We start from the raw sequence: 56,258 nt of genomic DNA, 5'->3' as shown, positions 1-56,258 counted from the left end.
GGTCGCCCATGGCAAAGAGCATCAGGGCCGAGCCCAGCGCGACGTCCATGTTGTCCGTCCGGTAGCCGACACCCATGCAAATCTTGGCGGTGCCCTGCAACTGCGCGGGGGACATGCCTGTTGTCAGGATGAAGCCCGCAACATCCTGAACCACTTCAGGCTGCGACTTGAGCGCGAGGGACGCCACATAGGGCTGCATCGCCGGACCGAACTGCTCGCACTGCGAGGCAACCTGAGCAGGGGTAAAGCCCTGCACCTTGGCAATCATGTCCTCGCTCGTGGCGATGGCATAGGTCCGCGCCAGGCAGAACTGTTCGTTCAGCGCGACATCCGGGTCGGTCATTGCCGCCGCCGTGGTGAAACCACCATTGGTGTTGGTCAGCAGCGACACGGTGTTGCAATGCGATGCAAGCGATGCGGTTGCACCACCGCCAAGGAAGTTGGGCAAGGCAGGTGCCGCGGCTTCTGTTGGTGCCGCGGGCGCCGCTGCTTCGGGTGCCGCTGCGACGACCGTGGTTGTCGTGGTCGTACCAACGGTCGGCGTGACCGGCTGCGGAGCAACGACAATGGTCGTGTTCGGCGCCAGCGGCACAGCGGGCTGCTGGCCCGCCAACTCCGCGCGGTAGGTCTTGAGAAGGCCGCGCGTGCCATCCGGTGTCGTCGCGATCTGCTGCGTGACGGCATAGCCACCCGCCTGTGCGCGGTTGTAGGACGTGATCAGCAGGTTCTGCTCAAACGGGGTCAGCTGGCCGGTCGCGGGATAGCCAAGGTAGGCTTGGTAGGACGACACCGCATTTCTGGACCGGCGGCCCAATTGCCCGTCGACAGTGCCCGCGTTGAAGCCGAAATAGTTCAGCGACGCTTGTATCTCGCGCCCTTCCTGCGTGGATGGCAGGCGCGGCTTGTAGGTCTTCTTGGTATAGGTGCGCTGTGTCGCCTTTCGGCGCTGGTTCTGCTTGGTGGCCGCATGACCGACGATGCCGCCAATAATGGCACCGGCCACGAAATCACCTGCATCCGCGGTCACACGCGTTGCGGGAACAATGGCCATGGACAGTGCAACGAAAGAAACAGCAATGGATTTTGTAAACATGAATAACCCTCCAGAATATGCGCGTATGCTATCAATTTCGCGCCATTTGGGGAGTCACAAATTCCATACCTGCCCGTTCAGCGGCCCAAAAGCTTGAAACTTGGGCTCATGAGGGTGATGTAGGCCGAAGCAACAGCGCCACAGGAGCGCAAATCATGCCCGACACAGATTCAACCGTCATAGATATCGACATCGTTTCAGACGTGATGTGCCCCTGGTGCATCGTGGGATTCCGTCAATTGGAACAGGCTCTGGGCACAACAGGCATGGGCGCGCGCGTGCGGTGGCACCCGTTCGAGTTGAACCCGGACATGCCGCCCGAAGGTCAGAACCTCGCGGAACACATCGCCGAGAAATACGGCTCCTCCCCCGAACAATCCGCGCAGAACCGGGCGCATATGCAAGCCTTGGGTCGCGATCTGGGCATCGACTTCGCGTTCTCGCCCGACAGCCGCATCGTCAACAGCTTCGACGCCCATCAGCTTCTGGACTTTGCCCTGGCCCAAGGGCTGCAACACCCACTGAAGCTGGCGCTGTTCAAGGCCCACTTCACCGACCAACGCGATGTCTCTGACCGCGCCGTTCTTCTCGATGTCGCAGAAAGCGTTGGTCTGGACCGGTCAGAAGCAGAAGATGTCCTACAGTCGGGCAAACTCAAAGACAGCGTCCGCGAGAAACAGGCCTTCTGGACTTCGAACGGTATTTCCGGGGTCCCGTCCATGGTGTTTGGCGGCAAATACCTGGTTACAGGTGCGCAAGGGGCAGAGAACTATGCCCAGATCCTCCGCAAGGCGGCCGAGGACGAGGCGAGCTGACGCAATGGTCGAATGGATCACGACCCCGGGGCTGACCGATTACCGAGAGGCCGAGGCCTGGATGGAAGCGCGCGCGACCGCGATTGCGGCAGGTGAGGCCGAGGAATGCATCTGGCTGGTCGAACACCCGCCACTTTACACCGCAGGCACGTCAGCCAAGTCTGACGATCTGACCGATCCGGATCGCTTTCCCGTTTTTGAAACGCGACGCGGCGGCCAGTACACCTATCACGGTCCCGGGCAACGGGTGGCCTATACCCTGCTGAACGTGGGCAAGCGCGGACACGATGTGCGCGCCTTTGTGCAGGACCTCGAGGCGTGGGTGATCGCCACGCTGGACACGTTCAACGTCAAGGGCGAGATCCGCGAGGGGCGCGTCGGGGTCTGGGTCACACGCCCCGAAAAGCCGCTCCGCCCTGACGGCGGGCTGGCCGAAGACAAGATCGCCGCAATTGGCATCCGGTTGCGCAAATGGGTCAGCTTCCACGGCCTGAGTATCAATGTCGAACCCGACCTGTCCCATTTCGATGGGATTGTGCCCTGCGGCATTGCCGAACACGGGGTGACGTCATTGGTGGACCTTGGCCTGCCCGTGACGATGGAAGACGTGGACGTGGCCCTGCGCCAAAGCTTTGATAGCGTGTTTTCAGACCAAGCGTGATCCCAAGGCCGCTTGCGCGACACCATGTTTTGGGGGGCTCTGCCCCCGCCTGCGGCTCCCCCGAGGTATTTCCAGCCAGAAGAAGAGCTTAGCCGACCATCCCGGACAGCGCCCGTGCCTCGTATCCTTTCATGACTGGGCGCACGCAGCGGCTGGCGCACATCAGCAATTCCGGGAACAGCCGGGCGATTTCGGCGGCCACCGCCCACTCTTCGCCGTCACCATACTCTGCAGCCTCAGCGGCTTCACGAGTGAGATGGAAGCTTTCCGTTGGCGCACCTTCGGCAAAGATCACTTCATGTCGGTCCATCAGGATATGGTAGTAGGTCACCGTCCGCATCGGTGCGCGGTAGATCAGGTCGCCCCGCACAAGGTTTGCAGCACTCACCAGCACTTCGTCAGCCCCAAACAGCATCTGCGCCCGCCAGTCCGAGATCAGCATGCGGTGCGCGGGCGATACGATCAGGTCACGGTCATTGCCCAGTGCCCCGGCCGAGATATGGACAGGCGCAAGCGCGCCCGATCCGTCAACCTGGCGGCGCAGGACAGCCCGGACAGGCCGGTCGCCGTTGTCCCATGTGCGCAGGCGCATACCTTTGCGCAGGTTTTGCACCTCGACCGGCCCATCCACCGTGTCGATCAGCGCACCTTTGGTGAAACAAGCGACGTTGGTGTTGTCAAAGGTCAGATCGCCGCCGGTGACACCGGTCATGGTGATCGATCCGCCCAGACCGGTATTGTCGCTGAAATCGCCCACTGACTGGTTCAGGACACCGTCATCTGCCAGATCTGCGCGCAGCTCAAAGATGTTCGTGTAATACGAGTTCAGGTCGATGAAGTCGTTGTTGGTCTGGTCATCATCCGTGATCGACCCGGAATTGCCGGCATTGAAATCCGTAATGACATCGTCGCCGTCGCCCGGATTGAAGACATAGACGTCGTCGCCTGCCCCGCCCGTCAGCGTGTCGTTGCCCGTGCCACCGCTCAGCGTGTCATCGGCGGTGTCCACCCGCACGACGCTGAAATTGTCGATGGCAAAGCTTTCGTTGGTGATACTGGAGTTCAGCGTGCTGCCCAGACCCAGGTCCAGCGTTTCCGGCGGATTGTCGATCGTGATCACGACATTCATGATCGTGTCTTGCGAGTTCGAGACCGATGCGCCGGTGGTATAGCCCAGCTCACCCGTGGCGGTGTTCGTGAAGTCCAGCGTGTAGGTCGCCCCGTCCGCCCCGACAAACGTCTGGCTGGCCGGGGAAGACGTGTCGCCCGCGAGGTGGCTGAAACGGACCTCTTCCCCGTTCAGGGTGATGATGAAGTCTTCGCGATCCCAGCTGTCCAGAAGCAGCGCGTCAAACTCGACCTGTACCTGCTCGGCATCCGCACCCAGATCAAAGCTGCGCTCGGTGGCGATGGTGTCATCCGGTGATCCAAAGCGCCCCAGCGACGTGCCAAGGTCGGGGTCCGTCTCGGTCGTGTTGTTGGTCCAGCCGCTGGCGCCGCTTTCAAAGTCATCCTCGTACAGTGTCGTGGTGTCGGTCCCGTCGTCGCCCACCAGGACGTCAGCTCCCGCACCGCCCACAAGTCTGTCCGATCCCTGATCACCCTCCAAGGTGTCCGCGCCACCACCGCCTTCCAGCGTATCATCCCCGGTGCCACCGCTCACGCTGTCACTGCCACCACCGCCAGTCATTGAATCGTCGCCCGATCCACCTGTTAGCGTGTCAGCGCCACCATTGCCCTGAACAAAGTCATCCCCGCTGCCGCCATCCACGCTGTCATTGTCGGTGCCGCCAGACAGGGTGTCATTGCCGCCGTCGCCGAAGATGGTGTCGTTCCCTGCCCCACCGTCGATCACGTCGTCGCCTTCGACGCCAGCAGGCGTGCCCGTTACCGAATACTCCGGACCCGGCGGCGTGCCGATCATCGACGAGGTCAGAAGGTTTTCGCTGGCATTGCCCGTATCCGGCCCACTGATCGTGGCCGACAGCGTGTCACCCCCCCGGTTTTCCCAATACCGGATCTGGATCGTGTAGGTTTCGTTCGGGTCCAGCGTGACATCGCCAAAGCGCGTGGTCGTCCCTTGATGAAAGTCGTTGTTCAGATAGTCCAGTGTGCCACCGGTCTGGTTGCTGAACTGAAGCGGATTTCCATTGGAATCAAAGATTTGGATGGTCGATCCATCATCTGACGATGTGGTCAGACGGTAGGTGCCGCCACTCGCAACGTTGAGCGTGCTGGTATAGATGACGCCGAAATCTTCGGGGTTGCCGGTGGTGCCGCGCACCGTGTTGGTCAGCCCGCTTTCATTGAAATCGGTGACATAGCCCGATCCGGTGCGCACACCGCTTTCGATGTCAAAGGCCTGCCCCGCCGACGACGAAAAGTCGAAATCGAATGTCTCGAAATGCCACGCGCCTTCGACCGGGCCGTCTCCGCTCAAAACATCGGCGCCGTCACCACCGCTGATCGTGTCAGAGCCAAAGGCGCCGGTCAGCGTGTCGGTCCCGGTTGTACCGGAGATGACCTGGTCACCTTCGGTGCCAGGATTTGTATTGTCGTTCGTTGCCATGTGCTGCACTCACTGCTCGACGCGTTGATACGTCTTTGCGCTTGGTTTTGGCTGTGGATTCGGGCGTGAGGAAGGATGAATAACGCCTCGAATGGTCCTTTATTACGGCATTTGCAGGGCTCTGCGATCAGACGGGAAATGCTCAGGCGATAAACCGCCGAACTGTTTCTGATTCAGAAACGCTCAACCGCAAGGCTGAGTTCATATTACGATACCAGGTTGGAGGGTGCAGGATGTTACACACGCGACAATTCATCCCGGCCCATGCGCGCATCTTCCATTGATGCGGGCGGGCCAAAACTCTAGAACCACTCAAGAATCCGTGCGCGGAAAGGGAACCCTGCGCGCGCAGTAACCAACAGCCAGGAGGCACCGCATGGCAGACGCAGCCATTCACGGGCACGAGCACGAAGACGAACGGGGCTTTTTCACCCGTTGGTTCATGTCCACCAACCACAAAGACATCGGTATTCTGTACCTGGTCACCTCGGCCCTCGTCGGCTTCATCTCGGTCGCATTCACCGTGTATATGCGTCTCGAACTGATGGACCCGGGCGTTCAGTACATGTGTATGGAAGGCGCGCGCCTGACAGCCGCAGCCGCTGGCGAATGCACTCCGAACGGCCACCTCTGGAACGTGCTGATCACCGGCCACGGCATCCTGATGATGTTCTTCGTGGTGATCCCGGCCCTCTTTGGCGGATTTGGCAACTATTTCATGCCGTTGCAGATCGGTGCGCCAGACATGGCGTTCCCGCGGTTGAACAACCTGTCCTTCTGGCTGTACGTCGTTGGTACGACACTGGCGGTCTGCTCGGTCCAGGCACCAGGCGGCAATGGCCAGCCTGGCTCGGGCGTGGGCTGGGTGCTTTATCCGCCGCTGTCCACCAACGAACAGGGCATGTCGATGGACCTTGCGATCTTCGCTGTGCACGTTTCGGGCGCGTCGTCGATCCTGGGTGCGATCAACATGATCACCACCTTCCTGAACATGCGCGCACCGGGCATGACGCTCTTCAAAGTGCCGCTGTTCTCGTGGTCGATCTTTGTCACATCGTGGCTGATCCTGCTGTCCCTGCCGGTTCTGGCGGGTGCAATTACCATGCTGCTGATGGACCGTAACTTCGGCTTCACCTTCTTTGATCCCGCAGGCGGCGGTGACCCGGTGCTCTATCAGCACATCCTGTGGTTCTTCGGCCACCCCGAGGTCTACATCGTGATCCTGCCGGGCTTCGGCATCATTTCGCATGTGATCGCGACCTTCGCGCGCAAGCCGATCTTCGGCTACCTGCCGATGGTTTGGGCCTTGATTGCCATCGGCGCTCTGGGCTTCGTGGTCTGGGCACACCACATGTACACGGTAGGGATGAGCCTCAATCAGCAGGCCTATTTCATGCTGGCCACCATGGTCATCGCGGTCCCAACGGGCGTGAAGATCTTTAGCTGGATCGCAACGATGTGGGGCGGCTCGGTGGAGTTCAAAACCCCCATGCTCTGGGCCTTCGGCTTCCTCTTCCTCTTCACCGTGGGCGGCGTCACAGGCATCGTTCTCAGCCAGGCTGCCGTGGACCGCTACTACCACGACACCTACTACGTGGTGGCGCACTTCCACTATGTGATGAGCCTCGGTGCAGTTTTCGCCATCTTCGCGGGGATCTACTTCTACTTCCCCAAAATGACCGGCCGCATGTATCCTGAATGGGCAGGCAAACTGCACTTCTGGGCATTCTTCATCGGCACGAACCTGACATTCTTCCCCCAGCACTTCCTGGGCCGTCAGGGCATGCCACGCCGCTACATCGACTACCCCGAGGCGTTTGCCTACTGGAACTGGTGGTCGAGCATCGGCGCCTTCGTCAGCTTCGCCTCGTTCCTGTTCTTCTTCGGTATCATGGCCTACGCCCTGCGCCGTGGTGCCATCGTGACCGAGAACAATCCCTGGAACGAGTATGCGGACACGCTGGAATGGACCCTGCCCAGCCCACCGCCAGAGCACACGTTCGAAATCCTGCCCAAGCAGGAAGACTGGGACAAAGCGCCGTCGCACTAAGCACCGCTTTGATCTGAAAATCCAAAGGGCTCCGGTGGCGACCGGGGCCCTTTTCAAATTGAGCCGTCAAAAATCTATGCTTCACACCCCCGTACTGGATCCGTTTTCACTTGCTTGCGTGTTGGTGCTCTTTGTTCTGAGCATCGTCATGTTTCGACACCAGTTCTCAGCATCAAGACATGCGCTGGCGCTTGCCGGACTATGCGGCGTTATCGTTGCAATGTGGATTGCAGTTGAAACGCTTGGTCTGCTGGCCCAAGCCTCCAACTCAATCACCGACTTACTTGCGGCGGCAAACCGCCCCCTCTCGGTCGTCAGCGAATTCACGGTTCCAGCTCTCATATTTCTATGTCTCAGCGGGTGGCACCGGGTGATGCACCGTTGGCAGAACCAGCCTTTACGCCCTTTCACCTATGCGATGCACTGGATCATTGTGATCGGCTGGCTTGCCGTAAGCCTCCTGCGCCCCACCAGCCTTTTTGCTCTCACGCCCAAGTTGTCAGATATGTCCGACGCTGAACGGGTCGCGTTCTTCGAACAGAACTCCGCTGCCGTTCGTTTTCATGAACATGCTGTTCTGGGATATATTGCCCTTGTCATTGCGATCTTTGCGCTGCCGCTGGTGCTCCGCTTGTACCGAAAGGCATGATCCTTTTCACTTTGCCGGATAAACTCCGGAGTTTGAGGCAGAGCCCCAGGAAACATGCGCTAAAATGGCACGCGCACCTGCGTTGTTATGCAATATCACGACCCGGTGTGTGGCCATTCACCGCCCATCTCCCAGCCAGAAACGCGCAGTTCACCGCCCACGCACGTGCGAGGCACGCAAACCATCTTCCTCAGCACGGCCCCTGCCCCATATGACATCCACACTGCTGCCCGTGGACCGCGTTGCCCGAACATGCGAACCGCTTCCCGCAGGACACCAGACGAAAGGAGCATATTATGCTGTCCAAGATGTTTTTACCTGCCGCCATAGCGGCCTCGCTCGCCCTTGTACCCGCCACCCGCGCTGCGGCTGACAAAAAGGACTTTATCGCCGGCGCCATCATCGGCGGTATAGGCGGCGCAATCATCAACAACGAGGTGCGCAAGAACAAGCAGCAGCAAGCGGCACGGTCTCGCGCTGTGGCGCCCCGCACATACGCTGCAAAACCGCGCAGCTATTCGGCGCCACAAAAGAAAAGCTATCGCCCGTCGATCCCGGCAACGCCTGAAGGGCGCGAGATCCAATCCTCGCTCAACTACTTCGGCTTCGATGCCGGGCCGGTCGATGGCCAGGTCGGGGGCAAAACCCGCGACGCCATTGCCGACTACCAGCGGTACATGGGCTACAATGGAACCGGCACTCTGACGACCTTCCAGCAGCACCTGCTGACCACGTCCTATCTGCGCGCCGAAGCTGGTGGCAACCGGACATTGCAGGACATCGCAAGCCTGCCTGACGGCACCCGCGGCCTCTTGAAACTGTATCGCGAGGATCTGGCTTCGGGCGGCACGCAACAGCGCGCACTGACCCCTGAACCGTCGGCGGCATACACCGACCTCTAACACCCCCGCCGCTATGTCATCGCCCCCAGATCTCCTCCCTGGGGGCGATGACGCCTCTGCCGCGACAACCTGACCTTCGACTTGTCTCGACCGCGGCGTATAACATCCATATGCCATATCGCTGGACCTCAGAACCCGGTGCGCAGATGCAGGAACTTCGCATCTGGCCGCACAATTCCCTTCCTCAAAGGGGGATGGCTGCGTTCGTTTTGGCAACCTTCACTCTTATTCTGATCCCGGCCCTTCCTCTTTTGGGCTCTGTCGTGTTGTGGGGCTTGCTGCCCTTTGTGCTTGGGGCGGTGTGGGCGATGTACTACGCCCTGCGCCGCAACCGACGCGCGCGCCAGATCATCGAGGTGCTGACACTGGATGCTGAGGAAACCCATCTCATCCGGACCGAAGCGGATGGGCAGGTGCGTGAGTGGGATTGCAATCGGTACTGGACGAAAGTGACCAAATACGATGACGAGGGGCCGGTGCCCCACTACATCACGCTCAAGGGCAAGGGACGCGAAGTGGAAATCGGCGCGTTTCTCAGCGAGGAAGAGCGCATCGCCCTCTATGACGATCTGACACGCGCCCTGCAGCGTTAATCTGTCCTAACGCCCTTTTTCGGGCGGGCTGCAGCAAGTGTGCAGTTTGGGCCGCAAAATACGCAGTTTCGCCGAACAGACCCAAAATCAGTCGTTTCGGGGGGTGGCAAAAGCCGCAATTTCAGGCGAAACTGTGCGTTTTTGGCAAACGAGCCACCCTCAAGGCGTGCAAAAGATCGGGCATTAACCCACCTTAACACAGCGTGCGGTCCCCTTAGTGGGCCGCCGCGCAGAGCCGCTCTTTGACCATCGGACCCACCGCGCCAAAATCCATCTGGCCGGTGTATTTCGACTTCAGAACACCCATGACCTTGCCCATGTCCCGAATGCTCTCGGCACCAACCTCGGCAATGGCATCATCCACTGCTTTGGCCGACGCATCCGCGCCCAGTTTCTGTGGCAGGAACTCTTCGATGACCTTGATCTCGCCCAGCTCGCGTTCGGCCAGATCAAGTCGTCCACCTTCTTCATAGGTCTTCGCACTCTCGTTGCGCTGCTTGACCATTTTGCCAAGGATCGCAAGGACTTCAGCCTCGCCCACCCCGTCATCCTGACCGGCGGCACGGGCGTCGATATCCTTGTCCTTGATGGCGGCATTGATCAGCCGCAGCGTCGAAAGTCGGTCTGCATCCTTGTCTCTCATGGCCTGCTTGAGCGCGGCCGAAATCTTGGTGCGCAAATCCATTTGATGTCCATCCCCATGGGCACGTGTTGAAGGTTTAAGGTACGTGATACGCCAGGTTGAAGCAAGGGCGCGCCGACCCTGTAAGTTATTGATTTAAAGCAATAAAGTAAATTCACCAATAGGCTTGACCAATGCCAGCCCCCACATTAGTTTCCGCCCAATTTGCCTGCACCCGCTGTCTTTGCCCGCATCAGGAAGCCCTGCCATGACCCCTGCCAAACCCACTGCATGCCTTGCCCTCGCCGATGGCACCCTGTTCTACGGACAAGGCTTTGGGGCGACCGGCCAAACACAGGCTGAACTGTGCTTCAACACCGCCATGACCGGCTATCAGGAGATCATGACCGATCCCTCTTATGCCGGTCAGATCGTCACCTTCACCTTCCCCCATATCGGCAATGTGGGCGTGAACCCGGAAGATGATGAAACCGGTGACCCTGTTGCATCAGGCATGGTCGTCAAGTGGATGCCAACCGCGTCTTCGAACTGGCGCGCTGCTGAAGAGCTTTCGGGGTGGCTGTCATCTCGCGGGCGCATTGCCATCGGCGGAGTAGACACGCGCCGTCTGACCCGTGCGATCCGGCAGGCCGGTGCACCCCATGTGGCGCTTGCCCACAATCCGGACGGCATTTTCGATATCGAGGCACTGGTCGCCTCTGCCCGCGACTTTGCAGGGTTGGAAGGCATGGATCTGGCCAAGGACGTCACCTGCGCCCAGTCGTACCGCTGGAACGAAAAACGCTGGGCCTGGCCTGACGGCTACACCCCGCAGAAAGATCCTAAATTCAAGGTTGTTGCAGTAGATTACGGCGCAAAACGCAACATCCTGCGCTGCCTCGCTTCTGCCGGGTGCGATGTGACCGTGCTGCCCGCAACCGCGACGGCGGACGAGGTGATGGCGCACGAGCCCGACGGTGTTTTCCTGTCGAATGGCCCTGGAGACCCGGCAGCCACAGGCGAATATGCCGTGCCCATGATCAAGGACGTGCTGGAACAGGATTTGCCCGTGTTCGGCATCTGCCTTGGCCACCAGATGCTTGCCCTGGCGCTTGGAGCCAAGACGGTGAAAATGAACCACGGCCACCACGGCGCCAACCACCCGGTCAAGGATCTCGATACCGGAAAGGTCGAGATTACCTCGATGAATCATGGTTTTGCGGTCGATGCGCAAACACTGCCTGATGGCGTGGTAGAAACCCACACTTCACTGTTCGACGGGTCAAACTGCGGCATCAAGGTCACGGGCAAGCCAGTGTATTCTGTACAATACCACCCCGAGGCCAGCCCGGGTCCGCAGGACAGCTACTACCTGTTTGAACGGTTTGCCGAGGCGATGGCCGCCCGGGCACGTTGAAAACCAAGCGGTTACAACGGTCTTAACGGCCTGTTAACCACGAGACGCCATTGCTGAGGGTTCCTGAGCCTGGGACCCGCAATGAGCGATCCGCTATTACGTCTGTCTTATCCGCAGCCGGTCACCCGGCCTGTGCGTCCTGCCGTGCCCGTGGGGCGACAGCTGGTAAACGCCGGACTGATCAGCCAGACAACTCTGCTCGAAGCACTCGCATTACAGCACCAGCTTGATGCCCCCTTGGGCGAGATCCTTGTGGCAGAAGGGCATGTTGAGCCTGAGGACGTTCTGGCCGCCTTGGCGGTTCAACACGATGCCGACCGCGTCGACCTGACCATCGATCCCCCCAAACCAGTGATGGCACAGGCCATGCCCGCTCAGATCTGCCAAAATTTCGGCATCGTGCCGTGGCGTTGGATCGGCAACACGCTTTTGGTCGCGACAACCCGTCCAGACCAACTCTCCAAGGTGAGCACCGCATTGGGCCAAGAGTCCGTGACCCTGCTGCCCGTCATCGCCCCGATCTGCCAAATTCACGACCAGATCACCGAGATTTACGGCGCACAGCTTGCGCACCAAGCTGCGTTCAAGGTGCCACAAGAGCTCAGTTGCCGCACATGGGCCCCGGAGGGCAGATCGCGCACGAGAAACGCACTGCTGCTTTTCATGCTGCTGGCGTTGTCTCTGCTCATATTCCCCGCCTTTTTGGCAACAGTCTTTGTCGGATGGGCGTTGTTGACGTTGGCACTGTCGAGTGGCTTCAAACTGGCAGCCCTTGTCGCGCGCTTGATGCACCGGCTGCCCGCACAACCGGAACCCGCACCAAGACCGTTGCCCGGCCGTTTACCGCGCGTGTCGGTGATGGTGCCCCTGTTCAACGAGGAACGGATTGCCGAAGCGTTGATCACGCGCCTGTCCCGCCTGACCTATCCCAAAGCGTTGCTGGATGTGGTTCTGGTCCTAGAGGCAAAAGACAACGTCACACGTGCCACGCTGGCCCGGACGCGCCTGCCCCGATGGATGCGCGTCGTGGAAGTGCCGGATGACGGTACGGTCACCACGAAACCCAGAGCCCTCAACTATGCCCTGGACTTCTGCCAAGGCGACATCATCGGTGTATGGGACGCCGAAGATGCCCCTGAAACGGACCAGATAGAAAAGGTCGTGTCCAAGTTTGCCGTTGCCGGTCCAGAGGTCGCATGCCTTCAGGGAATGCTTGACTACTACAATGCCCGGCACAACTGGCTCGCGCGCTGCTTCACGATTGAGTACGCAAGTTGGTGGCGGCTGGTGTTGCCCGGTGTCTCACGTCTTGGCCTGGTTTTGCCTTTGGGCGGCACCACCCTGTTTTTCCGCCGCACCATCCTGGACGAACTGGGCGGCTGGGACGCACACAACGTGACCGAAGATGCTGACCTTGGGCTGCGATTGGCAAGGCGCGGCTATCGTACCGAATTGATCCCGACAGTCACTTATGAAGAGGCAAACTGCCGCGCCTGGCCTTGGGTGAAGCAAAGGTCCCGTTGGATCAAGGGGTTCTTCATCACCTATTGCGTGCACATGCGACATCCGACAGCGCTGTTGCGCGACCTTGGGTTCAAACGGTTCCTCGGGGTGCAGGCCATGTTTCTGGCGACCGTTTCTCAATTCGCGGCGTTACCTCTGCTCTGGAGCTTTTGGCTGCCCGCCTTCAACCTTCCGCACCCGGTCACGATGACGCTTGGCGAAGCCGTCATATTGCCCATCGCATCCTTCTTTATCGCATCCGAGCTGCTGAATATTGCGATCGGCATGTTTGCTGTCTCGGGTCGTGACCATCGCCACTTGCTGCCTTGGGTTCTGACGGTGCCGTTTTATTTTCCGCTTGGGGCCATTGCCAGCTACAAAGCCATATACGAATTGGTTCGGGCGCCGTTCTATTGGGACAAAACCCAACACGGCACGGCCAGTGGCGATGTGGTCGAACCGATCGGTGAAACCGACTAGGCCTCGTCGCGCCGTGTTTCGGCATCCTGCTTCAGCCGGGTCATGAAGGCGACCGAAATATGGTCGCGCAGCGCCTGCCCTGCCGCCGCTTCATCCTTGGCCTCGATCGCGCGCACAATGCGATCATGTTCATCTTGGGCAATGCGCGTGCGGCCATCGGCGGCAAGCGATGTGGTGGCCATCAACGCCATGGTCCGATGCACAAGATCAAGTTGTTGCACCAGATACCGATTGTGTGACGCAAGATGGATCTGCGTATGAAATCGCCGGTTCGCACGGGCCAATGCAGGTGGGTCGTTGACCAGAGCATTGTCCGCCTCAACCATATCGCGCAGGATACGCACCTCTTCCGCTGTTGCATGTTGCGCAGCCAACGAAGCCGCAAGCCCTTCCAACTCACGCCGTACAACGTACAATTCGGACATCTGGTTGTGGTCAAGCGAGGCCACGATCAGGCTGCGCCCGTCCCGCGACAACAAGGACTGCGTTTCCAACCGTTGCAGCGCCTCGCGCACGGGCGTCCGCGACACACCAAACCGTTCCGCCAGCTCGCTTTCCACCAACCGGTCACCGGGCCGGTAGGTGCCGATGTCGATCGCTTCGAGGATCATCGAATAAGCATCGGTATGTGTCGGGCGTGCGGCGCGCATGGCATCCTCGCAAGTCATTGAATTTCCAAACCATAGTGTGCACGCCCATATTCACGCAACCCCAAGCACTTGCGTACCGGGCGCGCCACGCCTATCCACGACCCCATGCCAGCTGATGATTTTGCACATGTACACTCCTGGGTCTTTGACCTGGACAATACACTCTACCCGCCTGCCGTGCGCCTTTTTGATCAAATCGAAGTGCGGATGGCCGCCTATGTCATGGAGGCTTTGAAGGTCTCGCGCGCCGAGGCTGATCGCCTGCGCAAGCATTATTGGCGCACCCACGGCACGACGCTTGCCGGGCTGATGCGGGAACACGAGATCGACCCGCTGCCATTTCTCGAAGATGTGCACGACATCTCCTTCGATCAGCTGTCACCCGACGCCGATCTGGCCGCGCGGATCGATACGCTGCCCGGTCGCAAGATAGTCTACACAAACGGATGCGCGCCCTATGCCGAACGGGTGCTGGCCGCACGCGGGCTGTCGGGCAAGTTCGATGCGATCTATGGTATTGAACATGCGGATTTTCAGCCCAAGCCAGACCGCGCCGCCTTTGACCGCGTCTTTGGCCGCGACGGGCTCGAACCCGAACGCGGTGCGATGTTCGAGGATGAACCGCGAAACCTGGCCGTGCCCCACGCCATGGGTATGCGCACGGTTCACGTGGCGCCGTCACGGGCCGATGGGGACCACATCCATCACCATACCGATGACCTTGTTGATTTCCTGTCCCGGCTCACCGGGTAGGACAGGATGCCACCTTGGCCCCGGGCGCGAACGGCATACCTTGCGGATAGCGGAGGTGCGATATGACCGAAACCTGTGACATCCTGATTTCCGGCGGCGGCATTGCGGGCCTGACCGCTGCGGCGGCCTTTGGCTCAGCTGGGTTCAAGGTCATCTGTGTCGACCCGACCCCGCCCGTGACCGAGCGCGAGGCAGAAGACGCCGATATGCGCACCACAGCAATGCTGCAACCCGCCCGCGACCTGCTGGAACGTGCGGGGGTGTGGGACGCTCTCGCCCCCCACGGTGCAGCACTCGAAGTGATGCGCATTGCGGATGCGGCAAGCGAAACAGGCGCTGCGCGCGAAGTGAAATCATTCCGCGCCTCCGACGTGTCTGACCTGCCCTTTGGCTGGAACTTTCCCAACTGGCGCTTGCGGCGCGAGTTGGTTGCTAGGCTCGAGGCCGTGCCAAATGTCGACTTTCGACCCGGCACCGGCACCACCCGCTTTCTCGGCCGTACGGCCGAGGCGCGTGTCACCCTGAGCGACGGCACAACCGTCAAAACCAAACTGGTCGTCGCGGCTGACGGACGGCATTCCCCGATGCGACAAGCAGCCGGGATTGACGTCACAACCAAGCGATATGGGCAAAAGGCACTGGCCTTTGCCGTTACGCACCCAATTCCGCACGACAACATCTCGACCGAAGTGCATCGTACAGGCGGTCCATTCACGCTTGTGCCTCTGCCGGATCATCACGGCATGCCCTGTTCAGCGGTCGTTTGGATGGACGATGGTTCCAAGTCAGCCGCGCGCATGGCGCTGGATACGGAGCCGTTCGAAGCAGAGATGACCGAACGCAGTTGCCATATGCTTGGGCCGCTGACCCTTGCATCGCGCCGGACGATATGGCCCATCATCAGCCAGATCGCCGAAAGATTAAATGGAACTCGCATGGCACTAATTGCAGAGGCCGCACATGTGGTGCCACCCATTGGCGCTCAAGGGCTGAATATGTCGCTCGCGGACACCACAACCTTGTTGGATCTGGCGATTGACCACCCCGACGAACTGGGTGATGTGACGATGCTCGGACGCTACCACACAGCACGATTTGGCGACATCCGCATGCGCGTGACGGGCATCGACCTTTTGAACAGGGCAAGCCAGGCGACATCCCCACTGGCTCGCGATGCACGCGCTTGGGGTCTGACCGCATTGCATCAGATCACACCGGTGCGCAAATCTCTGATGGAACTGGGCCTTGGCGTCCGACGGGCGGGGTAAGGCGGTTTCATGGCATGCCCGGCGCACTGATATGTGCGCCTTAAAGTGGGCCTGAACACAATCGTAAGGCGGGCCCGCGGTCCGCCCCGGCCGAGGAGACCTCCGCCTTACAAAACCTGGTCCACGACACGCCGCAACCGGGCCATCGTGCCATCCACGTCAAAGAGCTTGTCGAGACCGAAAAGCCCGATACGGAAGGTCCTGAAATCTGCCGGTTCGTCGCATTGCAAGGGCACGCCTGCCGCGATCTGCATGCCTTGGGCCGCAAAGCGCCTGCCCGTCTGGATCTCGGGGTCAGAGGTATAACTCACGACCACACCCGGCGCACCAAATCCATCCGCTGCGACCGACATGACGCCCTTCTCTGCAAGCATCGCGCGCACGGCGTTGCCCAATGCCCATTGCGCGTCCTTCAGCCTGCCAAACCCATAGGCTTGCGTTTCAACCATAGTGTCACGGAAATCCCGCAGCGCATCCGTCGGCATCGTCGCGTGATAGGCGTGACCGCCATTCTCGTAGGCTTGCATGATCTGGTGCCATTTCTTCAGATCAATGGCAAAGCTATCAGATGTCGTGTCCGCCATCCGGACCAAAGCACGATCCGACAGCATGACAAGGCCCGCGCAAGGTGACGCACTCCACCCCTTTTGCGGGGCAGAGATCAGCACATCGACACCCAAGGCCCGCATGTCCACCCATGCACAACCCGACGCGATACAATCAAGAACCATCAGCGCTCCGACCTCGTGCGCGCCGCGGCCATCGCAGCAACATAGTCGTTGGGCAAGATCACACCTGCGCTTGTTTCCACATGCGGGGCAAAAACCACATCGGGCTTCTGATCCCGAATGGTCGCCACAACTTCGTCAATCGGGGTCGGCGCAAACGGCGACGGCGATGCGTTGCCCGTTTGGCGCGCCTTCAAAACCGTCGTGCTGGCCGTCAGGCCCCCAGTTTCGAAAATCTGGCTCCAACGATAGGAAAACCATCCGTTCCGCACCACCAGCACATCTGCACCGCGCCCGAACTGCCGGGCCACAGCCTCCATCCCAAAAGTGCCGCCACCGGGCACGACAACCACCGCATCTGCGGCATAAACCTCTTTCAGCATGGATGAGATGTCGTTCATGACACCCTGAAACGCCACGCTCATGTGGTTCAGAGACCGGTCGGTAAACACCACCGAAAACTCTTCGAGGCCGTTGGGATCAACACTGTCAAGCAATGCGGGCATGGTCTGTCCTTTCTGTTTCGACCGGACATAACGGCTGGACGCGAGCACGACAAAGCCTATCACGGTATACTTTCGCGGCAACGCAGCGTTGCAGACGCATATACGAACGATTTTCAGCCGATGGGCCCCGGGCGTCGCTCTTCGGACAACAGCACATTGGCCTCAACCTCTCCCGCACCGGGCAGGGTCATGATACGGCGGCGCAACACACGTTCGAAATCGGGCACGTCGCGGGCCACCACGCGCAAACGATAGTCATAAAGTCCCAGAACATGTTCGACGGTCTGCACCTCGGGGATGGCCGAGACCGCACGTTCGAAATCTTCAAGGCTCACACGGCCCTTGGTCGCCAGCTTGACGCCCAGAAAGACCGTAACGCCAAAACCCAGCTTTTCCGCATCCAACGATACCCGTTGCCCACGGATCACGCCTGCCTCACGCAAGCGCCGGATGCGCCGCCACGCCGCAGGTTGCGACAGCCCACAAGCCCGCCCGATAGCTCCGGCACCCTGCCCCGCATCGGCAACCAGCAAGCGCAAGATGGCAAAATCCGTATCGTCCAACTCGATCACAGCGGCAACGCCTCGTCGCTCTTGATCCGCGCCACCTGCATCAATGCCTCGATGTCTGCGATATGAGGCAAGGTCAGGATACGACTGCGATAGAGGTGTTGGTAGTGGGTCATGTCCCGCGCGATTACCGACAAGCGCACATCCACACGGCCCAGAAAGGTCTGGATCTCAATGACCTCGGGCACCTCCCGGGCTGCCTCGATGAAATCGTCGAAGGCGCGCGGCAAGGTCTTGTCCAGGGTCACGCGCAACGATACCTCAACCGTATAGCCCAAAGTGGCCCAGTCGATGACGGCCTGTACGCCTTTGACCAGCCCGGCCTCGCGCAGTTTCCCCTGCCGTCGCGCCAATTGCCCCTGACTTACGCGCGCCCGTTCCGCCAGTTCTGCAGGGGCAAGTGTCGGATCCGACTGCCATTGCCGCAGGATACGACGATCCGCATCATCTAGCATGATTTTTCCGTCTTTCTTTTATTTGGCGCATGAATCCATCTTCATCTTGCCAAATAAACTCAAAACACAACGCTGACCAGAGGCAATAGCCTGCGTATAACGCACCCCAGCAACCAAACCCGGAGGAACCGACATGCGCGTGTATTACGACCGCGATTGCGACATCAACCTGATCAAGGACATGAACGTGGCCATCCTCGGCTACGGCTCCCAAGGCCACGCCCATGCGCTGAACCTGCGCGACAGCGGCGCCAAGAACGTCGTCGTCGCTCTGCGCGAAGGCTCGGCATCCATCGCCAAAGCAGAAGGCGAAGGCCTGAAAACGATGGGCATCGCCGAAGCAGCGGCTTGGGCCGACCTGATCATGTTCACGATGCCCGATGAACTGCAGGCCGAAACCTACAAGAAGTACGTGCATGACAACATCCGCGAAGGCGCCGCCATCGCGTTCGCCCATGGTCTGAACGTCCACTTCGGCCTGATCGAACCCAAGCCCGGCATCGACGTCGTCATGATGGCGCCCAAGGGCCCCGGCCACACCGTGCGCGGCGAATATGTCAAAGGCGGCGGCGTGCCCTGCCTCGTGGCAGTCGACAAGGACGCCTCGGGCCGCGCGCTGGAAATCGGTCTGTCCTACTGCTCCGCGATTGGCGGTGGCCGCTCGGGCATCATCGAAACCAACTTCCGCGAAGAGTGCGAAACCGACCTGTTCGGCGAGCAGGCCGTTCTGTGCGGTGGCCTCGTGGAACTGATCCGCATGGGTTTCGAAACACTGGTCGAGGCGGGCTACGCACCCGAGATGGCTTATTTCGAATGCCTGCACGAAGTGAAGCTGATCGTGGACCTGATCTACGAAGGCGGTATCGCCAACATGAACTACTCGATCTCGAACACGGCGGAATACGGCGAATATGTCTCCGGCCCACGGGTCCTGCCCTACGACGAAACCAAGGCACGGATGAAGGCAATCTTGACCGACATCCAGACCGGCAAATTCGTGCGTGACTTCATGCAGGAAAATGCGGTTGGTCAGCCCTTCTTCAAAGGCACGCGTCGCATCAACGACGAACACCAGATCGAAGAAACGGGCGAGAAGCTGCGCGGCATGATGCCGTGGATCTCGGCCGGCAAGATGGTCGACAAGTCCAAGAACTAAACCACGACCTCAAGAACGAACGGAGTGCAGGAGTATGCGCTCCGTTTTCTGTTGTCCACGTGTTGCTGTTGTCCACGTGTCCCCTAAACTGACAAATCCAACATTCCCAGTGGATATTTAGACGACCGTTTTTTGAAAGCTGTCAGCAAGGATCGAAAGTGACCGTTTTCAGCAAACGTCCGGACGATCGAGTGTCTTCTCGCAAAGCTTGTTAACGCCTGCATGCAAAAAAACTGTAAGCACCGCCAGCACAATAAGGGCGGCGAACATAAGGTCGGTTTTGGCACGACCATTGGCCAACAGCATCAAGTACCCCAGTCCCCGTGAGGCCCCAACCCATTCACCAATGATGGCGCCGATGGGGGCATAAACCGCTGCCAATCGCAGGCCCGACGCAAAGCCGGGCAGCGCTGCGGGTACGCGAATGTGCCACATGATGCGAGCGGGGCTTGCGCCCATGACCCGGGCCATCCCGATCCAATCGTGCTTCGTCCGCATAAGCGCATCAAAGAAGGACGAGGTGACTGGGAAATAGATGATGATCAACGCCATTGCGATCTTGGACCACAGCCCAAAGCCCAGCCAGAGCGTCAGGATCGGCGCCAGCGCAAAGACAGGCACGGCCTGGCTGAACACCAGCATCGGGCGCACCAGCGCGCGTGCCATGGGCGAGGCGACCAAAGCGATGGCCGAGACGAACCCAAGAGCGGCGCCCATAACAAGGCCGATCACAACCTCGGCCATGGTAATCGCCGCGTGTTGGGCCAAAAGCGCGCGGCTGTCCCAGATGGTTTGTGCGACCAATGCGGGCGGCGGCAGGATGAAGCGCGCCACGCCCGTGGCCCAGATCACCGCCTGCCAGAGCGCCAATGCCAGAAGCGCCGCCGCAATACCTGCCCGCCAGCCTGTCACCTGGCCACCGGAAAGCCGATCCATGCGGCGTCGAAGAACGCACGCTCAAGCGCGACGGCGCGGGTGAAGGTTTCGGTCACATCGGTCTGGGCCGTTTCGTCCAATGTCTCCCACACGGCGTCGAGCTGGCCCCGCAAATAGCCAACCACCCCGGCAAAGCCTTCTCCCGAATGCAGGGTGATCCACTGACCCAGCCAGAAAGGCAGGTCATCGGCGCGAGCCTCGAACGGTGTCGCCCAATCAAGGTAGGTCCATTCGGCCACGACAAGTACGGCCAGCATAAGCTCATACCGACCAGAACGGCGCGCGTCGTCCATAAGCATCTGAAACGCAACCGTCTCAGGTGCCGATGAACCAGTTTGCGGAACCCCCAGCGCCTCGAACGACCGCAAGAAATAGGTGTTTTCCGATCCGCAGATGAGCCCTAGAAACTGCGCACCCGGAACCGCGTCTGCAAGGGTCGGCGCGTGAGCGACGGCAGAGGCCAAAAGCCGCACGAAGCCTTCGACGAACAGGTAGTCCTGTTGCAGATAGCCTGCCATCTTGTCCTGACTGAGCGTGCCATTTGCCAAGGCATCGGTGAAGGCATGTGTCGTGGCCGCCTGCCAATCGTCGGCTGCAAGCGCTCGTAGAGTTTTGGTCGCACTCATGTTTGTCTCCGAAGTTGGTTCAGAAGGTCTGCCTGTGCTTTCAACACATCTGCTGCATCGACGGGACGTGGGATCGGACCGCTGGGTATGGCGACATCAACCAACCCCGACGCGGTCATGATCAGGATACTCTGCCCCAATCTGGCCGCCTCTCCGGGATCATGGGTCACGAGGAGAACGGTGCGTTCTTCCAGCAGGTCCGCGGTCAGGTCCTGCATCTGCAAACGTGTCAGTGCATCGAGGGCTGAAAACGGCTCATCCAGCAACACCACCGGACAATCCTCCATCAAGGTTCGTGCCAGTGCCACCCTTTGACGTTGGCCACCCGATAGCGCGGCGGGCTTCTTGGTCGCATGGTCCGCCAGACCAACACGGTCCAGAACGTCATGCGCCTTCGTCTTGTCCGGAAGCTCGCCCCGCAGTCGCGCGCCGACAAGCACGTTGTCCAGAACTGTCAGCCAAGGTAGCAACAAGTCTTGTTGCGCCATCAGGGCCACGCGGCCCGGATCGCTGATTTGACCTGTGAAACTGACGCTTTCGGCCAGCCCCGCGAACAGGCGCAGTACGGTTGACTTCCCCACACCGCTGGCTCCCAGAAGGCAGGTCCAGGTGCCGGGATTAAGCGTCAGGTCGACCCGTGAAAAAATCGGCGTGCTGCCGATTGCGGCAGACCCGGTCAACCGCAATACCTGGTTCACGGATCAAGCCCCATATCCCAGAACCCGACCTCCAGCTTTGTGGCGGTCGCAAAACGGGCCTGAAGTGATTTCCAACGCGGGCTGGCCTTGGGATCACTCCCGAGGCGCCGCGACACGGCCCCGTCGATCAGCGCGCCAACGTCGTGGCAGACTTTCTGGTACTCGCCACTCGCGTAGGTGCTGATCCAGTCTGCGTATGTGTCAGAGGTCTTGTTCGCCGCCAGATGGGTACCAATCTCTCCGTACCCGATGACGCAAGGTGCCAAAGCAGCGAGAAGATCGATCAAATCGCCCGAGTGCCCGGCATCCAGGACATAGCGCGTATAGGCGAGATTTTCTTGCCGTTCTTCTGTGGCAAAGAGCGTTTCCTCATCAATCCCGGCCTTGGCGCAAGTTTTGATGTGAAGCGCGATTTCTTCATTGATCAGCCCATTTACGGTCCCTGCGGCAAGCCGCATTTCTTCGACCGTGTCGGCCTTGGTCACAGCCAGCGCCCAGGCCCGGGAAAAGTGGATCAGAAAGACGTAGTCCTGCTTGAGATAATGCAGGAATGCCCCGCGCGGCAGGCTGCCGTCCCCCAGACCTTGCACGAAGGCATGGCGGGTATAGGCAGGCCAAGCGGGCGTCGCGTCCCGCCAGGCCGTGAAGGTGCTGCCGTAACTCATTCTGCGCCGAGGTCCACAGCGAGGGCGGAGACAGGGCGCGTGCCCTCCACCAGACCGCTCTCAGCCAGGAATTGCTCGAACCGGGTGTAGCGGCCTTCGTCCAGCGCTTCGGGGCGCAATGCAAAGCGCGGCAGCGTGTCGACCCAGGCCTTTGCGTTCAATGCGTCGTCCAGCTCTGGGGCGTAGCCCTTGAACAGCTCCCAGGAGGCCTCGGGATTGTTGACGATGTATTGTGTCGCCAGTTCTGTCGCACGCAGGAAACGACGGACCTGATCTGTGTCCATACGCTCTGGGTTGGCGACATAGATCAGCTCGTCATAGGTCGGCACACCTTCTTCCTCGACGTAAAAACACCGGCCGTCGACACCCTCAATCTCCATCTGGTTGAGCTCAAAATTGCGGTAGGCGCCGATCACGGCGTCGACCTGCCCGGACATAAGCGAGGGGCTGAGCGAGAAGTTCACATTGACCATTTCGACGTCGTCCAGGCTGACACCGTGCTTGCCCAACATCGCGGTCAGAACGGCCTCTTCCACGCCGGCCACTGAAAAACCGATCTTGCCGCCTTTGAGCTGGCTGATCTCCTGAATAGGGCCATCTTTGAGCACCAACAGGCAGTTGAGTGGTGTCGCCACAAGCGTGCCAACGCGGACCAGTGGCAGCCCCTCAGCCACCTGCAAGTGTTGGCTCGGCTGATAACTGACGGCAATGTCGCCCTGACCGGCGGCCACCAATTTTGGTGGTGCGGAGGGATCGGCAGGCGGAATGATCTCGATTTCGAGGCCTTGGTCCGCGAAATAGCCCAGTTCTTCGGCCACGATGATTGGCCCGTGATCAGGGTTGATGAACCAATCCAAAAGTAGGGTCATCTTGTCTTGAGCCAGGGCCGGTGTGGCGATCAGCACGACCACCGCAGTTGTCATCAGGCGTTTCATTTCGTTCTCCTCAGTCTCCAAGGGCGAGGAGTTTGATTTCCCCATCCCAGTGTTTTGACAGCCGGTCTGCGGCTTGCCAGGCCCGAAGGCCCGACCGACAGGCCAGAACGGCGCGTTGGTTTTGGTGTGGCTGTGGGCCGTGCGGCCCGAAATCTGTGACCACATGGCGTATCGCTTGTGGCAAGTCTGGGCCCTGTTCCCCTTCTGCGCGCAGGTCGATCAGAAAATCGTTTGCGTCAATGTCAGCGGGCGCGATGAAGACCGGGTTTGGAACAGGATCACGGGCCGCATCGAACCGGAACCCGCCGAACCGCAGCGTCTGCGCATCATAGGTGACCAGCTGACCCAAGGCCCGCCGATCTCCGGTCAGGATCGCAATCGTCATTTGCGCCTGTAGGCTGCCGATGACGCCAACGCTCGGCCCCAGAACGCCATCCGTGTCACAAGAGCCAAGCTGGTCTGGCAGGTCAGGAAAGACCGCCCGCAGCCCTGGTTTGCCCCCACAAAAGCCGCCCACATAGCCATCGGTGCCCACCACGCTGGCGCTGATCAGAGGCTGTCGCGTTCGCAGACAATGGTCCGACGCAATGTAGCTGGCCGCAAAGCTGTCGGCGCAATCTAGGATCAGGGTCATACCCTCACACAGGGTGCCGATGTTCGCCGGATCGAGGCGCTGTTGGATCGGTTCAATCGTCGTTTCCGGGTTCAGGGCGGCCATGGCGCGCGCTGCGATGTCGACTTTGGGCTGGCCGATATCCGTTTCGCGAAAAAGCGTCTGGCGATGCAGGTTCGATAGGCTCACCACATCCGCGTCGACCAGCCGGACAAGGCCGACACCCGCGCCCACGAGGTATTGCAGCACCGGTGAGGCCAACCCGCCCGCGCCGACAACAAGAACCGATGCAGCGGCAAGCCGCTCTTGCGCAGCCACGCCCAACACGGCGGTTTGGCGGGCGTATCGGTTCATGCGCAGAGCTCCAGCCATGCCTGCACACGGGCTTCGGGATCGTCGTTTAGCGTTATGTCCGTGACAGCCGATACAATGTCTGCACCGGCGGAAAATGCGCCTTCTGCGCGGGCGACGCTCATGCCGCCAATCGCAACAAGGGGGATTTCACCCACGCGTTCCTTCCAAAGAGTCAGTTTCTCAACGCCCTGCTGGTGCCACTTCATCTTTTTCAGAATTGTCGGATAGATCGGGCCGAGGGCGACATAGTCGGGTGTCAACGTCAGGGCCCGCGCCAGTTCCGCTTCGTCATGGGTGGAAATGCCCAGTTTGAGGCCAGCCGCGCGGATCTCGTCCACATTGGCGTCGTCCAGATCTTCCTGGCCCAGATGTACCCAGTCACACCCCAATTCGATTGCCAGTTGCCAGTGGTCATTGACTACGAGCACAACATCGCGGGCACGGCACAGATCGCGCGCCTCGCACAACTGTGCGCGCAGGGTGTCTTGTGGCTGATCCTTGATCCGCAATTGCACCAGCTTGATGCCCAGAGGCAACATGCGCCGCAGCCAGGCAACATCGTCGAAGATAGGATAAAAGCGATGCAACGTCACAGGAAAGCCTTTCCGAGAACGGGTGTGGAAGGGGCGGCCATATCGCGCGGATCCATTGGATCGGCTTGCGCGGCCAGCGCGCCGGCCTCCACCGCGCGGGCAAAGCCTTTGGCCATCGCAACAGGGTCGCCCGCCTTGGCCACAGCAGTGTTGAGCAGCACTGCGTCATAGCCCAGTTCGATCGCGTGCGCTGCCTGCGATGGCAGGCCAAGCCCCGCGTCCACAACCAATGGAATGTCCGCAAAATGCGCCCGCAGACTGCGCAACCCGTAGATATTGTTCAGCCCCAAACCGGTGCCGATGGGCGCGCCCCAGGGCATCAGGACCTTGCAACCGACCTCCACCAGCCGTTCGCAAAGCACCAAATCTTCGGTGCAATAGGGGAAAACATTGAACCCGTCCTCGGAAAGCTGTGCCGCAGCCTCGACCAAACCAAAGGGATCGGGTTGCAGGGTGTCGGCATGGCCGATGATTTCCAACTTGATCCAGTTGGTGTCAAAGAGCTCACGCGCCATCTGCGCCGTGGTCACTGCTTCGCGGACCGAATGGCAGCCTGCGGTGTTGGGCAGGACCGCCACACCGAGATCCTGGATCAGCGCCCAGAAATCCTGTCCCGCCTGCTCGCCGCCCGCTTCGCGCCGTACGGACACCGTGGCGATGCCTGCGGCTGACTCGCGAAAAGCTTCGGCCAGAATGGCAGGGGATGGGTATTGCGCGGTGCCCAGCATCAGGCGGGATGCAATTTCGGTGCCATAGAAAACCGGCATCTCAACCTCCCTGCCGCGGCGCGACGATCTCGATCCGGTCACCGTCTTTCAGAGTTTGCGTTGCGCGCAGGGTCTTGGGCACGAATGCCTCGTTCACCGACGTGGCGATCTTTGCTTCGCCTTTTCCAAGGTCTTCAAGCAACGCGGCCAAACTGGGCGCATCGCTGTTTATCGCCTCACCGTTCACGATGATCTTCATACCAAACCTCCGGTGTCTCGCCCTCCAGCACCAGATCTGCAGTCATGCGCGCCAAAGCAGGCGCCAGCAGAAATCCGTGCCGAAAAAGACCATTTGCGTAAATCCGTTCGCCGATCCGGCGGATGCGCGGCTGGTTGTCCGGAAAGGCGGGCCGCGCATCGACACCGATCTCCAGCAATTCCGCTTCGCCAAAGGCTGGGTGCAGTGCATAGGCGGCGTTCATCAGCTCCATGACCGACCGCAAAGTGGCACGGTGGCGTTCGCCGGTTTCGAGCTGGGTCGCACCAAGCATGAAGACGCCGTCGCTGCGTGGCACGATGTAGAGTGGAAAACGTGGGTGCAGCAGCCGGACTGGTCGCGAGAGCGTGACATCGGGGCAGCGCACCACCAGCATCTCGCCCTTGACCCCACGCAGGTCCGTAAGCGCGTCACGCGCGGCCAGACCACGGCAATCGATCACCTGTCCACGCACGTCTCCTTCAGAGGCGACACCCATCTGCGCCAGCCGGTCATTCAGCGCGATCAGCGTCGCACGGGGATCCAGATGGCACTCATCCGCCAGAAACAGCGCTTTTGAAAATCGTTCGGCCAAATGGGGTTCGCATGCATCAATCCCGTCGCGGTCCAGGGTTGTGGCCAAGGGGGCACGGCGCGCAAAGGTTGCCAGTTCGCTGTGATCGCGACCCAAGGCCACGACCATGGTGCCTTTTCGGATGATCGTCGCGCCATGGCTTTCCCACCATGCGGCGGCCAAGCGGCCTTGCTGCACGATCTCCGGCTCTGCGCTCACACCTTCGCACTCGGGTGCCAACATGCCGCCCGCCCACCATGAACAGGCATGGTCGCCGGGCGCGCCATGGGGGTCGATCACCGTGACCTGCGCCCCGCGCGAGGACAGCTCTGCCGCCATCGCCAAGCCGCACACACCGCCGCCAAGTATGGTAAACGAACTGGTCATCCCCAAAGCGCATGGAAGTGGTGGACGGGCCCATGACCACGCCCGACATCAAGGTCATCTGCACGCAAGATTGCTGCGTTCAGCCAGGTGTGGGCGCGTGCAACGGCATCCTGCAGCGCCATCCCCTGTGCCATACACGCTGCAATGGCGGAGGAATAGGAACAGCCCGTCCCGTGGGTGTTGCGCGTCTTCACGCGGGGGGCTGAAAAGGATTGGGTGTCCGTGTTCGACACCAGATAGTCGATGCACGTTTCCCCATCCGCATGGCCACCCTTCATCAGAACCGCACCGACGCCCAAGTCCAGAAGCGCTCGGGCCTGATCTTGCGGCTTGCCGCTACCGACCAGCTTTGCAGCTTCCGGCAGGTTGGGTGTCAAAAGTGTCGCGCGCTCGAAAAGCTCAGATTTGAGCACGTCAATGGCACTATCCGCCAGCAAGGTGTCCCCGGATTTCGCCACCAACACCGGATCAAGCACTACAGGGCCATCATAGCCTTTCAGGGCGTCGGAAACCGTCTTGATCAGCGACGGGGTGCCCAGCATCCCGATCTTGATGGCTTTGATCTCGATATCACTCAACACCGCTTCGATCTGCGCGGCCACGACGTCGTCCGGTATGGCATGAATCGCGGTGACGGCCTGAGTGTTCTGCGCGGTGACGGCCGTGACAACCGATGCGCCATAAACGCCCATCGCCGAAAAGGCTTTCAAATCAGCCTGAATGCCTGCGCCGCCCCCTGAATCCGAGCCAGCAATCGTCAGCGCCTTTGCGACCATGTCACCGCCCTTGGCATGCAGGGTCAGGACAGCAAAAGGGGATACGACCAGAACGGACAATGTGTCCGCAAGCTGTTCCCTCCGCCGGTCCTAACCGGTTCAGGTTCAATGGGTTCGCGCAGTGCGCATCTCAGCCCCTTATGAGGGCACCCCAACAGTTCTTGCATGCTGTGGTAGATTGATCCGGCAGCTTCGTCAAATAGATATTCAATCGCTAACGTGCATGCTGTCGTATACTCAGCGTCGGTACGAAATCCTCGCGAAAACAGGCCTGAAAACATCATCCCGAATAGTCAATGTCGGCCCCCAAGTGGCGTTGTGGACACTTTGATTGGACCTTGAAAACCGATCCATCGTTATGATCGCCTTCGTAGATCCATAGAAGCATTGGTAAAAAAACACGTGCACTTCTGACGGCTTGATTGGATCAAATACATAAGCCTTAGTCGACGCGTAACCGACGAATACCGTTGATAGTTTTTGTCCAAAATGGGGTAGCCGATCTTTGCTTTGTCATGTTTCCCGCGGCACCACAAAGAGCCGACGGTTGTGCCAAGTGCGGCATCTGTCATTGCGGGCTCGAAACAGACATCAGCAAACGGACTTACTGAGTATCAATTCAACACACCTCACGCGCTCCCAAACATGTCTTCAAACGCCGCCTTTCCTTTCTGCGTCACGCAAATCACCCGGCTTCCGGCATCCCGATGCATCCAGCCCAAATCCTCCATCCGGGTCAGCATGGCACGGCCCAATGAACCGGCCAAATGATTGCGTCGTTCAGACCAATCAAGGCAGGTCCGGCACAGCAGGGTTCGTCCTTTCTCCAACTCGGCCAAATCGATACCAAACCCGGTGGCAAAGTCACGCCCTGCCGCTGTCAGCGCAACATTCTCATTGTCCTCAACAAGCAAATCCCGACCAAGCAAACTGCGATACATCTGCACCCCCATCCGTCCGGCCAAGTGATTGTAACACACCCGCGCCACCTGCATCTGAGCATCTTTCGGCCCCGTGCGCACCCGCGTGGCACCCCGCCGCGCGGCCAATCCCATCAGCGCTTCCAGCACACCCGCAACCTCGGCATCCGCAAGATGAAAGTATTTGTGACGCCCTGATTTACGCGGGCTGACCAGATCCGCGTCCGTCAGCTTGGACAAGTGCCCACTGGCCGTGGACAACCCCACGCCCGCTTCTTCGGCCAATTCGGACGCGGTCAATGCGCGCCCGTCCATCAAGGCGGTGAGGATATTGGCACGTGCCGGGTCACCGATCAGTGCCGCGATTTGCGAGATATCTGGACCTTCTTTCATAGTTCGACGGTAACCGAAGTATTGACGTAAGTCAAAGTGCTACACCCGCAGCGTGAACGAAAGGACCACACATGCTGACCTGCATCATTCAATATCAGATCGACCCAACCAAACGCGCGGCCTTTGCCGAGTATGGTCAACGATGGGGCGAAGCGATCCCACGCTGCGGCGCAGACCTTGTGGGATATTTTGCGCCACACGAAGGATCATCCACGCTCGCCTATGGCATCTATCACATTGAAAACCTTGCCGCTTATGAAAAATACCGCGCCCGCCTCGCCGCGGACCCGCTGGGACATGAGAATTACCTGTTTGCACAATCCGAGAAATTCATTCTCAAAGAAGATCGGACATGGCTCACCAACGTCTCGACACCGCAGGGAGGTTCAACATGATCGCCGTCATCTTCGAGGTTTGGCCCAAGGACGGGCATCGCACGCCTTATCTGAACCGGACCGCCGCGCTCAAAGCTCATCTGGCCGACATCCCCGGCTTTATCTCGGTCGAACGGTTCGAAAGCCTGATGGAGCCGGGCAAGCTGTTGTCTCTGTCGTTCTGGGAGGACGAGACCGCGCTTGAACACTGGCGCAAGCTGCCAGAGCACCGCGATGCGCAATCCGCGGGCCGTGACATCCATTTTGACAACTACCGCCTGCGTGTGGCGGGCGTGATCCGGGACTATGGCATGATGGAACGGGACCAAGCACCCGCAGACAGCAGGGCCATGCATGACCGATAGCCCACGTATCACCGCTGCCAGTTGGACCATGGTTGGCATCCTGGGGTTCACATGGGGCGGCACCTTCCTGGTGACCGAGGTTGCATTGACCGGAATCACCCCGTTTTGGCTGGCGGCCGGGCGCATCTGCTTTGCGGCCATCCTGATGGTCGCCATCTGGAGCGCGCTTGGCGCAAAGCTTTTCAAGGGTCGCCCGTCATTCGGCACGTGGACGGCGGTCACAGCGATTGGGGGCTTCAGTTCGGCAATTCCATTCATGCTGCTTGCTTGGGGACAGCAATATGTCACTTCAGGCTTTGCCGGTGTTTCAATGGCTTCGGTCGCGCTGATCGTGCTGCCACTGGCGCATTTGCTCGTCCCAGGCGAGCGTATGACATGGCGGCGCAGCCTTGGCTTTGTCATCGGGTTTGTCGGTGTCTGCATCCTGATCGGCGGACAAGCTTTCGAGACCAGCGGCGCACAGCTGGAAACAGCGGGACGGATGGCCTGTATCGGGGCGGCCACGTGCTATGGCATCTCATCCATCCTGATGCGACGCCTGCCGGCAGTTGACCCGATCGGCCTGTCGACAATCCTGCTGCTGATCGCCGCCGCGATCGTGCTGCCTACCGCTTGGGTTGTCGAAGGGCCACCACCTCTGCCCAATACACAAACCCTTATCGTCATTGCTTTTCTCGGGCTGGTTCCGACGGCGGCAGCCAACATGCTCCGCGTGCTCGTGATCCGAAGCGCAGGCCCGGTCTTCATGTCGATCACGAACTACCAGGTACCTGTATGGTCCGTGGTCATGGGTGCCGTGATACTGGGCGAGCCTCTACCCCCGAGCCTTCTGTGGGCGATGCTGCTGATCCTTGCCGGTGTTGGCCTAAGCCAATACGGCGCGTTGCGGCGGCTCTTTGCGCGCTGACCTAAAGCTTTATTCTCCAAACACCCCCCGGAGAGCCGCTCAGACACAGGTATGAGGACCGGCCTAGGGAGTAACAGCGTCTTCAACCGCCCTGACCACATGCGCGACACTGGCGTTCAACACCGCCTCGTCTTCGCTTTCAGCCATAACGCGGATCAATGGTTCGGTCCCGGATTTACGGATCAACAACCGGCCATTGCCGTTCAGCTGGCCCTCGGCTTCGGTGATGGCCATCTTGACGCTGTGCACCTCAAGCGGTGCTTGCCCTGCAGAAAAACGCACGTTCTTCAGAAGCTGCGGCACAGGATCAAAGACATGCAGCACCTCGCTGGCCCGCTTGCCGGATCGCACCAGTTCGGCCAGGAATTGCAACCCTGCCATAAGACCATCACCCGTCGTCGCATAGTCCGTCATCACGATATGACCCGACTGCTCACCGCCAAGGTTGAAACCACCCTCGCGCATGCGCTCAACCACATAGCGGTCGCCGACACCCGTACGCTCCAAACCAACGCCCTGCCCTTGCAGGAAACGCTCAAGACCAAGGTTCGACATGACGGTCGCAACAAGAGCGTTGCCCTTGAGCCGCCCCTCGGCTGCCCAGCGGGCCGCCATGAGCCCCATGAACTGGTCGCCGTTGCCGACCCGACCCTTTTCGTCCAGCAGGATCACACGGTCTGCATCCCCATCAAGGCAAATGCCTACATCCGCGCCATGGGCAACAACAGCCTCCGCCGCCGTCTGCGGATAGGTGGATCCGCAACCCTCGTTGATGTTGTGCCCGTTCGGCGCGACGCCGACCGGGATGACAGTGGCGCCCAATTCCCACAACGCCTCGGGCGCGACGCGGTAGGACGCACCGTTGGCACAATCCACCACGACCTTGAGACCATCCAACCGCATCTGTCGTGGGAACGAGGATTTCACCCGCTCCACATATCGGTATCTGCCATCGTAGACATGCTTGGCGCGCCCGATTGCCCCCGCGGGGACAGGCTCAACCCCTTGGGATACAAGGTTTTCTATTTCGGCTTCCGCCGCATCACTCAATTTATAACCATCGGGACCGAAAAACTTGATGCCATTGTCATGGGCGGGATTGTGGCTGGCTGAAATCATCACGCCCAGGTCGGCCCGCATGGACCGGGTCAGCAACCCGACGGCGGGCGTCGGCACCGGCCCCAACAGCAAGACATTCATGCCGGTACTGGTCAGCCCAGCCGTCAACGCATTTTCGAACATGTAGCCCGACAGGCGCGTGTCCTTGCCGATCACCACACGGTGCACGCTGTCACCGTCCCTGCGAAAGTACCGCCCCACAGCTGCACCGATGCGCAGCGCCATCTCGGCGGTCATGGGCGCGGTGTTGGCCGTGCCACGGACGCCGTCCGTCCCAAAAAGCTTTGTCATGTCAGTGATGTGCCATGGAAGCGCGCCACAGCGCAATGGCCTGCGCATGATCGGCAACGTCGTGCGCACGAATGATCTGCACACCTTGCGCAATCGCGGCAAGAGCCACCGCGACGGAACCGGGTGCACGGGCGGACGCCTCTGGCGCCTTCCCAATGGTTCCGATGAACCGTTTACGCGACGCACCCAACAGGATCGGAACACCAAGGCTGTGGAACAGGCTGATGCGGGTCAACAGGGCAAGGTTGTGCTCCAACGTCTTGCCAAAGCCGATGCCCGGATCGGCGATGATATTGTCTTTGGCAATGCCCACTGCCTGTAACATCTCGATCCGTTCAGCCAGAAAGTCATACACATCCAGCAGGACGTCATCATAGGTCGGGTTGTTCTGCATCGTCTGGGGATCGCCCTGTGTATGCATGACGCAGACCGGAACACCACGCGCCGCGCAGAGCGTGGAAAGGTCGGGATCGTAGGTGAAGCCCGACACGTCATTGACGACCGACGCACCAGCATCGAGTGCTGCTTCGGCGACAGCGGCCTTGCGCGTATCGATCGAGATCGGGATGCTCACGCCCGCTGCGCGCAAATCGCGGATGACCGGCGCTGTACGTCTGATTTCCTCTGCGACCGGCACAATCTGCGCACCGGGGCGCGTGCTTTCACCTCCGATGTCGAGGATCTCCGCACCTTGCTCGATCAACGCCTGCCCATGCATCACGGCGTCGTTGCGCGTGTCGTGCTGGCCTCCATCCGAAAAACTGTCGGGCGTGGTGTTCAATATCCCCATGATCTGCGGCGACGCCCAAACGCGGAGGAATGGACCCCGCTCAGCCTCCGTCAATTCGGCAACCGACATGACCTGTGGCACAGCGTGCCGCGACAGCACCTCGACATGTGAGAACCAGCAGCCTCCGCAAACAATCGTACCGTCCGGGCGCGCTGGTCCCACCTGCATCAACGGACGAATGTAACGCATTACAGCTTGGCCTGATCCACCGGGATGGCACGCAGCGCGACGGGTGCATCCGTGGGACCGTCGCCGCCGACCACAAGCATTTCCAGGACGTCGAAAGTGGCCGCGAACCAAGAGGCCAGTGCAACCGCATCCGCCCCTTTGGCCGAGGGGCCGTCGACGGCATCCAACACGATCTTGGATGGCGCCCAGACGCAGGCCTGACCGTTGCGCATCGCCCAATCCAACTCGGTCCGGGTATCGACAACCTTGCATCGGGCATCGCGCGCCGCAAGAACCCAAGCATTCTGCTCGATGGCCAGCAGGTCAATGCGGCGTTGTGCCAGCGGGTGGCTGGCTTGGGGCGCATCCACATCGGCTGGCCCCACGCAGAAAATCAGGGGTCGACCCATCTTCTCCAGCTGGTCGATCCAGCCGCTCAAGTGATCAGATGCGATGGCATCATTCGACAGATACACCAGTTCGGGATGCATCACGTCCTCTTCCAGATCCTCGGTAGCGATGGGACGAGCCGTGCCACGGCTGCGGACAATCTCGACCCCAAGAGCACCGGGGCCGCGGTCAAGCTTTTCGATGCGGACAAAGACACGCATCGCCTGTGGCTCCATCAAAATGCGGTCGGCCACGCGTTCGGACAGGGTTTCAAGCAGGTTCAGACGCTCAGCGGCCAGCTCATAAGAAATTGCCTCGGTCACCTTGTCGTAGGATAGGATGCGGTCCACGTCGTCGTCGATCGGTCCGGTGAGGGGACGCACCTCGACCACGATGTTGAAGCAGATGCGCTGGGTCACCCCGCGTTCGGCCTGGAAGGCGCCTATTTCAACCTCGACCGTGTGATCGCGGACCGAGATGCGATCAAGCGGGGCAGATGTGGCGGTGGCCTCCGACCGTTCGGACGGATGGGAAAAGGCAAGACGGATTTCAGACGCCATGATGCAGGCCTATGCAGTCAGAGTTGCGCCCTTCTATCCAAGCTGTCCCCGCGGGGACAGGGGCAAAGACGCCGCCCCTGGGCCGGAAAACGTCAGTTTGAAGCGGTCCGGAACGTATGGCGGTAAAAGACATGCACACCGATGGCCGCCGTCTTGGTATACACCCGGCTCCAGCGTGGGCGGACAGCGGTGGTGTGGTAGTGCGTCGCCCCTTCCGTGAGGGCGGGCGCACGACCGTCCAGAACGGTGCGCGCAACCTTGGACACGCGTTCAAACGCGGTTTGTTCGTGAATGGTTTCGGGCGCACCATCGCATGTGTATGTGAATTGGCATTGGTACTTGCGTCCGGTGCCCTGATTAATCACGCCACAGACATTGTTGGGAAAACGGGCGCTGCGGACGCGGTTCATGATCACCTCGGCCACGGCAAACTGACCTTTGACCGTCTCGCCGCGCGCTTCGAAGTAAAGCGCTTCACTCAAACACTGCCAGTGCGCGCCACCTTTGGCCCTTGGCTGGGCATCAAGCCAGCTTCGGGAAAACGAGACATCGGCACCGGCTTCCGGTTCCTTGAGCAACGCAGCCAGACGCGCCGGCTGTACGTTTCTCAATCCACGATTTTCAGCGTTTCGCAACGCCTCACCTGTTGCAGTCAAATTCTCAGCATCTGCCGCAGCAAGCTGCGTCCCTGCCAGCATGGACCATGCCAGCAGCGCCTTTACCAAACGTCGCATAGATCACCCCAGGATCACTTCCGATCCGGGGCATTTAGGGAAAATTGACCACTTCGTCCAGTTTTTGGGCGATTTGGTCGCACATGGCCGCTATGCATGCGCGCCATGTCGCTTGTAGACCACCGCAGAATGCAGTGTTGCGTCAATTAGCCCGCTACCCGATCTTGTGGGCGATTGCCAGCTGAGCGGAAGCCAGCCGAGCCACCGGAACCCGGAATGGAGAGCACGAAACATAGTCAAAACCCGCGTTCCGGCAGAAGGCAATTGATTCGGGGTTGCCACCATGTTCGCCGCATATCGACAGAGTTACATCGGGTTGCGTGGCACGTCCGCGTTCAGAGCCAAGCTTGAGCAACTCCCCCACCCCATCGATATCGAGCGAGTGGAACGGATCTTCGACAAAGACCTCTTGCCGGACGTAGTCAGACATGAACCGCCCGGCGTCATCGCGCGACAAGCCATACGTCATCTGGGTCAGATCGTTCGTTCCAAAGGACAAGAAGCTGCAGTGCTGAGCAATATCACCGGCCCGTAGTGCCGCACGCGGCGTCTCGACCATAACGCCCAGACGGTAGTCGAAATCAGCCCCTTTTTCTGCGGCAACGGCGGCCGCAATCGCATCTACGCGGGTGCGCACCAGTTCGACCTCGCGCTTCGCGCTCACCAGCGGGATCATGATCTCGGGCACCACAGCGGCCTCATCGCGGCTCGCATCAAGAGCCGCTTCAAAGATCGCGCGCGCCTGCATCTCGTAGATCTCGGGCACCGTCACACCAAGGCGCACACCGCGCAGACCCAGCATCGGGTTGTATTCCATCATCGCTTCGATCCGCCGGGTCACGTCGGACAGAGGCAAATCCAGAGCATCAGCAAGCTCGCGTTGACCGTTGCGATCGGTGGGCAGGAATTCGTGCAGCGGTGGGTCAAACAGGCGAATACAGACCGGTTTGCCCTGCATGATGCGGAAGAGTTGACTGAAGTCGGCCCGTTGCATTGGCAGCAGCCGCTCAAGCACGGCGCGCCGGTCGTCACTGGTCGTGGCAAAGATCATCTCGCGCATGACCGTCAGGCGACCCGGTTCAAAAAACATGTGTTCAGTTCGGCAGAGGCCGATGCCTTGGGCATTGAAATTGCTTGCTGTCTTGGCGTCGGCAGGCGTGTCGGCATTGGCACGAATATCGATATCACGCTCGGCATCCGCCCAGTCCATCAGGTCGGTGAATGCATCATCAAGGGCCGCCTCCTGCATCGCGGGCGCCCCTAGCAGGATCGTACCATTGGTGCCATCCACGGTCACAATATCACCCGCGGCCACCGTGCGACCGTCTTGCGTGGTCAGCAGTCCCTTGCGGGTCTGGAAACGGATGTCTCCCACGCCGACGACGCAAGGAAGGCCAATGCCCCGCCCGATCACGGCGGCGTGGCTTGTGATCCCACCTCGTTCCGTGATCACCGCCTTCGCGGCGTGCATGCCCCGAATATCTTCGGGTGACGTCTCGCGGCGTACCAGGATGCAATCTTCGTCCCGGGCGGCACTTGCCTGCGCTTCATTGGCAGAGAAGACCAGTCGGCCTGTAGCAGCGCCCGGGCTTGCGGCGATGCCGGTGCCAAGGATGTCACGTTTGGCATGCCGATCCACCTGCCGGTGCAGCAGTTCGTTCAATGTGCGGGGTTCGATCCGCATCAATGCCTCTTGCCGGGGAATGATCCCATCACGCGCCAGCTGCACGGCAATCCGCACCGCAGCGCGAGAAGAGCGCGCCACACGCACGCCGTCGAGAATGTGCAAATGTCCGTTTTCAATGGTGAATTCGACCTGCATTTCCTCGCGTAGCTTAGTGCGCATCAGGCGGGCGTGATCGACCAATTGGGCAAAGCCATCCGGCACCAACTCCTCGAGGGATGGGCCTCGGGGATCGCGGGTGATGAATAGCGACTTGGCATCGCTGCGCAACGCATCACGGCCTTGGCTTTGGCGCAGATACCGTCCGGTGATCTGCGGCATGCCGGTTTTTGACGACACCAGTTGCAAGACGCCCGAGCCGCTTTCACCCTGCCCGACACCAAAGGCCATTTGCTGTACGATCAGGCCCAAACCGGCATCAGCTGGGGCGCCCTTGGCCTGCCGAAGCAGGCGGGCTGACGTGCCCTCCCACGCACGGGCCATGGATTTGAGAACGCCTGCCAGTTGCTCGGCCTGCGTTGCTGGAAACGCGAATTCCGTTTCAATTTCATAGGCTTCCAAGGTCTGTCGCAGCGCATCCGGGCCTTCGCCCGTCACGTCATCGAACATATCCGGATCCAGGCGGTCGACATGGATGGCATAGCTTTGCACAAAACGCGTGAACAGCGCTGCGGCGGCGTCAGCACCAAGCGTGTCACAGAGCGCCGCGTACCGTGTTTTGTTCATGCCGACATTGAGGATGGCGGAGGGGCCGCCCCAATCGGGGTCCTCGGACGAGGGGCGAACGCAGAGCAGCGCCTCATCCGGGAATTGGTCGAGAATCGCTGGAATATCAGGGAGATGGCCGCTGGCAATGTCGTGCACGGCATCGAAAGACAGCGCCACGGTCGGCGGAACTGGCAAGTCCAGACGGGTCAGCCGTTGCAGGCATTTTGCCCGCCCGCCATGGGTTTCGGTGGCGATGGGGGCGGTGGGGGTGACCAGGGTGGTGTTCGGGTTATTCTGCACTGCGGCATCGCTCCTTTGCGAGGCGCAGCATAGCTGTAAAGCTTGACCGCACAAGGGTTTAGCGTGTGCGACTTTCGGCCTGTGACAGGGGGGCACCCCCCGTGCAGCATCCGTACACCCCCTGTACACCGGGCGCGGGCGCAGAAAAGTGGGTGAGCGCAACGGTTTTCGGGCGTTGGAAGGGGGCCAGCCCCCTCGGGCTACGCCCTCACCCCCGGGATTTTTTGAAACAGGGAAGAGTGGGGTCGGTGCCCTAGCCTTCTACCTTGGTGAGGTCTGCGACCGACAGGCATAGCGTGCGGATGCGGCTGAGCAGGTTGAGGCGGTTGCGGCGAACCGTTTGGTTTTCCGCGTTGATCTGCACCGCTTCAAAGAAGGCGTCGATGGGGCCGCGCAGGGTGGCCATGGCGGACATGGCGCTTGTGAAGTCCTGTGCCTCCATCGCCGGGGCGATCTTGGCCTCGGCGGTGTCGAGCGCTTCGAACAGGGCGGTTTCCTGTGGTTCTTCGGCGAATTTGATGTCGGCGCCGTAGGAGTATTCGACGCCGTCGGCCTCCTCGGCCTGCGTCAGGATGTTGTTGGCGCGTTTGAAGCCCTGAATCAGGTTTTCGCCATCATCTGTGGCGAGGGTTTCGGAGAGGGCTTTGGCGCGTTTGACCAGCAGGGTGAGGTCGTCGTTTTGCGGCATCGCGATACAGGCGTCGATGATGTCGTGGCGAATGCCTTGGTCGCGGAGGTAGACTTTGAGGCGGTCGTGGAAGAAGGCGAGGAGGTCTTCTAGAATTTTGTCGTGCACAAACATTATCTCAGCAAGGACTTTGTCCGCGTCTAACTTCTCGTCCTTCAACTTTTCCAATTCAGACCGCGAGTCCCGAGCCCGTTGCCACAGCAAGCTGCGTTCACCGTCTGCCTTGGCCCACGACTGCAGCCAAAACTTCAAAGCGTTCTCGGCTTCTGGAATGTTCTGATCGGCTATCCAATTGCGCAGTTCCGCTCGGGACAAATCCAATTGCGGCCAAACCGACGCACTCAATTGTTCCGTCAGCTTTAACGAAACGCCATTTTCCAAAACCAACCTGGCGACGCCCAGAGCGGCCCGCCGTAGCGCAAAGGGATCCTTCGACCCTGTAGGCTTTTCATCAATCGCCCAGAAACCCGTCAGCGTGTCCAGTTTATCTGCCAGTGCAACGGCCACCGACACAGGCGCGGTCGGCACATCATCAGACGGACCCAGCGGTGAGTAGTGTTCCCCGCACGCCTCGGGCACTCCATCGTCGTGGCCTGCGGCTTCTGCATAATACTTGCCCATGATCCCCTGCAGCTCGGGGAATTCGTAGACCATTTCGGAAGCGAGGTCGGCTTTTACAATCCGAGCCGCTTCCGCCGCGAGGTCGGGTTTGGCGCCGACCACTGGCGCAAGTTCGCGGGCCAGTGCTTCGATCCGGGCGACACGCTCGGCTTGAGACCCAAGTTTGTTGTGGAAGGTGACATCGGCCAATGGCTTTGCCATACCTTCAAGTCCTACGTCACGAACGGTGCGCAAGTCATTCTCCCAGAAGAACTTTGCGTCCGCCAGTCGTGCGCTCAGCACCTTTTCATTGCCAGCCAAAATCGTGGCCCCACTGTCCGCAGTTTCGCGGTTAGCCACGGTGATGAACCGTTCGATTCGACCCGTTTTGGGGTTCCGGACGGAGAAGAACTTTTGGTGCTCTTTCATCGAGGTTTGCAGCACCTCGGGCGGCAGGTCCAAAAAGTCGTCGCCGATCTTGCCCATCAGGACCACGGGCCATTCGACAAGGCCCGCAACCTCGGCCAGCAGGCCCTTGTCCTCGACCACCTCAAGCCCGTTGGCGAAGGCGGCGTTTGTGGCGTCGTTCCAGATGGTGTTTGCGCGCTCAGACGCGTCCAGCATCACGCGGGCGCGAGCCAGCTTGGCGCTGTAGTCATCAAAGGATGTCACAGCGAACCGGCCCGGGGCCATGAAGCGGTGCCCTTCGGTGGTGTCGCCGAAGGTGATGCCGTCAACCTCGCCCGGCACGACGCTGTGCCCTGCGTCATCCGTCAGGATGCAGAGGATGGAGTGCAGCGGGCGCACCCATTTCAGCGCGCCGGTGCCCCAGCGCATGGATTTGGGCCATGGGAAATTGCGGATCGTCGCCTCAAGCACCTCGGCAATGATCTCTGCCGCGGGACGGCCCGGTTTTTCGATCACGGCGAACAGGACGTTGCCCTTGGGGGTCTCACGCTCTTCCACCTGATCGCGGGTCAGGCCCGCGCCGCGCAGGAACCCTTTGATCGCCTTTTCGGGGGCGTCGGCCTTGGGGCCTTTGCGCTCTTCCCGGGTGGTGGGGGATTTGTCCAGCACCCCCTCGACCGTCAGCGTCAGGCGGCGCGGCGTGGTGAAGGCGGCGGCAGAGGCGTAGGTCAGCCCAGCCTCGACCAGACCGTTTGTGACCAGCTTTTGCAGGTCCTCGCCCGCGCGCTTTTGCATACGTGCGGGGATTTCTTCGGAGAAGAGTTCGATCAGAAGGTCAGGCATTGGGACGCTCTAGAGATTGACGAAGAATTGGATAGCGATGGCGTTGGCAATATCGACAAAGAACGCCGAGACCAAGGGCAGGATGACAAAGGCCATGGGCGACGGGCCATATCGTTTGGTCACGGCCGTCATATTGGCGATGGCTGTGGGGGTGGCCCCGAGGGCAAACCCGCCGAAGCCTGCGCCAAGAACCGCAGCCCGGTAGCCGCCGCCCATCAGCGGGAACAGGATGAAGATCACGAAAGCCAGTGTGGCCAGCGTTTGCACAGCAAGGATCAGGCCAATGGCCGTGCCCAGTTCAACCAGCGTCCAAAGCTGCAGGGACATGAGCGACATGGCGAGGAAAGCGCCCAGTGCGATCTCGGATATCAGGGCCAGTGCGGGTGTGCGGGCCACGGGCTGTGCCGTTGGAAACAGGGCTGTGCGGATGTTGGCAATCAGGATGGCCATGATCAGGCAAGGGACAAACAGCGGCAGTTTTACACCAGCCTTGATCAGCCCCAGATGGGCGGAGTAACCCCCGATGATGGCCAGATTCAGGTACAGCAGCACCCGCGAAACTGTCACCGGGTCAATGGGCGTGGTTGGCCCGTTATCCGCTGGCAGACCAACGGTGAGCCCTTCGTCGGGTCGGTCGGGCGTCAGGTCTTTACCTTCAACGAGGTATCGCGCGATGGGCCCGCCGATCAGGGCGGCCAGCACCAAACCAAGCGTGGCAACCGCGATCCCCAACTCGGGGGCGTTGGTCAGCCCGCTTGCGGCGGCCACATCCGGCGACCATGCAATCGCGGTGCCGTGCCCGCCAATCAGGGCAGCCGAGCCAAACAGGACACTTGTGGCTGCAGGATAACCCAGAAGGACGGCCCCTGCTGTTCCGATTCCGTTTTGAACGAGGATCATGATCAGCGTCAGAAACAGAAGCACCGCCAGTGGTTTGCCGCCGGACAAAAGATCGTTGAACCGAGCATTCAGGCCGATCCCGGCAAAGAACAGAACGAGGAAGAAATCCCTGACCTCCATTTCGAATGCGAATTGCACATCAAGGAAGACATAGAGGAGCAGCCCGACCACGGCGGCAAACAGCCCGCCCGACACTGGTTCAGGGATGTTGAACCGGCGCAGGATTTCGAACCACCCGTTCAACAGCGTCCCAAACAGAAAGACTGCGAGGCCCAGCGTAGCGGTGATGAAGGCTGGCACGACCAGTGTCATTGCGTGATCTGGTCACGATCCGGGCATTCTTCGCCCACGATGGTTCCATCATAGGCCTTGTCGCCGCAATCGTTCAACTCGTGCCAGACATAACCGCGCCCGTCTTCGGTGATGGCGACGATGCGGTCGACGCCGAAATCGACGTTCTTCTGGCCGAGGAACGGGAGGGCGGTGCCTGCGTCAAGTTCTGCCGCGATAGCTTCGGCGTCGAAGCAGTCGAACCAGCCCGGCGCGTTGCGCGGCGTTGCCTGTTCCAGCCCCACATAGGTTTCGGTCAGCAGGGCCAGTGACATCTCGGTCGTGAAGCAAGCCCGGTAGCGGATGGGTGAGCTGTCGGCATCGATGGCTTGGAAATCGGTGAAGGGGATGGGTTCGGGCATGTCAGAGACGACAGACACAAGCTGCACCTCTGCTGTCTCAACCTCTTCGTAAAAGCCGTAGATTTGCAGGTAGTACAGGGTTGCGCCTGCGATGATGGAACTCAGCACGATGACAATCCCGATGATTTTGCCGCTCACGCCGCATCCCCCGGCTGCCAGCCACCTGCCCGCGTTTGCACAAAGGCATCGGCGCATTGTTTGGCCAGTGCACGGACGCGCCCGATATAGGCCTGCCGTTCGGTAACAGAGATCACGCCACGGGCGTCAAGCAGGTTGAAGATGTGGGAGGCCTTGATGCACTGGTCATAGGCCGGGTGCGCCATAATGATGCGCTTGCCCGTTTTTGCGTCGTCATGGGCCTGATCAAGGATCGATTTGCACTCAGCCTCTGCCTCTTCGAAGTGGCGCAGCAGCACTTCGGTGTTGGCGACATCAAAGTTCCAACGGGCGTATTCCTCTTCCGTCTGCTTGAAGATGTCGCCGTAGGACAGCGCGATGGGGGTTTGCGGGTCGTTGAATGGCATGTCCATCACGTGATCGACGCCGAGGATATACATCGCCAGACGTTCCAACCCATAGGTCAGCTCACCCGACACCGGATGGCAGTCATGCCCGCCAACCTGCTGGAAATAGGTGAATTGTGAGACTTCCATGCCATCGCACCACACCTCCCACCCAAGGCCCCATGCGCCGAGTGTCGGGCTTTCCCAGTCATCTTCGACAAAGCGGATATCATGCACCGCCATGTCCACGCCGATGGCCGCAAGGCTGCCCAGATACAACTCCTGCAGATCGGGGGGGCTGGGTTTGATCAGCACCTGGTACTGGTAGTAGTGCTGCAGGCGATTGGGGTTTTCACCGTACCGCCCATCGGTGGGACGGCGTGAGGGCTGGACATAGGCCGCCACCCAAGGTTGTGATCCGAGGCTGCGCAGGGTTGTGGCGGGGTGAAACGTCCCCGCCCCCACTTCCATGTCATAGGGTTGCAGCACCGCGCAGCCCTTGGACGCCCAATAGGTCTGAAGGCGCAGGATGATTTCCTGGAAGGAACGGGGCGGTGTAACAGTGTCGGACATGGGTCAAGCCATCGGTTGAATTGCGTGACTTACCTACGGCCCGCCCCCCGAATGGTCAATTGCGCGCGAGGTGGGTTTTTACGGGTATTCCACCATTTCCATTAGAGCGGAATCCTGCTTAATCTGCCGCCCACGGAAAGTATGGCACCAAGACCAACCAAGGGGATATCGGGTGATGTTGAAGCGTATTGTGCTGGCGTGGGTTGTCCTGCTTGCGTCGGTGGTGACCTTGAGTGCGCAGGACGATGCCGTCTGGATCCAGATTGAGGCGCAACCCAACCTGAACGAAGCAACCGCGCGTGCCCGTGTCTATGCCGCTGATCTGCCTGATGTGAACGGTTTTTCCCTTGGCGGCGGCTGGTACGGTATTGCCCTGGGCCCCTATGCCCGATCGGACGCCGAACAGGTGCTGCGTGTGTACCGGTCCGAGGGCGTGATCCCGCGCGACAGCTTCATCGCGTTCACATCGTCTTTCCGGCAGCAATTCTGGCCCATCGGTGCGAACGTGCTGAACCGGGGCGTGGTGCAAGCCCCCGTGCCCACCGAGCCCGAAGAGACCACGCCCGTCGTGGATACCCCTGCCCCGCCGCCCGCTGACGAAACCCCGGCACAGGCACAACGCAGCGAACGGCAGTTGAGCCGGGCCGAGCGCGAAGACTTGCAGATCGCACTGCAATGGGCCGGAACGTATCCGGGGGGCATCGACGGCGCTTTCGGTCGTGGCACCCGCAACGCAATGGCGCAATGGCAAGAGCAGAAGGGTTTTGAGGCCACCGGCATTCTAACGACGCAGCAACGGACGGTCCTGCTGCAGGACTACAATTCCGTTCTGGATGGTCTGGGTCTTGAAGTTGTGCGGGACGATACAGCAGGGATCGAGATGCTGATGCCCACAGGTGTGGTGACCTTTGAGAGATACGAATACCCCTTTGCCCACTACACGGCCACGGGCGACGTCGAAGCGACCGTGCTGCTGATCAGCCAGGAAGGCGATCAGACGACGCTTTTTGGCCTTTATGACATCATGCAGACCCTCGACATCGTGCCGCTGGATGGCAAGCGCGAGCGTAAGGATCGGTCGTTTGTTCTGGTGGGTGAGGGCGCGACGCGCGTGTCGGAAACCCGCGTGGCACTGGAAGACGGGCAGATCAAGGGCTTTACGGTCGTGTGGCCTGCTGGTGACGAGGATCGGCGCACGCGCTTGCTGGACGAGATGGAAAGGAGCTTTGTCCGCGTCGATGGCGTGATCCCGGCGAGCGCGGGCACACAGGAGCAGGCCATTGACCTGGTGTCCGGCCTTGAGGTGCGCAAACCGCGTCTGTCGCGATCCGGCTTCTTCGTGGACAATCGAGGTACGGTCGTGACAACAGCCGAAGCCGTGAGCAGCTGCACCCGCGTGACCGTTGATTCCGAAACCGATGCCGAGGTTACGGTGCTGGATAAGGCACTTGGTGTTGCCGTGCTCAAACCGACCTCCACGCTCTCTCCGCTGGCGATCGCGCGGTTTAGCGATGCCCAGCCGCGCCTGCAATCTGAAGTCGCTGCCGCCGGTTTCAGCTTTGAAGGTGTACTTGGCGCCCCTTCCATAACCTTTGGCACGCTCAGCGATGTCCGTGGTCTGCGCGGCGAACCGAACCTGTCGCGTCTTGCAATGGAGACTTTGCCCGGGGACGTGGGAGGACCTGTGCTGGACGCCGGTGGCGGTGTGCTGGGAATGCTATTGCCAGAGGCGCAAGGCGGCCGCGCTCTGCCTGATGGTGTGCGCTTTGCGCTGGACCGAGAGGCGCTGCAGGAGGTGTTGGCACAAGCCGGATTGGCAGCCGCCAGCACCAACAGTGCAACGCCTATTGATCCCGTTGATCTTTCAGCTGCGGCCACCGGCATGACCGTATTGGTCAGCTGCTGGGACTGATCGGTTTTCGTTCAAATCAACCACATTTCGATATGAGCCATTAGCGAAGCGTTAACGGCAATCCGACCACTTTAAGGCCATGCGTGGGAGCGCTGAAACCCTTGTCAGTGATCGGAGTGTGTCATGTTGAAATCCATTGTTAAAACGGCTCTTGTTGCCGCTTTCGTCGTTGTGCCTGCTGCATCAGCGGTTGCCAGCACCGCAGTTGTAAAGCCGTCCGCGGCATATCAGGGTCAGTGGTGGACCACCCCTTGGGCTGCCAGTACAGCCGTGCAGGGCGTCCAGGTGAAACGATGTGGTTCCTGATCGTCAACACCCGCAAGAAGGGTTGCCCGGCCTATATTGCAGGCAAAACCTGGGGCGGGATTTACCGCGCTGAGGGGTCCAAGATGTGATCCAAAGGACGCCTGTGGGCGATACCATGTTTTAGAGGGCTTTGCCCCCGTCTTCGGCGACGCGATGACGGTATCATCAGAATAGCGTGTCAGGTCAGCGAAGAGATGTCCGGTGTGAGATAGATCAGGGTTGGACCGTCGGCGTCGAACGCGGCGCGGACGGTTTCCTGCATGTCTTGCAGTGTTCGCGGTGCGGCAGCATGGACCCCGAACGCTTCGGCCAGCTTGCAGAAATCTGGGTTACGGGCGACCACCGCGTTGGGCGCGATTTGCGCTCGCACCATGCTTTCCTCAATCTCTTTCAGCTTGCCGTTGTCCCAGAGGATAATGGGCAGCGGCAGCCCGAGTTCGACGGCCACGCCCAGTTCCTGCATCGTGTAGTGAAAGCCGTAGTCACCGATGATGGCCATTGTGGGCAGCCCCTTGCGCGCAACCGCCCCGCCGATGGCCGCGGGGGTTGCATAGCCGAGGGTGCCAAAGCCGGTCGGGTGATGCCAGTGGCCGGGTTCGTCCATGTCCCAGACTTCCTTGGCCGTATAGGCAAACTGGGTCATGTCGGAGTAGATCATTGTGCCTTTGGGCAGACAGTCTCGCAGCGCATCACAGACTGGAACAATATCGGGGCGTTCGGCGTCGATCTCAGCGCGCCAACGTTTGCGCTGCGCGGCAACTTCATCCGAACGCCATCGGGTCGCTGACTGATGATGTTCGAGCATTTCAGCAAGGCTGGTCAGCACGTCATCCGCACGTGCCTGAATGCAGACATCAGCTCGCTGACTATCGCTCAGCACGATCGGATCGATATCGACACGAATGAGTGTTCCGGTGTGACCCAAATCTCTGCGCCACAAGTCCACTTCTGCCAACTCTGTGCCGACGGCGATGACCACATCCGCCTGTGCGAGCACATCGGCGCTGCTTGGTCTGGCAAGCGAGGCTCCAAAATTCAGCGGGTAGCCTGCCATCAATCCGCGGGCCGCATAGGTGGTAAAACTGGCCGCACCGGCAGCTTCCGCCACAGCTGGTGCAAGATCAGTCTGCACCCCGCCACCGAAGATAAAGATGGGCGCTTTGGCGTCGCTAAGACACGCCATAAGCGTTTCAGCAGCTGCATCATCATCGGTACGATAAGGCTCGGTCTCTACCTCTCCGAAAGGTTCCGGAGCCGCGGCCTCAAGCAATCCAATGGAGACTTGTAGGCACTTCGGGCGTGGACGCCCAGTTTCGAACTCTATCAACGCCCGATCAATCAGGGCATAGGCCGCCTCTGCCGTCCGCGCCTCTTCCGACCAGTCGCATACCGTCTCCGCCGCCCCGCGCTGATCCTTCATCTGGTGCAACTGCCCTTTGGTCGCCGCCGTCTCGTCCAGACAGGATGAAATCACTAGCATGGGCACGGAATCGGAATATGCCTGCCCCATCGGTGTCATGATGTTCGTCAGTCCCGGCCCGGTGATGACATAGGCCACGCCGGGCTTACCCGTCGCCCGCGCATAGCCATCGGCCATGAAGCCTGCGCCTTGCTCGTGCCGAGCTAAAACGTGCGTGATGCCCGCCTCTTCGATCCCGCGATACATTTCCTGATTGTGCACCCCCGGGATGCCAAAGATCACATCGACGCCACGGTCTTTCAGCATGTGGGAAATTTGCGCGCCAAGGGGGCGAGTTTGGGCCATTAAGCTCTCCAGAATTGAAGGGTAAAGATGACGTAAACGGCCATCAGCTCAAGCCGCCCGATCAGCATAGCGGCAGCCAGCAGCCATTTGGCCGTGTCATTGAGGCCCGCAAAATTGCCAGATGGGCCGATCTGGTTGCCAAATCCCGGGCCGATATTCGCAAGGGCCGTGGCTGCACCGGACAGCGCCGTTACGAAGTCGAGGCCGGTCATGGCCAATGCCACAGACAGGACACCCAATGTCACCACAAAAAACATGAAGAAGGACATGACCGAGTTCAGCACATCCTCGCCCACAGGGCGCCCTGCATAACGGGGGGTAAAGATGCCATGCGGGCTGCGTGTCTTTTGCAACTGCGCCTTAATCGACGCGAACAGCAACTGGTATCGGAATATCTTGATCGAGCAGGCGGTCGACCCCGCGCAGCCGCCAATCAGGCCGGTGAAGAACAGGACCGCCACGGCGAAACTGCCCCACTGCCCGTAGTCCGCATTGGCGTATCCGGTGCCCGTCATCAGCGATACCGTATTGAAAAGTGCAGCGCGCACAGCCCCTTCGTTCATCGCGTTTTGCTGCAGCAGGTTCCAACCGGCGATCAGTGCCACGATCACAAACGCCGTCACGAGAAAAACGTGAATTTGCCGATCTTGCAGCAACGGGCGTGCTGTGCCTGCGCTAAGCTGAACGAAGCGCACGAACGGCAGGGCGGCCAGAATCATGAACAGCGTGGCAACATAGGAGGGCGCGGGCCCAAATGCGGCGAAGGACGTGTCGTAGTTCGCAAACCCACCTGTGGCGATGGTGGTCATCGCATGCACCGTGGCATCGAATGCGCCCATCCCCGCCGCGATGTAAGCCAGCGCGCAGATCAGAGTGAGTGCCACGTAGATGACCGAAATGCGGCTTGCAATCTCGGTCGCGCGTGGCAGGATCTTCCCGAAGGTATCAAAGGCTTCCGTGCGGAAGATCTGCATCCCGCCAACGCGCAGTTCAGGCAGGAACACCATGGCAACAACGATGATACCGATGCCGCCCAACCATTGCAGGATACCGCGCCACAAGAGCAAGCCCTTGGGCAACGCATCAAGGCCCGACAGAACGGTGGAGCCGGTTGTGGTCAGGCCGGACATCGCCTCGAAAAACGCATCAACAAACCGCGCTTCCGTAACGCCAACGACGAAGGGCAGCGCACCGAAGATCGGAAGCGCCAGCCACACCCCAGTGGTCAGCAGAAAGGTTTGTTGGATCGTCAGCCCTTCTTTCACACCGTTTTGACAGCTGAGGGCGATCATGCCGCCGACAAGAATGGTGATCAGAGCGCATTCCGCAAAAACCGGCCAATGCCCAAGCCCTTCGGCCAGATCCACCAACATGGGCAGGATCATGGCCAGGCCAAGAACGGCCACAAGCAGGCCAATCACATATCCAACAGGGCGCAGGTCGATCATTGCGCTCAGCGTTGGCGGCCCGCGCGGGCGGTGTCAAGCATGCGTCAACGCGTCGTCGGGTCAGTCACCGAATGGCCTGGCAGGGCGCCAGGCCAGATCGACGACTACAGGTGCATCATGTCGCGGAACACATAGGCGGCGATATCTTCGCGGCGCAGGTTCATCGCGGCCAGTTCTTCGTCTGTCTTGGCATTCAATGCTTCGATGCGCTTGAAGCGGCTTTCGGCGGCGGCCGACATGGCCGCTGAGTGGCCGAGCGCAACGAAGAAGTCGGTGACCCGGTCAAGGATCGCGCTCAGGATGGATGTATTGGGTTGGGTGACGTAAGCCATTGGGATACCTCGCATATCATGCGTTAAACTGTGTCCTCCCGTTGGCCGAAACATAGGCCTTTGCAGTCAAAAGCACCAATGCCGATACTGCATGGCCGCATTGCGGAATTGTGGGCCATGAGGCGGGGGTGTCCCCCGTCGAAACAAGAAAGGCGCGCCTTAAGGGGCACGCCTTTCGCAATCCGTAAGTCGGAGGTGCCCGCCACCGTGCGGGCCGTCAGCCAACGTGGAAAAGGGTCTGGAACATCCGCGGGTCTATGCTGTCACCAGCGAACGTGTCCCCTTCTGTCAACACTGATACCGCGTCATGGCTGTGCAAGCTTTCCTGGTGACTTGCCACCACGCGGAAGTCGCCGATGCGCACATCCGCCAGAAGCTGCTGGCTGAACAACCGAGCCGCATCCTCGACAAAGATCGGGTTGGCGGCGTTCAGCTCGGCAAAGGCCTGTTCATCTTCGCGTTTGACCATCACCTGTGTCTCGGTCGGAACCGCACGACGGCAGGCATCGATCAGATCCTCGAACCAAAGCGTATCAGCATCATCCTCAAGCGCAACCGACACCCTTGCGACGGATCGTTGCGAGTGGGGCGTCGCCAGCTGGCCGCGGGTCGCGCGGGCATGTTCGCTCAGTTCCAGCGAACATGGGCAGGTCGAGGAATAGACATAGTCGAGATGCACAATGCGTTTGCGCACGCCCGCCTGCTCGACCAACTCAAGCGCGATGTCATAATACTGATAACCTGACAGACCCGAGCGGAGGCTTTCGACCTGCACGGGCATGCTGAACCGCATTTGAATGCGCGCGTCGAAGCTGTCGAGATCGGATTTGTAGTCGTCCAGCGCTGCCTCAATCACGCCGAAGGAAAACGTTTCTTCGGCATGTTTGTAGAAGGACCGCATGATGCGGGACATATTGATGCCCTTCTTGTCCGCCTCAAGGCTGACAGTACCAGTCACCGACGTCTCAAGCGTCAGGGGCGCGCCATCACGGCTTTCGATCCGCAGCGGCAGCCGGAAATTCGAGATGCCCACATACTGGATGCGTGTTTTAGCGCCGCGGATCAGGCTGGATGGCCCGTTCTGCAGGTCAGGCAGCGTGTCCTTGTATCCTTCGTCCACATCAAACCCCTCTGGGTAATCGCGGGAAAAGGCCGGGTACTCGACCCCATCACTGCCCGGCACAAGCCGCGCAACCGACGGGTCGAGCTCAATAATGTCTGTTGTCGTGGCGTTCTTGGCCCAGCGGCGGAGAAGATCCAGTGCTGCCTCGGCCTCGTCGCGTTCGGGTATTGCGGTGATGTCGGGCGTATGAATGTTCATAAAGTAGCCCCCCTTTCTGTCTGCGTGCCCAAGGTACGTAAGCCGTCTCGGACACATTTCCAATATTGCTAACAGTTACGTGTGACGCTGCAACATGGATGACAATTAAATGGGGGCGCTGTCAGTCTTCGGCAACATAGCCCGATTCTGCATTATTATGCTTTTTCCAAGGCTTGCAGGATATCGGCAACCAGATCATCGCCATGTTCGATCCCCACGGACATGCGCACAAGACCGGGTGTGATGCCAAGTATGTCTTTCTGATCCTGCGGCAAGCGCTGGTGGGTCGTGGTCGCCGGGTGCGTGAGAATCGACTTGGCGTCGCCGAGGTTGTTCGAGATCACCGGGATCGTCAGGGCATTCAGGAAGCGGAAGGCCGCGTCCTGTCCACCCGCAAGATCCAGGGACAATACCGTCCCCCCGGCCCCACCCATCTGGCGCATCACCAGATCATGCTGCGCGTGGCTGGAATGGCCGGGATAGATCACGCGTTCCAGTGCGTTATGCCCTTGCAAAGCATCGGCCAGTTGCAGCGCCGATGCTGCCTGTGCCCGCACGCGCAACTCCAACGTCTCAAGCCCTTTCAGCATCACCCACGCGGTGAAGGGCGACATGGAGCCACCCGTGTGCTTCATGTAAGGTTCGACCGTTTTGCGAATGAACTCTTGCGTGCCAAGGATCACACCACCCAATGCGCGCCCTTGCCCGTCCACGTGTTTCGTCGTGGAGTAGATGACGACATCCGCACCTTCGGCAATCGCGTTGGAAAAGACAGGCGTGGCAAAGACGTTGTCCACCAGAACCGTGGCATCCACGGCATGGGCCAGTTCCGAAACGGACTTGATGTCCACAACTTCCAGCGTCGGGTTCGAAATGGATTCGAAGAACACCGCCGTCGTGCTGGGCGTGATCGCGGCGCGCCACGCGTCCAGATCGGTACCGTCGACAAATTCGACCTCAACCCCGTAGCGGGTCAGCACCTCTTCGAGCACATAAAGACACGATCCAAACAATGCACGCGCCGACACCACCCGATCCCCGGCCTTGAGCATCGAAATCAGCGCTCCGGACACTGCCGCCATACCGGATGCAGTGGCAAAGCCGTCCTCGGCCCCTTCCAGCATCGCAATCCGCTCTTCAAACATGCGCACGGTCGGATTGCCGTAGCGGGCATAGATGAACTCGTCATCCCCCGCTTTCTCAAACCGTTGCGCGGCCTGTTCGGCCGTGTCATAGACAAAGCCCTGGGTCAGAAAGATGGCTTCGCTCACCTCGCCATATTGGCTGCGGCGGACGCCGCCATGGACGGCACGGGTGCGGGCATTCCACTTGTCGGACATGTTCAAACTCCATCGCGGGCCTGAAAGGGGTCAGGCCACAAAAAACCCCCAGACGCGGGTCAAGCGAAAGGGGGGCTTTCATCCTGACCTTTTAGCGGAAGTGTTTAACGTGGCCCGCAATCCGGTAACAAATCGCCACAATATGCGGATTACGCCTAGGGGTGTTGCGCGTCAACACCGTCACGGTGCTGTAACTTAAATTTCATGCCTGCGTCATATGGCTAGAGCATAGGAGCCCCACAAAATGTGGTAGGAGGTGCAGTATGCCCATCCTGAGACTGAACGCAGGCCCGAACGGGCTCTCGCTGCACGGCTCCCCGGCCCCGGCCCTGCCCGTCCTGCGGGGCGCGGCACGAGGTCGTGGCCCGATCATTATCCTGATTCACGGCTTCAAATACGACCCCGGAACCCCGCGCTTCTGCCCACACAGCCGCATCTTTGGGCGCGCAAGGCATCCGGAAAGCACATACCATGCCCAGTGGCCGCGCGCCTTGGGCTTTGCATGCGGCCATGCAGACGAAGGGTTGGCCATAGCCTTTGGTTGGCGCGCGCGTGGCAACCTGTGGCGCGCCCAGCGGTCGGCATGGGCAGCAGGCGTCGCATTGGCGCAGGCGATCAACACGATCCGCGCTGTCGCCCCCCATCGTCCAATTCACGCGATCACACACTCCATGGGGTCAGAGGTGCTGTTCGAAGCCCTGCACCATCTGTCCGCCCATGACGTGCAGCGCATTATCGCCATCACGGGCGCCAGCTATGCCAGCGTGGCAGAAACGGCGATGCAAACTCCGGCAGGCCGGACCGCCGAATTGCTAAATGTGACCAGCCGCGAAAACGATCTGTTCGATGCCATGTTCGAACAACTGATCATTGCGGACGTACCACAAGATCACGCCATGGGGGCTGGTATCGACCTGCCAAATGCCGTCACCCTGCAACTGGATTGCGCACGCACCCTCGCCGCCCTGCCCCGGTTTGGCGGCCATATTCACGCCCCCGGGCGACGGGTGTGCCATTGGTCCGGCTATACCCGGCCGGGGGCGTTACAGTTCTATGCCCGCGCTTTGCGCCATCGCGATGACGTAACGCTTGAGGCGTTGCAAGACGCGCTTCCATACGCCTCTGCACCCCGCTGGTCGCGTATCTTTGCGATGCCACAGATACCATCACACTTGCTTGGTGGGCAGAAAACCGCATCATGACCGCCGGACCACCCGGAGGACTGCATGATCGACCTGTACTATTGGCCCACGCCGAATGGCTGGAAGGTGTCAATCGCGCTGGAAGAGTTCGGGCTTCCCTACAAAGTTCACCTCGTCAATATTGGCGCGGGCGATCAGTTCAAACCTGACTTTCTAAAGATCGCACCTAACAATCGGATGCCTGCGATCACTGACCCTGATGGGCCGGACAGCGCGCCGATCTCGATCTTTGAAAGTGGGGCGATCCTGCAGTACTTTGCCCGCAAGACCGGCCAGTTCAGCGGCCGGACTGAACGCGAACGTATTGCAGTTGATCAATGGCTGATGTGGCAAATGGGCGGCGTTGGCCCGATGGCGGGCCAAACCCACCATTTTCTTAAGTACGCGCCGCAGATGGGCCACGATATTCCCTATGCCAAAGATCGGTACCGGAACGAAACCGCACGCCTCTACGGTGTGCTGGATCGGCAATTGGCAGAGAATGAATACGTGGCCGGGGACTATTCCATCGCTGATATGGCGATCTGGCCCTGGGCGTCGCTGTGGGAAGGTCAGGAACAAACCTTGGACGACAAGCCGAACCTGGCGCGCTGGTTGGACACGGTCGGCAACCGACCAGCCGTGCAACGGGGACATGCGCTGCATCTGGACCTGCGCACAACCAAGCAAAGCAAGTCGGCACAAGACACCTTGTTCAACACAAAGAACTGACCAAGACGCTCTGGGGGGAGAAACAAAACATGTTCATGGTCAGCGACTACGTGGCTCCTGAGGCAGTGATACTGTCCGCTGGTGCCGTCTTTACCATCGGCTATCTGATCACAAACCAGATCGTTCTGCGGCTTATGATCCTGCTGGGGACGTGCCTTTATACCTATTATTACTTCACCGCCGCAGACACGCCCTTGTGGGAGGCGATTTATACGTCGATGGTCATGGGCACCGCGAACCTTATCGGTCTGGGCAGCTTGCTCTGGCACCGCTCTAACCTTGCCGTGCCCCCAGCACATCGCGACATCTACCCCCTGTTCGAAGGACTGCCGCCCGGTGACTTTCGCGATCTGGTTAAACGCGCACGTCGCCACGTGCTGGATGAACGAACGCAAGTGACAACCGAAGGGGTCCAGCCGGATAAGCTGTACTACGTGATTTCCGGCCCGATCCATATCACCAAACGGGGAGAGCGTTTTACGATGCCACCCAACCTGTTCGTGGGAGAAGTTGCTTATGCGACCCATCAGACAAGTGCCGCCACGACCCGTCTGGATGCGGGCAGCGAGGTGCTGGAGTGGGACGTGGCCGAGCTGCGCAAGCGGGCGCAGAAAAACTCGCGCTTTGCGCTGGCAATCGAGGCGATGATCACCAAGGATCTGGCACTCAAGGTCGCGTTTGCGGTCGCGCCTCACTCCGGGGATTGGAACGAAGACGCAGCAAATGCGCGGAGTGCGCGGGCTTAGGCCCCCTTGGCATCCTCGTCTTCGTCCGAGATCATGTGATCCTGAAGGGCTGCGAACTGCAGGAAGATGAACAGCATCATCGCGATCGGAAATCCGAAGGTTTCAATCTTGACCCAGGCGTCCGTAGACATGGTCCGCCAGATGACCTCGTTCGCTATTGCCAACGTGGCGAACATTGCACAAAGCCTACGGGTCAGGATCATCCACCCCTCGTGCCGCATGGGCACCGCATCACTCAGAACAAAGGCCAGCCAGCTTTGACCGCGCAGCAGGCCAATGCCCAGAAGCAGCGCGAACACACCGTAGACAATGCTTGTCTTCATCTTGAAGAACCGCTCGTCATTGAACCATGCGGTGAGCGCGCCAAAGAAGATGACCATGAACGCGGTGAAGATTTGCATCCGGCTCAACTTGCCGGTCAGGGCCCACAGCACAGCCATAGCGATCAATATGATGGGCACGAAGATCAGCGTGGCCACGATAAAGCCGGAATACTCCGTGCCCGCCATCTCGTAGGTGTTGTCGCGGATGCGCAGGTAGATCAGGAAAAAGACCAGTGGTGGTCCCAGTTCCAGCACCTGTTTCAGCAGGGGATTGATCTCGCGCGCGTCTGCCATGCTCTTCCTCAAGTTATCCGCCCATCTCGACGATGACCGCCCCAGCGGCGATCAGCGCCATCAGGGCAATTCTGCGTGGTCCTACCGTTTCTTTCAGCACCAGCCAACCGATGATTGCCGCAAACACGGTTGAAGTTTCGCGCAGCACCGCCGCCTCGCCCACTTTATCCAGCCGCGTCGCCATCATGATGGAGCCGAAGCTGAGAAAGGCAACAATCCCGCCGATCACACCGCGTAACATCAGCGGCGGCAGTGCGGGGGCATCCTGCATCCGGCGCCAGCGCATGTAAGCGATGGGCGGCATGAAGATACCGTCAATCATGAAGAACCACGCGAGAAAGGTGAACGGGTTCTCGGTCGCGCGGATGCCGTAGGCGTCGTAGGTCGTGTAGAGAGCGACGAAGAGGCCGGTGATGACGGCGAGGCCCAGCGCCATGGGAAGCGTTTCGCGGTTGGTTTGGAGGTGGCGCAGGTTGTAGAGCGCGAGGCCGTAGATGCCTGCCAGCAAGACCCCTACGCCCAGCCATTGAATGATGGTGAAGGTTTCGGAGAATAGGAAATACGCGCCGATCACAGTGAAGAGCGGTCCGGTCCCGCGCACCACCGGGTAGACCACCGTGAAGTCCCCCTTGGTGTAGGCCCATGCCTGCAACAGTTTGTAGCCCACGTGGATCACGAAAACGACGGCGAAGATGGGCCACATATGCGGTTCGGGCCAGGGCACCACGAAGAGGGCGAAGGGCGCGGCCATGAGACCGTAGGAAGCGTCGATGGCCCCGCGGGTCAACCACGGGTCATGCCGCCCTTTTTGGAGCGCGCCAAAAACAGCGTGGAGAAAGGCCGCCAAAATGGCGAGGTACAGGGCCACGGTGTGCCCCGTTTCAGTGCCCTCAATACTGGCTAGCCATGCGGTCATTCAGGGGCTGTCCCAGCATGGGACATTTTGCAACCCCCTGATAAAACGCGATTAAACACCTTACAATCCCGTTAACGCGGCCGCGAAGTCCTCGGGATCAAAGGGTGACAGATCGTCGATCTGCTCGCCCACACCGATGGCGTGGATGGGCAGGCCGAACTTGTCCGCCAGCGCCACGAGAACCCCGCCCTTGGCCGTCCCGTCAAGCTTGGTCATCACGAGGCCGGAAACGTCCGACACCTCCTGGAACACCTTGACCTGGTTGAGCGCGTTCTGACCCGTCGTCGCATCCAGCACCAAGAGCGTGTTGTGGGGCGCGCTTTCATCCTTCTTGCGAATGACGCGGACAATCTTGGCCAGCTCTTCCATCAGGTCGCCACGGTTTTGCAGACGGCCCGCCGTGTCGATCATCAGCAGGTCCGCACCTTCGGCTTGCGCCTTGGTCATGGCATCGAAAGCGAGGCTGGCAGGGTCAGTGCCTTCGGGCGCGGTCAGCACAGGCACCCCTGCCCTTTCACCCCAGACCTGCAATTGCTCCACGGCAGCGGCGCGGAACGTGTCACCTGCGGCAATCACCACCGACTTGCCTGCAGCACGGAACTGGCTGGCAAGCTTGCCGATGGTCGTGGTCTTGCCCGAGCCGTTCACACCCACGACCAGCACGACCTGCGGCTTTTGCGGGTAGAGTGGCATTGGTTTGGCGACGGGATCCATGATGCGGGCGATTTCCTGCGCCATGAGTTCCTTGATTTCGTGCACGGACAATTTCTTGCCCATGCGCCCTTCGGCCATGTTGGCGGTGACACGCAGGGCGGTGTCGACGCCCATGTCGGCGGCGATCAGCAGTTCCTCAAGCTGTTCCAGCATATCGTCGTCAAGCGTGCGGCGCATGACGGGCGTGGCGTCGCGGCGGCCCAGCAGCCGGCCGAGGATGCCGCGCTTGGGTTGGTCGGGCTCCGGTGCGTCGTCGACCAGCGACACGGGCGCGACCGCAGCGGGCATTGCCATCGGTTTCGGGGCAACGGTTTCGGGCGCCTCTTGTGTTGCCGCAACAGGCTCTTCGGTTGCAACGTCCGTCGGACGCGGTGTGGGCTCAGGCTCAGGCTCAGGCTCAGGCTCAGGCTCAGGCTCAGGCTCAGGCTCAGGCTCAGGCTCAGGCTCAGGCTCAGGCTC

The 56,258-nt window shown here is 60.2% G+C and carries 54 protein-coding genes, 1 pseudogene and 2 riboswitches (1 of these 57 running past the window's edge); of the genes and pseudogenes, 19 read left to right on the top strand and 36 right to left on the bottom strand.

Annotated elements, in window-relative coordinates:
- Positions 1–1,093 carry the 5' portion of a peptidoglycan-binding domain-containing protein gene (locus Q1A75_RS16150; RefSeq protein ID WP_299546106.1) on the bottom strand. 269 nt of this gene lie to the left of the window's left edge, so only the first 1,093 of its 1,362 coding nucleotides appear in the window; its start codon is at positions 1,091–1,093; its stop codon lies off the left edge, out of view.
- A 155-nt stretch (positions 1,094–1,248) separates the two neighbouring features.
- Between Q1A75_RS16150 and Q1A75_RS16145 the strand changes: the two genes are divergently transcribed.
- Positions 1,249–1,908, top strand: coding sequence for a DsbA family oxidoreductase (locus tag Q1A75_RS16145; protein ID WP_299546104.1), 660 nt, complete (start codon positions 1,249–1,251; stop codon positions 1,906–1,908).
- Between the two features lie 4 nt (positions 1,909–1,912).
- A complete protein-coding gene (gene lipB, locus Q1A75_RS16140; RefSeq protein WP_299546102.1) occupies positions 1,913–2,569 on the top strand; it encodes a lipoyl(octanoyl) transferase LipB in 657 nt (218 codons plus the stop codon).
- A gap of 88 nt (positions 2,570–2,657) precedes the next feature.
- On the opposite strand, the gene Q1A75_RS16135 is transcribed toward lipB, so the two are convergent.
- Entirely contained in the window at positions 2,658–5,138 is a 2,481-nt protein-coding gene (locus Q1A75_RS16135) for a Hint domain-containing protein (protein WP_299546100.1), read from the bottom strand.
- Positions 5,139–5,514: 376 nt separating this feature from the next.
- Here Q1A75_RS16135 and ctaD point away from each other — a divergent pair, with 376 nt between their 5' ends.
- The 4 genes from ctaD to Q1A75_RS16115 all read left to right on the top strand — a co-directional run bounded on the left by ctaD (position 5,515) and on the right by Q1A75_RS16115 (position 9,332).
- A complete protein-coding gene (gene ctaD / locus Q1A75_RS16130; protein WP_299546098.1) occupies positions 5,515–7,188 on the top strand; it encodes a cytochrome c oxidase subunit I in 1,674 nt (557 codons plus the stop codon).
- Between the two features lie 76 nt (positions 7,189–7,264).
- Positions 7,265–7,837 (top strand): hypothetical protein, encoded by a 573-nt coding sequence (locus Q1A75_RS16125; RefSeq protein WP_299546096.1) that lies wholly within the window; start codon positions 7,265–7,267, stop codon positions 7,835–7,837.
- A 296-nt stretch (positions 7,838–8,133) separates the two neighbouring features.
- Positions 8,134–8,739 carry a peptidoglycan-binding domain-containing protein gene (locus Q1A75_RS16120; protein WP_299546094.1) on the top strand — a complete coding sequence of 202 codons (606 nt, stop codon included), beginning with the start codon at positions 8,134–8,136 and terminating at the stop codon, positions 8,737–8,739.
- A gap of 110 nt (positions 8,740–8,849) precedes the next feature.
- The gene (locus tag Q1A75_RS16115; protein WP_299546092.1) at positions 8,850–9,332 is read left to right on the top strand and encodes a DUF2244 domain-containing protein; all 483 of its coding nucleotides are present in this window, start codon (positions 8,850–8,852) and stop codon (positions 9,330–9,332) included.
- Positions 9,333–9,546: 214 nt separating this feature from the next.
- Here Q1A75_RS16115 and Q1A75_RS16110 read toward each other — a convergent pair whose 3' ends face one another.
- Entirely contained in the window at positions 9,547–10,017 is a 471-nt protein-coding gene (locus Q1A75_RS16110) for a GatB/YqeY domain-containing protein (RefSeq protein WP_299546090.1), read from the bottom strand.
- 205 nt (positions 10,018–10,222) lie between these two features.
- On the opposite strand from Q1A75_RS16110, the gene carA reads away from it, so the two are divergent.
- Both carA and Q1A75_RS16100 read left to right on the top strand, forming a co-directional pair.
- Positions 10,223–11,371: a glutamine-hydrolyzing carbamoyl-phosphate synthase small subunit gene (gene carA / locus Q1A75_RS16105; RefSeq protein WP_299546088.1), complete on the top strand. Its 1,149-nt coding sequence runs from the start codon at positions 10,223–10,225 to the stop codon at positions 11,369–11,371.
- An 81-nt stretch (positions 11,372–11,452) separates the two neighbouring features.
- Complete coding sequence (locus tag Q1A75_RS16100; protein WP_299546086.1) at positions 11,453–13,354, top strand: glycosyltransferase; 1,902 nt, start codon at positions 11,453–11,455, stop codon at positions 13,352–13,354.
- Here Q1A75_RS16100 and Q1A75_RS16095 read toward each other — a convergent pair.
- Positions 13,351–14,004 carry a GntR family transcriptional regulator gene (locus Q1A75_RS16095; RefSeq protein ID WP_299546084.1) on the bottom strand — a complete coding sequence of 218 codons (654 nt, stop codon included), beginning with the start codon at positions 14,002–14,004 and terminating at the stop codon, positions 13,351–13,353. The genes Q1A75_RS16100 and Q1A75_RS16095 overlap by 4 nt on opposite strands.
- Positions 14,005–14,109: 105 nt before the next feature.
- On the opposite strand from Q1A75_RS16095, the gene Q1A75_RS16090 reads away from it, so the two are divergent.
- Positions 14,110–14,757, top strand: a complete 648-nt coding sequence (locus Q1A75_RS16090; protein ID WP_299546082.1) for a pyrimidine 5'-nucleotidase — start codon at positions 14,110–14,112, stop codon at positions 14,755–14,757.
- Positions 14,758–14,819: 62 nt separating this feature from the next.
- Complete coding sequence (locus tag Q1A75_RS16085) at positions 14,820–16,025, top strand: UbiH/UbiF family hydroxylase (RefSeq protein ID WP_299546080.1); 1,206 nt, start codon at positions 14,820–14,822, stop codon at positions 16,023–16,025.
- Between the two features lie 107 nt (positions 16,026–16,132).
- Here the strand turns inward: Q1A75_RS16085 and Q1A75_RS16080 are convergent.
- From Q1A75_RS16080 to Q1A75_RS16070, 3 genes and pseudogenes are all read right to left on the bottom strand, one after another.
- Positions 16,133–17,259: pseudogene (locus Q1A75_RS16080) on the bottom strand (aminotransferase class V-fold PLP-dependent enzyme).
- A gap of 113 nt (positions 17,260–17,372) precedes the next feature.
- Positions 17,373–17,831, bottom strand: coding sequence for an Lrp/AsnC family transcriptional regulator (locus Q1A75_RS16075; RefSeq protein ID WP_299546078.1), 459 nt, complete (start codon positions 17,829–17,831; stop codon positions 17,373–17,375).
- A complete protein-coding gene (locus Q1A75_RS16070) occupies positions 17,828–18,283 on the bottom strand; it encodes an Lrp/AsnC family transcriptional regulator (protein WP_299546076.1) in 456 nt (151 codons plus the stop codon). The genes Q1A75_RS16075 and Q1A75_RS16070 overlap by 4 nt, the downstream gene beginning before the upstream one ends.
- A 133-nt stretch (positions 18,284–18,416) precedes the next feature.
- Here Q1A75_RS16070 and ilvC point away from each other — a divergent pair, with 133 nt between their 5' ends.
- On the top strand, positions 18,417–19,439 hold the full coding sequence (ilvC, locus tag Q1A75_RS16065) for a ketol-acid reductoisomerase (RefSeq protein ID WP_299546074.1): 1,023 nt from the start codon (positions 18,417–18,419) through the stop codon (positions 19,437–19,439).
- 168 nt (positions 19,440–19,607) lie between these two features.
- Here the strand turns inward: ilvC and Q1A75_RS16060 are convergent, their stop codons facing one another.
- The 12 genes from Q1A75_RS16060 to Q1A75_RS16005 all read right to left on the bottom strand — a co-directional run bounded on the left by Q1A75_RS16060 (position 19,608) and on the right by Q1A75_RS16005 (position 28,872).
- Positions 19,608–20,375 carry an ABC transporter permease gene (locus Q1A75_RS16060; RefSeq protein WP_299546073.1) on the bottom strand — a complete coding sequence of 256 codons (768 nt, stop codon included), beginning with the start codon at positions 20,373–20,375 and terminating at the stop codon, positions 19,608–19,610.
- Complete coding sequence (locus tag Q1A75_RS16055) at positions 20,348–21,001, bottom strand: TenA family protein (RefSeq protein ID WP_299546071.1); 654 nt, start codon at positions 20,999–21,001, stop codon at positions 20,348–20,350. Before Q1A75_RS16055 ends, Q1A75_RS16060 begins: the two co-directional genes overlap by 28 nt.
- Positions 20,998–21,699: an ABC transporter ATP-binding protein gene (locus Q1A75_RS16050; protein WP_299546069.1), complete on the bottom strand. Its 702-nt coding sequence runs from the start codon at positions 21,697–21,699 to the stop codon at positions 20,998–21,000. Before Q1A75_RS16050 ends, Q1A75_RS16055 begins: the two co-directional genes overlap by 4 nt.
- Positions 21,696–22,364 (bottom strand): thiaminase II, encoded by a 669-nt coding sequence (gene tenA, locus Q1A75_RS16045; RefSeq protein ID WP_299546067.1) that lies wholly within the window; start codon positions 22,362–22,364, stop codon positions 21,696–21,698. The genes Q1A75_RS16050 and tenA overlap by 4 nt, the downstream gene beginning before the upstream one ends.
- Positions 22,361–23,299 (bottom strand): ABC transporter substrate-binding protein, encoded by a 939-nt coding sequence (locus Q1A75_RS16040; protein WP_299546065.1) that lies wholly within the window; start codon positions 23,297–23,299, stop codon positions 22,361–22,363. The genes tenA and Q1A75_RS16040 overlap by 4 nt, the downstream gene beginning before the upstream one ends.
- 10 nt (positions 23,300–23,309) lie before the next feature.
- Entirely contained in the window at positions 23,310–24,266 is a 957-nt protein-coding gene (locus tag Q1A75_RS16035; RefSeq protein WP_299546064.1) for a HesA/MoeB/ThiF family protein, read from the bottom strand.
- Entirely contained in the window at positions 24,263–24,859 is a 597-nt protein-coding gene (locus Q1A75_RS16030) for a thiamine phosphate synthase (protein ID WP_299546062.1), read from the bottom strand. The genes Q1A75_RS16035 and Q1A75_RS16030 overlap by 4 nt, the downstream gene beginning before the upstream one ends.
- Positions 24,856–25,626 (bottom strand): thiazole synthase, encoded by a 771-nt coding sequence (locus tag Q1A75_RS16025; protein ID WP_299546060.1) that lies wholly within the window; start codon positions 25,624–25,626, stop codon positions 24,856–24,858. The genes Q1A75_RS16030 and Q1A75_RS16025 overlap by 4 nt, the downstream gene beginning before the upstream one ends.
- Position 25,627: 1 nt before the next feature.
- The gene (gene thiS, locus Q1A75_RS16020; protein WP_299546058.1) at positions 25,628–25,825 is read right to left on the bottom strand and encodes a sulfur carrier protein ThiS; all 198 of its coding nucleotides are present in this window, start codon (positions 25,823–25,825) and stop codon (positions 25,628–25,630) included.
- Positions 25,803–26,783, bottom strand: coding sequence for an FAD-dependent oxidoreductase (locus Q1A75_RS16015; RefSeq protein WP_299546056.1), 981 nt, complete (start codon positions 26,781–26,783; stop codon positions 25,803–25,805). The genes thiS and Q1A75_RS16015 overlap by 23 nt, the downstream gene beginning before the upstream one ends.
- Positions 26,780–27,559 (bottom strand): bifunctional hydroxymethylpyrimidine kinase/phosphomethylpyrimidine kinase, encoded by a 780-nt coding sequence (gene thiD, locus Q1A75_RS16010; protein ID WP_299546124.1) that lies wholly within the window; start codon positions 27,557–27,559, stop codon positions 26,780–26,782. The genes Q1A75_RS16015 and thiD overlap by 4 nt, the downstream gene beginning before the upstream one ends.
- A gap of 59 nt (positions 27,560–27,618) precedes the next feature.
- Positions 27,619–27,723, bottom strand: a riboswitch (TPP riboswitch).
- Between the two features lie 465 nt (positions 27,724–28,188).
- Entirely contained in the window at positions 28,189–28,872 is a 684-nt protein-coding gene (locus Q1A75_RS16005) for a winged helix-turn-helix domain-containing protein (RefSeq protein WP_299546054.1), read from the bottom strand.
- 71 nt (positions 28,873–28,943) lie between these two features.
- Between Q1A75_RS16005 and Q1A75_RS16000 the strand changes: the two genes are divergently transcribed.
- The 3 genes from Q1A75_RS16000 to Q1A75_RS15990 are packed head-to-tail and all read left to right on the top strand — an operon-like array spanning position 28,944 to position 30,518.
- Complete coding sequence (locus Q1A75_RS16000) at positions 28,944–29,267, top strand: NIPSNAP family protein (protein WP_299546052.1); 324 nt, start codon at positions 28,944–28,946, stop codon at positions 29,265–29,267.
- Positions 29,264–29,611 (top strand): antibiotic biosynthesis monooxygenase, encoded by a 348-nt coding sequence (locus Q1A75_RS15995; protein WP_299546050.1) that lies wholly within the window; start codon positions 29,264–29,266, stop codon positions 29,609–29,611. Before Q1A75_RS16000 ends, Q1A75_RS15995 begins: the two co-directional genes overlap by 4 nt.
- Positions 29,601–30,518: a DMT family transporter gene (locus Q1A75_RS15990; protein WP_299546048.1), complete on the top strand. Its 918-nt coding sequence runs from the start codon at positions 29,601–29,603 to the stop codon at positions 30,516–30,518. The genes Q1A75_RS15995 and Q1A75_RS15990 overlap by 11 nt, the downstream gene beginning before the upstream one ends.
- A gap of 63 nt (positions 30,519–30,581) precedes the next feature.
- Here the strand turns inward: Q1A75_RS15990 and glmM are convergent, their stop codons facing one another.
- From glmM to Q1A75_RS15945, 9 genes are all read right to left on the bottom strand, one after another.
- Positions 30,582–31,928, bottom strand: a complete 1,347-nt coding sequence (gene glmM / locus Q1A75_RS15985) for a phosphoglucosamine mutase (protein ID WP_299546047.1) — start codon at positions 31,926–31,928, stop codon at positions 30,582–30,584.
- A gap of 1 nt (position 31,929) precedes the next feature.
- Positions 31,930–32,907: a dihydropteroate synthase gene (gene folP / locus Q1A75_RS15980; RefSeq protein ID WP_299546045.1), complete on the bottom strand. Its 978-nt coding sequence runs from the start codon at positions 32,905–32,907 to the stop codon at positions 31,930–31,932.
- Complete coding sequence (locus Q1A75_RS15975) at positions 32,907–33,836, bottom strand: dihydroneopterin aldolase (protein WP_299546043.1); 930 nt, start codon at positions 33,834–33,836, stop codon at positions 32,907–32,909. The genes folP and Q1A75_RS15975 overlap by 1 nt, the downstream gene beginning before the upstream one ends.
- 92 nt (positions 33,837–33,928) lie before the next feature.
- Positions 33,929–34,534 (bottom strand): cell wall hydrolase, encoded by a 606-nt coding sequence (locus Q1A75_RS15970; protein WP_299546123.1) that lies wholly within the window; start codon positions 34,532–34,534, stop codon positions 33,929–33,931.
- 190 nt (positions 34,535–34,724) lie between these two features.
- Positions 34,725–37,262, bottom strand: coding sequence for a putative PEP-binding protein (locus Q1A75_RS15965; RefSeq protein WP_299546041.1), 2,538 nt, complete (start codon positions 37,260–37,262; stop codon positions 34,725–34,727).
- Positions 37,263–37,515: 253 nt separating this feature from the next.
- A complete protein-coding gene (glyS, locus tag Q1A75_RS15960; protein ID WP_299546039.1) occupies positions 37,516–39,801 on the bottom strand; it encodes a glycine--tRNA ligase subunit beta in 2,286 nt (761 codons plus the stop codon).
- A 9-nt stretch (positions 39,802–39,810) separates the two neighbouring features.
- On the bottom strand, positions 39,811–41,013 hold the full coding sequence (gene gltS, locus Q1A75_RS15955; RefSeq protein WP_299546037.1) for a sodium/glutamate symporter: 1,203 nt from the start codon (positions 41,011–41,013) through the stop codon (positions 39,811–39,813).
- Entirely contained in the window at positions 41,010–41,531 is a 522-nt protein-coding gene (locus Q1A75_RS15950; RefSeq protein WP_299546035.1) for a DUF6446 family protein, read from the bottom strand. Before Q1A75_RS15950 ends, gltS begins: the two co-directional genes overlap by 4 nt.
- A complete protein-coding gene (locus tag Q1A75_RS15945) occupies positions 41,528–42,469 on the bottom strand; it encodes a glycine--tRNA ligase subunit alpha (RefSeq protein WP_299546033.1) in 942 nt (313 codons plus the stop codon). The genes Q1A75_RS15950 and Q1A75_RS15945 overlap by 4 nt, the downstream gene beginning before the upstream one ends.
- 175 nt (positions 42,470–42,644) lie before the next feature.
- Between Q1A75_RS15945 and Q1A75_RS15940 the strand changes: the two genes are divergently transcribed.
- Both Q1A75_RS15940 and Q1A75_RS15935 read left to right on the top strand, forming a co-directional pair.
- Positions 42,645–44,381: a serine protease gene (locus Q1A75_RS15940; protein WP_299546031.1), complete on the top strand. Its 1,737-nt coding sequence runs from the start codon at positions 42,645–42,647 to the stop codon at positions 44,379–44,381.
- Between the two features lie 239 nt (positions 44,382–44,620).
- Positions 44,621–44,776 (top strand): hypothetical protein, encoded by a 156-nt coding sequence (locus Q1A75_RS15935; protein ID WP_299546029.1) that lies wholly within the window; start codon positions 44,621–44,623, stop codon positions 44,774–44,776.
- 89 nt (positions 44,777–44,865) lie between these two features.
- Here the strand turns inward: Q1A75_RS15935 and Q1A75_RS15930 are convergent, their stop codons facing one another.
- The 5 genes from Q1A75_RS15930 to metZ all read right to left on the bottom strand — a co-directional run bounded on the left by Q1A75_RS15930 (position 44,866) and on the right by metZ (position 50,893).
- Positions 44,866–46,452, bottom strand: a complete 1,587-nt coding sequence (locus Q1A75_RS15930; RefSeq protein WP_299546027.1) for a 5-guanidino-2-oxopentanoate decarboxylase — start codon at positions 46,450–46,452, stop codon at positions 44,866–44,868.
- Positions 46,452–47,900 (bottom strand): TrkH family potassium uptake protein, encoded by a 1,449-nt coding sequence (locus Q1A75_RS15925; RefSeq protein WP_299546025.1) that lies wholly within the window; start codon positions 47,898–47,900, stop codon positions 46,452–46,454. Before Q1A75_RS15925 ends, Q1A75_RS15930 begins: the two co-directional genes overlap by 1 nt.
- Before the next feature lie 104 nt (positions 47,901–48,004).
- A complete protein-coding gene (locus tag Q1A75_RS15920) occupies positions 48,005–48,232 on the bottom strand; it encodes a hypothetical protein (protein WP_299546023.1) in 228 nt (75 codons plus the stop codon).
- 217 nt (positions 48,233–48,449) lie between these two features.
- Positions 48,450–49,553 (bottom strand): GTP cyclohydrolase FolE2, encoded by a 1,104-nt coding sequence (gene folE2 / locus Q1A75_RS15915; protein ID WP_299546021.1) that lies wholly within the window; start codon positions 49,551–49,553, stop codon positions 48,450–48,452.
- Positions 49,554–49,708: 155 nt separating this feature from the next.
- Positions 49,709–50,893: an O-succinylhomoserine sulfhydrylase gene (metZ, locus tag Q1A75_RS15910; protein WP_299546019.1), complete on the bottom strand. Its 1,185-nt coding sequence runs from the start codon at positions 50,891–50,893 to the stop codon at positions 49,709–49,711.
- A 71-nt stretch (positions 50,894–50,964) separates the two neighbouring features.
- A riboswitch (SAM riboswitch) is annotated at positions 50,965–51,042 on the bottom strand.
- Between the two features lie 114 nt (positions 51,043–51,156).
- Here metZ and Q1A75_RS15905 point away from each other — a divergent pair.
- The 3 genes from Q1A75_RS15905 to Q1A75_RS15895 are packed head-to-tail and all read left to right on the top strand — an operon-like array spanning position 51,157 to position 53,552.
- Positions 51,157–52,095, top strand: coding sequence for an alpha/beta hydrolase (locus tag Q1A75_RS15905; RefSeq protein WP_299546017.1), 939 nt, complete (start codon positions 51,157–51,159; stop codon positions 52,093–52,095).
- A gap of 24 nt (positions 52,096–52,119) precedes the next feature.
- The gene (locus Q1A75_RS15900) at positions 52,120–52,806 is read left to right on the top strand and encodes a glutathione S-transferase N-terminal domain-containing protein (RefSeq protein ID WP_299546015.1); all 687 of its coding nucleotides are present in this window, start codon (positions 52,120–52,122) and stop codon (positions 52,804–52,806) included.
- 29 nt (positions 52,807–52,835) lie between these two features.
- Positions 52,836–53,552, top strand: a complete 717-nt coding sequence (locus tag Q1A75_RS15895) for a cyclic nucleotide-binding domain-containing protein (RefSeq protein ID WP_299546013.1) — start codon at positions 52,836–52,838, stop codon at positions 53,550–53,552.
- Here Q1A75_RS15895 and Q1A75_RS15890 read toward each other — a convergent pair.
- The 3 genes from Q1A75_RS15890 to ftsY form a co-directional block, all read right to left on the bottom strand.
- Positions 53,549–54,169: an inner membrane-spanning protein YciB gene (locus tag Q1A75_RS15890; protein WP_299546011.1), complete on the bottom strand. Its 621-nt coding sequence runs from the start codon at positions 54,167–54,169 to the stop codon at positions 53,549–53,551. The genes Q1A75_RS15895 and Q1A75_RS15890 overlap by 4 nt on opposite strands.
- A gap of 13 nt (positions 54,170–54,182) precedes the next feature.
- Positions 54,183–55,085: an EamA family transporter gene (locus Q1A75_RS15885; protein ID WP_299546009.1), complete on the bottom strand. Its 903-nt coding sequence runs from the start codon at positions 55,083–55,085 to the stop codon at positions 54,183–54,185.
- Positions 55,086–55,145: 60 nt separating this feature from the next.
- A partial coding sequence (gene ftsY / locus Q1A75_RS15880; RefSeq protein WP_299592454.1) for a signal recognition particle-docking protein FtsY occupies positions 55,146–56,258 on the bottom strand: 1,113 nt, incomplete at its 5' end.

The sequence above is a fragment of the uncultured Tateyamaria sp. genome, from assembly GCF_947504105.1.
Taxonomy (GTDB): domain Bacteria; phylum Pseudomonadota; class Alphaproteobacteria; order Rhodobacterales; family Rhodobacteraceae; genus Tateyamaria.
Note: the sequence above shows the minus strand (reverse complement) of the source record. Positions and strands in the feature narration are given on the sequence as shown.

Excerpts from the sequence above, each read along its gene's own strand:
- Q1A75_RS16135 (WP_299546100.1), bottom strand. The coding sequence starts at position 5,138 with ATGGCAACGAACGACAATACAAATCCTGGCACCGAAGGTGACCAGGTC.
- thiS (WP_299546058.1), bottom strand. The coding sequence starts at position 25,825 with ATGAAGATCATCGTGAACGGTGAGGCGATAAACAGCGATGCGCCCAGT.
- Q1A75_RS16025 (WP_299546060.1), bottom strand. The coding sequence starts at position 25,626 with ATGCCGGTTTTCTATGGCACCGAAATTGCATCCCGCCTGATGCTGGGC.
- Q1A75_RS16040 (WP_299546065.1), bottom strand. The coding sequence starts at position 23,299 with ATGAAACGCCTGATGACAACTGCGGTGGTCGTGCTGATCGCCACACCG.
- Q1A75_RS15890 (WP_299546011.1), bottom strand. The coding sequence starts at position 54,169 with ATGGCAGACGCGCGCGAGATCAATCCCCTGCTGAAACAGGTGCTGGAA.
- Q1A75_RS15930 (WP_299546027.1), bottom strand. The coding sequence starts at position 46,452 with ATGGCCCAAACTCGCCCCCTTGGCGCGCAAATTTCCCACATGCTGAAA.
- Q1A75_RS16035 (WP_299546064.1), bottom strand. The coding sequence starts at position 24,266 with ATGAACCGATACGCCCGCCAAACCGCCGTGTTGGGCGTGGCTGCGCAA.
- Q1A75_RS16090 (WP_299546082.1), top strand. The coding sequence starts at position 14,110 with ATGCCAGCTGATGATTTTGCACATGTACACTCCTGGGTCTTTGACCTG.
- Q1A75_RS16085 (WP_299546080.1), top strand. The coding sequence starts at position 14,820 with ATGACCGAAACCTGTGACATCCTGATTTCCGGCGGCGGCATTGCGGGC.
- Q1A75_RS15970 (WP_299546123.1), bottom strand. The coding sequence starts at position 34,534 with ATGCTGGCAGGGACGCAGCTTGCTGCGGCAGATGCTGAGAATTTGACT.
- Q1A75_RS15945 (WP_299546033.1), bottom strand. The coding sequence starts at position 42,469 with ATGTCCGACACTGTTACACCGCCCCGTTCCTTCCAGGAAATCATCCTG.
- Q1A75_RS16120 (WP_299546094.1), top strand. The coding sequence starts at position 8,134 with ATGCTGTCCAAGATGTTTTTACCTGCCGCCATAGCGGCCTCGCTCGCC.
- Q1A75_RS15895 (WP_299546013.1), top strand. The coding sequence starts at position 52,836 with ATGTTCATGGTCAGCGACTACGTGGCTCCTGAGGCAGTGATACTGTCC.
- Q1A75_RS16000 (WP_299546052.1), top strand. The coding sequence starts at position 28,944 with ATGCTGACCTGCATCATTCAATATCAGATCGACCCAACCAAACGCGCG.
- Q1A75_RS15940 (WP_299546031.1), top strand. The coding sequence starts at position 42,645 with ATGTTGAAGCGTATTGTGCTGGCGTGGGTTGTCCTGCTTGCGTCGGTG.
- folE2 (WP_299546021.1), bottom strand. The coding sequence starts at position 49,553 with ATGAACATTCATACGCCCGACATCACCGCAATACCCGAACGCGACGAG.
- Q1A75_RS15975 (WP_299546043.1), bottom strand. The coding sequence starts at position 33,836 with ATGGCGTCTGAAATCCGTCTTGCCTTTTCCCATCCGTCCGAACGGTCG.
- Q1A75_RS16100 (WP_299546086.1), top strand. The coding sequence starts at position 11,453 with ATGAGCGATCCGCTATTACGTCTGTCTTATCCGCAGCCGGTCACCCGG.
- Q1A75_RS16110 (WP_299546090.1), bottom strand. The coding sequence starts at position 10,017 with ATGGATTTGCGCACCAAGATTTCGGCCGCGCTCAAGCAGGCCATGAGA.
- lipB (WP_299546102.1), top strand. The coding sequence starts at position 1,913 with ATGGTCGAATGGATCACGACCCCGGGGCTGACCGATTACCGAGAGGCC.
- Q1A75_RS16145 (WP_299546104.1), top strand. The coding sequence starts at position 1,249 with ATGCCCGACACAGATTCAACCGTCATAGATATCGACATCGTTTCAGAC.
- gltS (WP_299546037.1), bottom strand. The coding sequence starts at position 41,013 with ATGACACTGGTCGTGCCAGCCTTCATCACCGCTACGCTGGGCCTCGCA.
- Q1A75_RS16055 (WP_299546071.1), bottom strand. The coding sequence starts at position 21,001 with ATGAGTGCGACCAAAACTCTACGAGCGCTTGCAGCCGACGATTGGCAG.
- Q1A75_RS16095 (WP_299546084.1), bottom strand. The coding sequence starts at position 14,004 with ATGCGCGCCGCACGCCCGACACATACCGATGCTTATTCGATGATCCTC.
- Q1A75_RS15900 (WP_299546015.1), top strand. The coding sequence starts at position 52,120 with ATGATCGACCTGTACTATTGGCCCACGCCGAATGGCTGGAAGGTGTCA.
- Q1A75_RS15885 (WP_299546009.1), bottom strand. The coding sequence starts at position 55,085 with ATGACCGCATGGCTAGCCAGTATTGAGGGCACTGAAACGGGGCACACC.
- Q1A75_RS16115 (WP_299546092.1), top strand. The coding sequence starts at position 8,850 with ATGCCATATCGCTGGACCTCAGAACCCGGTGCGCAGATGCAGGAACTT.
- glmM (WP_299546047.1), bottom strand. The coding sequence starts at position 31,928 with ATGACAAAGCTTTTTGGGACGGACGGCGTCCGTGGCACGGCCAACACC.
- ilvC (WP_299546074.1), top strand. The coding sequence starts at position 18,417 with ATGCGCGTGTATTACGACCGCGATTGCGACATCAACCTGATCAAGGAC.
- Q1A75_RS16015 (WP_299546056.1), bottom strand. The coding sequence starts at position 26,783 with ATGACCAGTTCGTTTACCATACTTGGCGGCGGTGTGTGCGGCTTGGCG.
- metZ (WP_299546019.1), bottom strand. The coding sequence starts at position 50,893 with ATGTCCGACAAGTGGAATGCCCGCACCCGTGCCGTCCATGGCGGCGTC.
- carA (WP_299546088.1), top strand. The coding sequence starts at position 10,223 with ATGACCCCTGCCAAACCCACTGCATGCCTTGCCCTCGCCGATGGCACC.
- Q1A75_RS15925 (WP_299546025.1), bottom strand. The coding sequence starts at position 47,900 with ATGATCGACCTGCGCCCTGTTGGATATGTGATTGGCCTGCTTGTGGCC.
- tenA (WP_299546067.1), bottom strand. The coding sequence starts at position 22,364 with ATGAGTTACGGCAGCACCTTCACGGCCTGGCGGGACGCGACGCCCGCT.
- ctaD (WP_299546098.1), top strand. The coding sequence starts at position 5,515 with ATGGCAGACGCAGCCATTCACGGGCACGAGCACGAAGACGAACGGGGC.
- Q1A75_RS16125 (WP_299546096.1), top strand. The coding sequence starts at position 7,265 with ATGCTTCACACCCCCGTACTGGATCCGTTTTCACTTGCTTGCGTGTTG.
- glyS (WP_299546039.1), bottom strand. The coding sequence starts at position 39,801 with ATGCCTGACCTTCTGATCGAACTCTTCTCCGAAGAAATCCCCGCACGT.
- Q1A75_RS15920 (WP_299546023.1), bottom strand. The coding sequence starts at position 48,232 with ATGGCTTACGTCACCCAACCCAATACATCCATCCTGAGCGCGATCCTT.
- Q1A75_RS16070 (WP_299546076.1), bottom strand. The coding sequence starts at position 18,283 with ATGCTAGATGATGCGGATCGTCGTATCCTGCGGCAATGGCAGTCGGAT.
- thiD (WP_299546124.1), bottom strand. The coding sequence starts at position 27,559 with ATGGTCGCAAAGGCGCTGACGATTGCTGGCTCGGATTCAGGGGGCGGC.
- Q1A75_RS15990 (WP_299546048.1), top strand. The coding sequence starts at position 29,601 with ATGACCGATAGCCCACGTATCACCGCTGCCAGTTGGACCATGGTTGGC.
- Q1A75_RS15995 (WP_299546050.1), top strand. The coding sequence starts at position 29,264 with ATGATCGCCGTCATCTTCGAGGTTTGGCCCAAGGACGGGCATCGCACG.
- Q1A75_RS16005 (WP_299546054.1), bottom strand. The coding sequence starts at position 28,872 with ATGAAAGAAGGTCCAGATATCTCGCAAATCGCGGCACTGATCGGTGAC.
- Q1A75_RS16060 (WP_299546073.1), bottom strand. The coding sequence starts at position 20,375 with ATGGATCGGCTTTCCGGTGGCCAGGTGACAGGCTGGCGGGCAGGTATT.
- Q1A75_RS15905 (WP_299546017.1), top strand. The coding sequence starts at position 51,157 with ATGCCCATCCTGAGACTGAACGCAGGCCCGAACGGGCTCTCGCTGCAC.
- folP (WP_299546045.1), bottom strand. The coding sequence starts at position 32,907 with ATGCGTTACATTCGTCCGTTGATGCAGGTGGGACCAGCGCGCCCGGAC.